Here is a 53192-nt window from a genome sequence, read left to right as displayed (position 1 = left end):
GTGATCGGTGATGCCGAGGGTCAGAAGGGCACGGAAGTCCGCTTCTTCCCGTCCTCCGACACTTTCTCGATGATCGAGTTCTCGCGCGAAACGCTGCAGCACCGTCTGCGCGAGCTGGCCTTCCTAAATTCCGGTGTCACCATCGTGCTGCGTGATGAACGCGATGCCGAGCCGTTCGAGGAAACCATGGTCTATGAGGGCGGTGTGGCTGCTTTCGTCAGCCATCTCGACCGCACCAAGACCCCGCTTTTCACCCCGCCTGTGCTGATCCAGGGCGAGCGTGAGGGCGTGTCGGTGGAAGCGGCGCTGGAATGGAATGACAGCTATCACGAGAATGTCCTCTGCTTCACAAACAACATCCCGCAGCGTGATGGCGGCACCCACCTGGCCGGTTTCCGCGCTGCGCTGACCCGCATCATCAACTCTTATGCGAACTCCTCCGGCCTGGCGGCCAAGGCCAAGGTCGCGATCTCGGGCGATGATGCCCGTGAAGGCCTGACCTGTGTTCTCTCGGCCAAGGTTCCCGATCCGAAATTCTCCTCGCAGACCAAGGACAAGCTGGTCTCCTCGGAGGTCCGTCCGGCGGTCGAGGGCATTATCGGCGAGGCGCTGTCGGAATGGTTTGAAGAGCATCCGAACGAAGCCAAGCAGATTGTCGGCAAGATTATCGAGGCGGCTGCCGCCCGCGAAGCGGCGCGCAAGGCGCGTGAGCTGACGCGGCGCAAATCCGCCCTCGACATCACTTCCCTGCCCGGCAAGCTGGCGGACTGCCAGCAGAAGGACCCGGCCAAGTCCGAACTCTTCATCGTTGAGGGTGACTCAGCTGGTGGCTCGGCCAAGCAGGGCCGTCACCGCGAAAACCAGGCGGTGCTGCCGCTGCGCGGTAAGATCCTCAATGTCGAGCGCGCCCGGTTTGACAAGATGCTCTCGTCCGAACAGGTCGGCACACTGATCACGGCGCTTGGAACCGGAATTGGTCGTGACCAGATCGACTATGACAAGCTGCGCTATCACAAGGTCATCATCATGACCGATGCCGATGTCGACGGCGCCCATATCCGCACACTGCTGCTGACCTTCTTCTACCGGCAGATGCCCGAGCTGATCGAACGCGGTCACCTCTACATCGCCCAGCCGCCGCTCTACAAAATCACCAAGGGCCGGTCCGAACGCTATGTGAAGGACCAGGCCGAGATGGACGCCTATCTGATCGAGGAAGGTGTCTCTGACGCGGCGCTGACCCTGACCAATGGCGAGGTTATTACCGGGGCCGACCTGGCCGACCGGGTTGAGCAGGCGCGTGTCGTCAAGCTCTCCGTCGACCGTCTCGCCGCGCGTGCGCCGGGCTTTGCCCTGGAAGCCGCCGCCCTGGCCGGTGCGCTGGTGCCTGACCCGTCTGCGGACGCGATTGAAGGTGCAGTCAGCTTCCTCAACCGCTTCGCTGATGAGGGCGAGGATGGCTGGACCGGTGAGCTCGGCGATGATTATGGCCTGATCTTCCAGCGCGATGTCCGCGGCGTCACTGAAACCGTGGTGCTCGATGCGCATCTGCGCGAAGCGCCGGATGCCAAGCGCCTGAATGAGCGCGCCTCGGCCCTGGCCGATGATTATACCGGCTCGGCGGTGTTCGCGCCGAAATCGGGTACCATGGTCATCAACTCCCCGTCCCAGCTTGTCGACGGCGTCACCATGTCCGGTGCCAAGGGCATGAATATGCAGCGCTATAAGGGTCTGGGCGAGATGAATCCGGACCAGCTCTGGGAAACCACGCTGGACCCGAATGTGCGCTCCCTGCTGCAGGTCTCTGTGACCCATGCCGACACGGCCGACGAGCTGTTCTCGAAACTGATGGGCGATGTGGTCGAACCGCGCCGCGACTTCATCACCGAGAACGCGCTTGAGGCCGAGGTCGACGCGTAACCGCCTGAACGCGGACACGCTTGTCCTTGCCCGCGCTTCATGGCTAACCTCGCCGCCATGATAATTCGCAGCGCCCTCACCGCGCTTGCGGGCCTCGTGATCGGGTCCTGTCTGGCGGTCTTCCTCGTTTTCGGTCCGGCCGAGTTCGGAGGGGTCAAGGTCGATCCCTGGCGGACGAATGTGCATATCGGATCGCCCGATGCGCCCGATATTGTCCGCTCCATCATTGCCCGCCGTGGCCTTTTGGCGATGTCACGCGAGGAGACGGTGTATTTCAGCGCCGACACCGATAGCGACGGCCGGACGTTGGATGAAACATGCGATTACCGCGTGGTGTTCACCGCCCAGCCCGATGCGCGCTGGTGGAGCCTGACGCTCTATGCCGAGGACGATTTCCTGCCGGTCAACGGGCTGGAAGCGCATTCCGTCTCGGCCCAGGATGCCGGCGAGCAGCAGAACTTTGCGGTCACCGTTTCGCGCCAACAGGCCGACGGCTTCTGGGTCAGCCCGGAAAATGGCGGCGCCTTCAATCTGACCCTGCGGCTGTATAATCCGTCCGAGTCGATTGTCGCCGATCCGGGTGTGGCGGTGCTGCCCGCCGTCGAGCGCCTGACCTGCGGAGGTGCCTCATGACCCGCTGGCTCATCCCCGCTGCCGCCGGCCTGGTCGGCCTGGTCCTCGGCTTCCAGCTCATGCTCGGCTTCCTGCCCGGTTTCATCATGACCCAGGCGATGGAACGGTTCGAGGTCCTCGGCGGTGTCGCCAATGAAGAGGGCCACGCCCCTCCGATCGACGAAACCGCGCGCTCGGTCGTACGGCCGAGCCCGGACATCCTCTATTCCGGCTGCCTGTTCGATGTCTCCAACGGCCCGATGACCGTCACCGCCCCGGCACCCAGTGATGGCGGCTATGCCTCGGTGAGCTTTTTCGACAATCGCACCAATAACTACGCCGTGGTCAATGATCGCGATATGGAGGGTGGGGTGGTGACCTATACGCTCGCTGCGCGGGGTCAGGCGTCCGGCGAGGGCGTGATCGAGGCGCCTACCGATACCGGCCTCATCCTCTACCGCCGTATCTGGGCCGATCCGGAGGCGTTTGAAGCCACTGATACTGACCGCCGCCGGTTTGATTGTTCGCCAATTTAGCCTGAACCGAGCTCCGGCCTCCCCCGTGGACGGGGGAGGTGTCCCGAAGGGACGCAGGGGGGAAGTGAGGGCAGGCGCTTTGCCCCCCTCAGACCTTGATCCCTGCGGGCTCAAGCCCAGCTCCCCCGCCCGCGGTGGAGCCCGGCGAATGGCTTATTGCGATAGCGCACGCCCGTCTCGCCGGGAAACCTCATGAGCGTGCGCCGCGCAGCCATCGCATCAATAGGCCGATGATCAGGAATCCGACTGATAAAATCAGCACGATAACCGCGCGGCTTGATGGATCTAAGGCAAAAGCCGCACCGCCAAGTACTCCTCCGACCACCCCCACCCAAATCAAAAACAGGCCGTCGCCGAGGCGGTCATTCAGCATTAGTGCGCCTCACCCCAGGTCGCCCCCGCCTTCGCATCCACCACCAGCGGCACGCTGAGCTCCAGCGCCGGGCGGCAGGCATTCATCATCACATCCTGGGTCAGGGCGATGAGGTCATCCGCCTGGGCCTCGGGGACTTCGAAGACGAGTTCGTCATGCACCTGCAGCAGCATGCGGGCGTCGAGATTGGCCTTGGTGATGGCGCCGGGCATGCGGATCATGGCACGGCGGATCACATCGGCAGCCGAGCCCTGGATCGGGGCGTTGATGGCCTGGCGTTCCGCGAACATGCGCATGTTCGGGTTCTTGTCCTTGATCGAGGGGAAATGGGCGCGGCGGCCGAAAATCGTCTCGACATAGCCGGTGTCGGCAACCTGCTGTTTCATCGCGTCCATATAGGCGCGAATACCCGGGAATTTCTCGAAATAGGCGTCGATAAAGGCTTTGGCTTCTTCGCGGGACACGTCGATCTGATTGGCCAGGCCGAAGGCGGAAATGCCGTAGATGACGCCGAAATTGATCGCCTTGGCCTTGCGGCGGACCATTGGGTCCATGCCCTCGATCGGGGTATCGAAAACCTCCGAGGCGGTCATGGCGTGAATATCGACACCGTCGCGGAAGGCCTGTTTCAGCGCATCGACACCGGCGATATGCGCGAGCAGGCGTAGCTCGACCTGGGAATAGTCGGCGGCGACCAGGACATTGCCCGGTTCAGCGATGAAAACCTCCCGGATCTTGCGGCCTTCCTCGGTGCGGATCGGGATGTTTTGCAGGTTGGGCTCGGTGGAGGACAGGCGACCGGTCGTCGTCGCGGCGAGCGAGAAGGAGGTGTGGACGCGGCCCGTCTGACGATTGATGTGATCTAGCAGCGCGTCCGCATATGTCGATTTCAGCTTGGCAAACTGGCGGTATTCCAAGAGCGCGACCGGCATGGCATGGCCCGCCCCGGCGAGCTCATCGAGCACTTTGGCGTCGGTCGACCAGGCCCCGGTCTTGGTTTTCTTGCCACCGGGCAAGTCCATTTCACCAAACAGGATTTCACCAATTTGCTTCGGTGACGCCACATTGAATTCACGCCCTGCCGCCTCATGCGCGGCGGCTTCGGCGGCGGCCATTTTCTGGGCGAAGTCGGAGGAGAGGCGGTGCAGCTGGTCCGGGTCGACCTTGATGCCCGCGCGCTCCATTTCCGACAGCACCGCCGGCATCGGCCGTTCCAGGGTTTCGTAAACCGTCGCCTTCTTGCGCCCGACCATGGCCGGTTTGAGGATCTCCCACAAGCGTAGGGTCACATCCGCGTCTTCGGCGGCATAGAGCGTCGCCTTGTCGAGCGGCACCTTGTCAAAGGTGATCTGGGATTTGCCGCTGCCGCAGATCTCCTTGAAGGGGATGCATTGATGACCGAGATGCTTCTCCGCCAGCGCGTCCATGCCATGCTTTTCCAGCCCGGCATTGATGACATAGGACAAGAGCATGGTGTCGTCATAGGGCGCGACATCAATGCCATAGCGTGACAGCACGCCGAGATCATATTTGAAATTCTGGCCGATCTTGAGAATGGCCGGATCTTCCAGCATCGGCTTGAGTGCTGCGAGGGCCTTGTCCATATCGAGCTGGTCCGGCGCGGCACCCGTGTCGAACATGTCGCCGGAGCCTTCCGGGTCGATATGGGCGAGCGGGATATAACAGGCCTCGCCCGGCGCGGTGGCGAGGGAAATCCCGACCAGGCCGGAGGCGGTCGCCGAAAGTGCATCGGTTTCGGTGTCGACCGCGACATGGCCGACTTCACCGGCGCGCGCGATCCAGCGCTCCAGATCCGCCATCTCGGTGACGCACTCATATTTGGAGCGGTCGATCGGGGCGGTGGCATCGCCGCTTTCATCCGCCGCCGGGGCGCCCAGCGCCTCCTCGACCTTGCGGGTGAAAGTGCGGAATTCCATCTCCTTGAGGAAGCCGACCAGGGTCTCCGGATCCGGCTCGGAGAGGCCGAATTCGGCCATGTCATTGGTGACCGGCGTGTCGACCTTCAGCGTCACCAGATCACGCGAAATGCGGGCATCATCGGCATGGTTGAGCAGTTTCTCGCGCCGGCCTTTCTGCTTGATCTCCTCGGCCCGGGCCAGGAGCGTGTCGAGATCGCCGTATTCATTGATCAACAGGGCGGCCGTCTTCACACCAATGCCGGGCACACCGGGCACATTGTCGACACTGTCGCCGGCGAGCGACTGGATGTCGATCACCTTGTCCGGCCCGACACCGAACTTCTCCACCACTTCGGGCGCCTGGATGCGCTTGTTCTTCATCGCGTCGAACATGGAGACGCGGTCGGAGACCAGCTGCATCAGATCCTTGTCGGAGGAGACAATGGTGACGTCCGCACCCTTGGCCTCGGCCATGCGGGCATAGGTGGCGATGATGTCGTCGGCCTCGTAATTCTCCATCTCGATACAGGGCGTGCCGAAAGCCCGGGTGGCATCGCGGATGATGGAAAATTGCGGCACCAGATCTTCCGGCGCCGGCGGACGATGGGCCTTGTATTGCGGGTAGAGATCATTGCGGAAGGACTTGCCGGAATGATCGAAAATCACCGCCAGGTGGGACGGCTGGTCCTCCCCCTTGAGGTCCTCCAGCAGCTTCCACAGCATGTTGCAGAAGCCCTGCACCGCCCCGACCGGCGTCCCGTCCGACCGGGTCAGCGGCGGCAGGGCATGATAGGCCCGGAAAATATAGCCCGACCCGTCGATCAGATAGACATGAGAGTTTTCGTCGACCGGTCGATTGATGGCCATAAGGAGGCTCCCCGCAGAATTGAGTCGCGACACTACCGCGGCTGCGGCGCGGGGTTAATGGGGCAGGTGTTGAAGGCCTAACCGAAGAACACCGGCGCCAGCAGCACACCGATGACGCTGATCACCGCAATGGCCGCCAGGTTGATGCGGAAGCCGGTCTTGATCATCTGGCCCTGGGTGACGGCACCGGAGGCGTAGACAATGGCGTTCGGCGCCGTGGCGACCGGCAGCATGAAGGCGGTCGAGGCGGCGATCGCGACCGGGACGACGAGATGCTCCGGCGGCACGCCGGCATTGACTGCGAGGACGCCGAGCACCGGCAGGAAGGCCGTGGTGGTGGCGACGTTGGAGGTCACCTCGGTCAGAAAAACAACGACGGCGACCATGGCCAGGACCAGGAGCGGCGTCGGCCAGGTCTCCAGGAAGCTCATCTGACCGCCGAGCCAGTTGGCGAGGCCCGTTGAAGACAGGGCCGCGGCGAGCGAGAGGCCGCCGCCGAACAGGATGATGACATTCCAGGGCAGGCGCGACACGCCCTGCCAGTCCATCAGGGCCCGGCCCTGGCCTTCCTTGCCGCCGGCCGGGATGAGGAAGGCCAGAAGTGCGCCCATGACGGCGATCTGGGTGTTACCGAGGGCGAGGGTGATCGGCAGGTCGAGCCGGGTCGAAAGCCAGGCCAGGAGCGGATTCCAGCCCCAGTCCATGCCGGGCTGACCAATCAGCTCTCCGGGCAGGACCCGGCCCACCCACAAGATGGCAACGGTACCGAACAGCAGCGCAACGCGGAATTCCGGTGCCGTCATCGGGCCGAGCTTCTTGATTTCCGCCTGCAGATGCTCGCGCGCCGCGGCGCTTTCACTGCCCGATTTCAGCTTGAACACCCATTTGGTGATGATCAGCCAGGCGATGGGAATGATGACAATCACCACCGGCAGGCCGATCGCCATCCACTGGGCGAAATCGATCGAGCGGCCGAACTCGTTTTCCAGGTAACCGATACCGATAAGATTGGTCGGTGTCCCGACCGGCGTGGCCATGCCGCCGATGGAGGCGGCATAGGCGACCGCGAGGGCCAGCGCCGTGGCGAAACCGGCCGAGGTCGCGCCTTCGCGGTCCACTTCCTCGGCCACTTTGAGCGCGATCGGGATCATCATCAGCGTTGTCGCCGTGTTGGAGATCCACATGGAGAGCAGGGCCGAGGCGACCATGAAACCACCCACCAGGGCGGCCGGTCGCGAGCCGAATGTCTTCACCACATTAAGCGCGATACGGGCGTGCAGATTCCATTTCTCGATCGCCAGGGCGACGATGAACCCGCCCAGCAAAAGCATGACGATGGGGCTGGCATAGGGTGCGGTGGCAGCGCCGGTCGAGGTAATGCCCAGCAGCGGGAAGAGGGCGATGGGCACCAGCGCCGTGGCGGCGATCGGCAGCGCTTCGGTGGCCCACCAGCTCGCCATCATCAGGCCGAGCGAGGCCAGCAGCCAGGCTTCAGCGGACAATCCTTCCGGGCGCGGCAGGAGCTGTAGTCCGACCGCGAGCACCAGACCTAGGATCAAACCGATCCGCTGACTGAGCGTGCCTGTCACAATATCGGGGGCTTAGGCGTTCGGGTCTTCACTGGAACCGGCACGCACAAAGCGGCGGTCGCAATAGGGGCATTCCACGAAATCGCCCTCGCCCATTTCCAGGAAAACCTTGGGATGGCCGAGCGCGCCGCCGCCGCCATCACAGGCGATACGATGCTCTGAAGTGACGATGATTTCCGACGGCGGAATGGAATTGGCAGCTTCAGCCATGGACAAGCCCTCATGGACAGGACGAAAAGAGGACCCTAACTATGGCGCCAACCCCGTGCCCGTCAATCGCGAGCCGACATGTCCGACACATTGAAACTGCCTGATTTCGCCCTTGAAGCCATCGATCTGCGCAAGACCTATGCCGGATCGGCCAAGGCGCCGCCGAAAGAGGCCCTCAGGGGTATCGATCTGAAAATCCCGCGTGGCTCGATTTTCGGGCTGCTGGGGCCCAATGGTGCGGGCAAGTCGACCTTCATCAATGTCTTTGCCGGCCTGGTGAAGAAAACCTCGGGCACGGTCCGGACCTGGGGCATTGATATCGACAAGGACAGTCGAGCCGCGCGCGCGGCGATCGGCATCGTTCCCCAGGAAATCAATATGGACGTGTTCTTCACGCCCTATGAGACCCTGGAACTGATCGCCGGGTTCTACGGCGTGCCGAAGGCCGAACGCCGCACCGAGGAATTGCTCGAAGCGGTCGGGCTGATGGACAAGCGCGACGCCTATGTGCGCCAGCTTTCCGGCGGTATGAAGCGCCGCCTTCTGGTGGCCAAGGCCATGGTCCACGCGCCCCCCGTTCTGGTGCTGGACGAGCCGACAGCTGGTGTTGATATCGAACTGCGCCGGCAGCTCTGGGAGTATGTGCGTGAATTGCATGCTCGCGGCACCACGATTGTCCTTACCACCCACTATCTGGAAGAAGCCCAGGAGCTGTGCGACCAGATCGCCATCATCGACCAGGGTCAGGTCGTCGCCTGCGAGCCCAAGGAACAGCTCCTCAAGCGCATGGACAAGAAGACGCTGGTGATCGAGCCGGTTGAAGCCCTCAATGCCGTTCCCGGCGAGCTCAGCGAGTACGAGGCAGAAATCCGCGAAGATGGCGCCCTGGCCATCACCTATCGCTATGGCCAGCAATCCGTGGCGGACATGATCGAGAAATTCCGGGCCTCGGGCGGCCGCATTGATGATCTGCGGACCGAGGAGCCGGACCTGGAAGATGTCTTCCTGGCGCTGACCTACAATCGGCAAGACTGACGGTTTTCCGGCTCGGGTGAAAGTGGGACAGCCAGGAGCCCAATCCCGTAATCCTTGCCCGATTTCCGGCACAGTTTGACGCCAGTCTCGCCCTGCCCTGAAAGGGCAAGATGCAAGCTGGGAGGACAGATCATGATGATGGCAATTCGACGCTTTTTCGCACTCGCCGTGGCGGTGCCGATCTTTCTCGCGCTGACCTGGTTCTTCGGCATCTACGCCCAGCCGCAAGGCGCTGCGGGTGCCGGCTTTGCCTTCACCCTGATCGCCGTTAGCGCTGTCTTCTCCGTTATTGTCTACGCCTGGCTGATGCGGCCGGGTCCGAAAGTGCGCTTCCGCAATCGCGGTGTCGAAGGTTTTGACAAGGACTGGGGTATGGGGCTGACCGGCTATGGCGCCAAACAGGGCGGCAAACGCCGCCGCGATGACGACCCCGATCCGGACAGTCTGGGTGGCCGCCGCGGTTCCGGCGATGTGGACGGCGACGGTGATGCGGACGGGCTATACTAGGCCGTCTCCTCGCTGGCGACAAAACCCTCCCAGCTCGCCATATAGTCGATAAAGGCCGGGCCCAGGCCTTCCGCCTTGAGATGTTCCCGGCTGACCGGCAGCGCCGCCGGCTCGAAACCGGCATCGGCCTGCATCTGGCGCGGGAAGTCATGGTGCAGGATGCCGCTGCGGCCCAGCACCACGAAGTCGAGCCCTCCATCCAGCGCCCGGCATACATCCGCGGCCGTCGAGATCTTTCCGGCCGCGCCGAGGCGGACCTGGCCGCGATCAAGCGCCGTGAAGTGCTTGAGCAGGGGCTTGTCCTTGAAACCCTCTTCCTCGGGTGTCTTGAAAGTGTCCCAGAGCGACAGGTCGAGATAATCAATGGCCTGGCCGGCAAACAGGCGCTCGACGATCTCGAGGATCTCGCCCAGTTGCATGCCGAAACGTTCCGGTGACAGGCGCACACCGAGGCTGAAATCCGGACCGCATTCAGCCCGCACGCGCTCGATCAGGTCGAACAGAATGCGGCTGCGGTTTTTCAGCGAACCGCCATATTTATCGTCGCGCTGATTAATCATCGGGCTGATGAATTGGCCCAAGATATAGCCATGCGCGCCGTGCAGCTCGACGCCATGGAAGCCGGCTTGCTCGGCCCGTTTGGCGGCAGCGACGAAATCATCCTTGAGCGCCTCGACCTCGTCCGTGCTCAGCCCCTTGGCGCCGTGTTTCTCATTATCCGAGGGGCATTCCGGCGGACCGTCGATGAATTCGGCCGGGGTGCGCATACCGGCATGGTGTAATTGCACGATGGAGTGAGCACCGGCCGCATTGAGGGCCGAGGCCAGACGGGTCAGGCCCTCGAGATGGTGATCACCCCAGATGCCGAGCTGGCCGGGAAAGCCGATACCGCGCTCGCGCACATGGCTGGCACAGGTCGACACCGCCCCGAACCCGCCCTCGGCACGCTTGGTCAGCCAGGTGAACTCATCATCGGAGAGCGTGCCGTCCTTGTGGCTTTGCAGATTGGTCAGCGGCGCCAGCATGAAGCGGTTGGACCAGTCCGGCCCATGGGCCAGGGAGAGCGGGGAGAAGGGATCGGTCATGAGAACTCCGGCGATCTGGGGGAGGGCCAAACTGGACCGCACCTTGGCAAACCCGCCCCGCCGCCGTCCAGCACCGGACGCGGCTGAGCTGCGCCACAGCGGCAAAACCGCCGCCCGCCGCGATTGCACCCGCCCCCCGCATCAGGTAACAGTCCTCGTTCAACGCACCTATAGCTCAGCTGGATAGAGCGCTGCCCTCCGAAGGCAGAGGTCTCAGGTTCGAATCCTGATAGGTGCGCCATCCTTTCCATTGTTCCCGCTCCGCTCGACCCGAGCCTGATGCCGCTGTCGGCGTTGGGGTCGATGCTCACATGGAACGCGCTCAAGGCTGAAGAGTTCGAACCTAATCCCGCAAGGTGCGCCACTTTCTTGATCTCACGTTTGTTCGCCCCGCGAACCGCTCCGATGGGGCGACCTGGCCGGCCGACGCGCGGTCGCGCTTGCGAACCCGATGGGTTCGACGTGCCTCCGCCGAGGTGCGCCATTTCCCTGTCCCGTTGAGTGCCGGGATCGATCTTACGACAATTCGCCTCGCCCATCCCTCCAGCAATCGCCCTGAACGGCCGGCGCACCGCTCGGCGGGTATTAGCGCTTGGCGGATAGTTCCTCCGACAAGGGTTTGAATGGCTTGAGCGAGAAGATCATCTCGACTGGCAGGCCGAAGAACTCCGACAGGGTCAGCGCCAGTTCGAGCGAGGCGTTGTAATTGCCACGCTCCAGATAGCCGATGGTCTGGAAATTGACCCCCACAGCTTCGGCCAGCTCTTTGCGTGACAGGCCGCGTTCGGTGCGCAGGACGGCGATGCGGTTATGGACTTTAGTTCCCATGATCATCTTCATCTTCGCCGAGGGGCGGGATCGACCAGGCCATGAGTGCGGTCGGAAGGGCAGCGCCGGTCAGGCCGATAAAGGACAGGCTGACGAACATGAAACGCGCGGTCTTGAGCGCGTCTTCCGGAGCAAGCTCATCCCCGAGAACCAGGCCTTCGATGGTAACGCCGATCAGCATGCCGATCAGGACCAGCAGGCTGAAGGCGGTTCTTGTCGCAGCAATCCGCGCCTGTTCCAGAACAGCTGCGTCAGTCTGCTTGATCCAGGGTTTCAGATTGAGGGCGCGCTGGATGTAGTCACCCTGCAGCCACCGTATGCAGGAATAGGCGAGTACTACGACCCAGGAAAATACCATCAGCTGGACCCCCGCACTGTCGGGGCCGCCGCCATGAATGCCCCAGAGGATAATTCCTGCCGCATGGATCGTCATGCAGAGGGGGGCGACGAGCCGTGCAAACCAAAGGGCAATGGGGGGCATGTTCAATCCTCCACAGAATGTGTTGACCTAATCACCAGAATGTTATACATGTACAACATACCAAGTAACAAAAACAACATATCGTACGGTTTTGGAAAGGGCAAATCCCATGAAATTCAACCTCCCGAACGCTTTTGACAGGCATGACAACACCCGGACAAAATCTGGCTGCGCGACCTGTGTCGCCCTGATAGCTGGGTTGATGGGCTCGACGGCGGCCCTCGCCGAGGATGTGCAGGCCGACCCGTCTCCAGCGATTGACGCGCCGGCCATGTACAAGGTCACCGATGAGAATACGACGCTGTATCTCTACGGCACCTTCCACCTGCTTCCTTCGGCGGTGCAGTGGCACTCGGACGCCTATGCAGAGGCGATGGCGGCCTCACCGCGGACGATTGTCGAGGCGGATGTTCAGAGCCCGCAAGCGCAGGCGCAAATCCAGGCTCTGATCCCGCAGCTGGGACTTAACCAGGCCGGTGTCACTTTGAGCGATACCCTGGGTGAAGAGCGTGCCGCGCGTTTTGAAACCGCCCTGGCCCACTACGGTGTACCGCTGGCCGCGCTGGAACAGATGCGTCCCTGGTTGGCGTCGCTGAGCTTGGCGCAGATTGCCTATTCCCAGGCCGGGTTTGATCCGGCTTCCGGGGTCGAGACCAGCGTTCTGGCCCAGGCCGCAGAAGAGGGTGACACTTTGGGCTATCTGGAGACGGCTACGTTCCAGCTGGAAACCCTGGCCGGTCTGGATGAGGCGGAATTGCTCGCCAGCTTCGACCTCGGACTCGAGGACATCATTGCCATGGATGAGATGATCCAGAATGGCGTTGAGGCCTGGCGTACCGGCAATGTCCAGCGACTTGACGATGTCCTGGTCGCCGAGGCCCGGACGACAGCGCCGGGAATGTTCGAGGCGGTTTTCGCTGGCCGTAATCGAAACTGGGTGGACCAGATCGAAATCTTCCTGGCGGAAGACCAGGACGCCTTTATCGCTGTCGGTGCGGGTCATTTGGTCGGCAAGGACAGCGTGATCGACATGCTGGTCGAGCGTGGCATCAGCGTCGAGCGTATCCAGTAATCAATCGCGGGCCTGATTGCCGGCGCATAGAGCTTCAAGGTGCCGGCGGTCTTTTCTCTCCAATATGGATTTGAGCATGCAGAATGAGTTTCAAGACCTTTTCAAGTCGCGCGCTGTGCAGCTGAGCGCGCTCGGTATTTTTGCCTTCATCGTCGGCGTTTTCCTTTACGCCGTGGTGTCCGGATAACTGGAGGTTATTGTGCTAGCAGAACTCTGGAATGATTTTTGGTGGGCGGTCGTTCTCTTCGTCATTCTCGTCGCAGGCGGTGGAATCGGCTTCAGTCGCAAGAAGACGGATCAGGAGGACGAATAATGTCCAAATCTGTTTGGGGCTGGATTGCTCTCATCCTGTCAATTGCCGGTGTCTACACACTCATTGATGGGCTCACAGAGAGTGCGATGATGACCGCGAGCGGCAATCAAGTCGCAGACGGGGCGGTCGTCCTGGTTCTCGCGGCCGGGGCTGTGGCCCGGTGGTGGACAGCAAGTCCAAAGTCCGGGTGGGGCGAGCGGTAAAAGGTCTTTTTTCAACATCAAATCAACGCTCTAGCCGATTACGTAAAATTGTTCCTATCACCTAAACCGGACATCAATTCCGTTTCGGTAATATCCCAATACTGAAAACAACACGACCTCCGGGAAACGGGGGCGGTGGGCCAAGTAAAAAGCGCCTCAACAAGAAAAACGGGAGGATGCGCGATGAAGATGAATTCCTGGGTCAAAGCCTTTGCCTTGAGCGGTCTGATGCTGTCGGGCCTGGCTGGTGCGCCGGTGCTGGCGATGCAAGATCAGCGTGAGCCGGTGCGTGTGTCGGCGCCGGACTATCCGCGTAGTGCGGAGCGCCGCGGTATCGAAGGCTATGTTGTGATTGCCTATGACATCGACGAGAGCGGCGATGTGGTTGAGCCGACTGTCGCCGAAGCCGAGCCGGCCGGTGTGTTCGATCGTGCGGCCATTCGTGCGGTGAGCTCCTGGCGTTTCGCCGAGGCCGCAACGACGACGACCGGTCACCAGACACGGCTGAATTTCACCTTGCAGGACTGATTGCCGGGATTGGCGAGGCAGGCTTTGCGGGGTGCGGCCAGCGAGCCTCTCGCCTAATGCGCGAAGCGGGCTAGACTGGGCGCCGACCTCTTCTAGCCGCGAGCGCTTTTCATGACCGAGATTAATTCCGACGCACCGATCCTCGTGACCGGTGCGACCGGCTATCTGGCCGGTGTCATCATCCAGCAATTGCTGGACAAGGGACACACGGTCCACGCCGCTGTGCGGGACCCGGCCAAGACGGACAAGCTGCAATATCTCGACGCCATTGCAGACGCCTCGCCCGGCTCAATCCATTATTTCAAGGCTGATCTGACCACGCCGGGCTCCTATGCCGAGGGCATGGCGGGCTGCGAGCTCGTCATCCACACCGCTTCGCCCTTCACCCTCGCGGTGGCTGATCCGCAGAAGGACCTGGTCGACCCGGCTGTCGATGGCACGGCCAATGTGCTGACCAGTGCCAATGAGACCGACAGTGTCAAACGCATTGTGCTGACATCCAGCTGTGCCGCGATCTATGGCGACAATGCCGATATCGCCTCCATGCCGGAGAAGAAGCTGACGGAGGCGGTCTGGAACACCTCCTCTTCGCTCAAGCATAATCCCTATTCCCTGTCCAAGACGCTGGCCGAGAAAAAGGCCTGGGAGATCGCCGAGGCACAGGCGCGCTGGGATCTGGTCACCATCAACCCGTCCTTCATTCTCGGACCGGGGATCAATCCCAACCTCACCGGGGAAAGCTATTCCACCATTGTCCAGTTCGGTGATGGCACCATGGCGGCCGGTGTACCGGACTTCCGTATCGGTGTGGTTGATGTTCGTGATGTGGCCGCGGCCCATGTGCTGGCCGGCTTCACCCCGTCGGCCAACGGACGGCACATCCTCTCCGGCCATAACAGCGGCTTCCCGGAAATGTCGAAGATACTGCGCGAGCATCTCGGTGACCGTTTCGGATTCGGGAAATCCATTCTGCCGAAATTCCTCGTCTGGCTGGTCGGGCCGATGCTCAATCCGGGTCTGACCCGCAAGACGGTGAGCCGCAATGTCGGCATCGATTTTATTGCCGATCATTCCAAGAGTGTGCGCGAACTGGGTGTCAGCTACCGGCCGCTGGAAGAGACGATGATCGATTTCTTCCAGCACCTGGTCGACAACGGACGGGTCAAGCCCAAGAGCTGACCTGTCAGGCCAGACACCAAACCCCGGTACAAACGCCGAAAAAGAGCTGCATGGCCAGATCCATCAGCCCGGTCACGACGAGCAGCGGCAGGCCGACATAAAGAAACACCAGCCAGATCGCCATCAAGGTGAGGCGTGGCTCGGTGATCTTGTGACCCATGACGGTTTCCGCCTTGCGGCCGAAGGGAAGGGACAGCATGCGATTGTGCTCCCGGCAGGCTCGTGGATAGTGGATATCAAAGCTGATTCGAGCCTGCGGGGCGAAATGCGTCTCTCCTTCGATATTGATCGCGCGACCTGGGATGCCGAGCTGAGGCGTCATCCGGCGGCCTTGCAGCAGGACTGGAATTACGGTGAAGCCCTGGTCGAACTGGGGGCGGATGTGCGCCGGGTCTCGATTGAGGATGACCAGGGCCGATTGGCACTGGCGCAAATCACCGTGCGCAAATTCGCCGGCCTTCTGACTCTGGCGGTGTGCACGCGCGGACCGGTCTGGTTGCGCGAGCTTGATGCCGGGCAAAAGGGCCAGGTAATCAGACTCATCAAGCGGTCGCTGGGGCTGTCCTGGCCCCGTGTCACCCTGATGACGCCGGATGATGTTGTCCCGCCAGCCGGGCTGTCCCGGGTGATGACGGGTTATTCGACTGTGCTGCTCGATCTGAACCAGGACCTGACCACCTTGAGGGCCGGCTTCGATGGCAAATGGCGCAACCGTCTCAATGCGGCGGAAAAATCCGGGCTGAAATCGGCGCAGAACAGTGTCAAGCTGGCGCAATACCGCTGGCTGTTGCAGACCGAGGAAGGTCAGCGCGAGGAGCGCGGCTACAAGGCGACGCCGGCTGCCCTTGTGCCTGCTTTCCAGACCGCGACCGGTGACCGCGACAGCCTCCTGATCCTGCGTGCTGACCAGGGCCGCGAGAAAATCGCCGCCATGATGTTTCTGATCCATGGCTGTTCGGCGACCTATCATATCGGCTGGAACAGCGAGACCGGCCGCAAGCTGGGCGCACATAACCTCCTGCTCTGGCAGGCGCTCGACGAACTCAAAAACCGTGGTGTTGTTCAGTTTGATCTCGGCGGGGTCAACACCACCCAGGGCGCCGGCCTGGCGCGGTTCAAGATCGGAACCGGTGGTGAGGTCGTGACCTATTGCGGAACCTATTTCTAGGCGGGGGCAAAGCATGCGGTGGATTATGGGACTGGTGGCGGGGCTGGCCCTCATGGGGTGCCAGGCGCCGACCAATAACGGCGAGGACAGCGCTGACATCATCACCATCTATGGTGAAATCGCCACGGTCGACCGCGGCGCGATGGACCCGCTGACCGAGCCCTTGTTCAACACGTTCGGTATCGAGTTCGATGCCGCCTGCGTCATCAATACGGCCGCGCTTTTGACCCTGGAACAACACGCGGTGCGGGCCGACTTCCCCGCTGGTCACAGCGTGCGTAACTTCTCTGGTCCGCTCCTGCGTGATGTCCTCGCCATTGCCGTACCGACCGGACAGGTGCTGGTGATCACATCGGTCGACGGCTATCAGCGCGAGATCGCGCTGCAGCGAATCTATGATCACGACGTCATCCTGGCCATACGCATGGAGGGCGACCCGCTGCCCATGGGCGGTTTCGGGCCGGCCATGCTGGTCTGGCCGCGCCGGGATGACCCGGCGCTGACCGGTATGAATGATGATGACTGGTCCTGGGGCGTCATCGCCATTGAAGTGCGCTAGGTCTAGTCGACGCGCCAATTGGCGATGACCCGGCCATCGGGCATATGCAAATCGAGACGGTCGAAGCCGTTTTCGCCTTCGATGAAGACGAGGCGATATCGATCATCATCCTCCAGCATAAAGCGATGATTGCCCAGCGGGACCAGGGCGACCGGGTTGCTGCCTTCGCGGAGATAATACAGGCGCCCGTCTTCCATGAAGGTGTCGCGGACACCCCAGTCGGCCGCATAGCGGCGCAACTGGCGGGTCGATAGCTCGACCGGGTTGCGCTGCGCTTCAAGCGCTTCAATCGCCAAGCTGAGGCTGTTCGCGATGCCGGGGTCTTCGTTGTCTGCGGCCAGCTGGGCGTAAAGATGCAGGCGCGCTTCGATCAGCGCGTCGTCGGCCTCGACGGCGATATCGGGCGTCACGCCTGTGCCCTCCCAATTGGTTCCGGTGATCGGGTTGCGGGCCGAGCCGGTCGAAATGAAGATGGCAAAGCCCTCTTCGGCCAGAAAGGTCTGACCCGGATTGCCGGCGCCATAGGTGGTCTCACCAATGATTGTTGCGCGCTCCATCGCCTGCAGGTGATAGGGGAAGGCCTCGCCGGCCGAGCCGGAGCGACTACTCGTCAGAACCACCAGCGGAACATCCGGGCGATGCCCGGCCGGGTGGCTGGCGAGTGACCAGAGCTGATTGGGGTAGTCATAGTCGCGCGACACGAAGGTGTTGATCAGCGTGTCTCCGCCGGCGGGCAGGAAATGGCTGGTCAGGAATTGCACCATGGATGGATGGCCGCCGCCATTCTGGCGCAGGTCGAAAATCACGCCATCGGTGTTGGCCACGAAGTTCAGGGCAGCGCTGGCCGTATCCATGGCCGGCTCGATCGGGGCGAACTGGTCGAGTTTGATATAGCCGATATTGCCGGGAAGGATGGAGACCTCGGCGAAACCGAAATTCTGCCGCGCCAGCGGCGCCCAGCGCCGCTGGATTTCCTCCGCCGAGGGCGGGCCGCCTTCGCGCCGCTGTTCGCGCCGGGCCATGGCCTCTGCGACCCGTTCGGCGCCGACATAGCGAACCGAGAAGTGATTGTCCTGTTCAGCCAGATCTGCGCCAACTGCAGAGGCGAAGGCCTCGGCGCTGTCCTGCTGATAGGCGCCTGCCGCATGGGCGCCGCGTAGATTATCCGCAATCTCGGCGGCGCGTTCGGCATCATAGAATTCGTCGGCGATGAGCGTGGCCAGGCTGTCGACGGCGCTGTCGCGCGTTTCCGGCGCCAGCGGGGTTTGTGCCAGGGCGGGCAGTGCCAGCATGGCGGCACTCAACGCCGCAGCAAAACGATTCAACATCTCATGTCCCTCTTAGTTCCTGAGTGCGCAAAATCGCGCGCAGGCCCCCGCGGGTTCAAGTGAATAAGCGGATAGTCGCTGGACAGGCTGAGGTAAGCTCGCCTTCAGGTTGGCAGAGGCGAAAACTGTCACGAAAACGCATAAAAGCCTTTCAGCGGGCCGCCGTACTTCATAAGGTGCGCACAGTTTTTTGGATTGGGGAGTGTAATGGACGGCTTCTTTGACGCTGCGACTACGGTCAGCGATTTCCTCTGGGGGGGGACCTGGGGTGATCAGCGCATCCTGCCCGTAGGCATTATCACCATCGCCCTTCTGGGCACGGGTCTCATCTTCATGCTGCGCCTTGGCTTCCGGCCGCTGCGCCGCCTTTTCCCGGCTTTCGGCGAGCTGTGGTCTGGCCGCAAAGGCGGCGGCGAGGGTGAGATCACGCCCTGGCAGGCCCTCTCTACGGCCCTGTCCGGTCAGGTCGGCACGGGTAACCTCGCCGGTGTGGCAACCGCCATCACCCTGGGTGGCCCGGGCGCGATCTTCTGGATGTGGATCACCGCCCTCTTTGGCATGGCCGCGGCCTATGCCGAGTCCAGCCTCGCGGTCCGCTACCGTGAGAAACACCCGGACGGCCACTTCCACGGTGGTCCGATGTATTACATCAAGAACGGCCTCGGTAAGCATTGGGGCTGGCTCGCCGTTCTCTTCTGTATCGGTACGATTTTCTCTGCTGTCGGTACCGGCGGCATGATCCAGGCCAATTCCATCACCCAGTCTGCTGTCGAGGCGGGCCGTTCGATGGGCGTTGCCGTGCCCAATTGGAGCGTTGGTCTCGTGATCGGTGCGCTGGTCTTCATCGTGATCATTGGCGGCATCAAGTCGATCGGTAGCGTGGCTGGCAAGATCATCCCGTTCATGGCCGGCGCCTATATCCTCGCCGCCCTGTTCGTGATCATCACCCACATCGAGTTCATCCCGAACGCCTTCATGCTGATCATCGGCGGCGCCTTCGGCTGGGAGCAGGCCGGCGGCGGTCTGGCCGGCTATGGTGTCCTCGCGGCGATCCGTGCCGGTGTGGCGCGCGGTCTGTTCTCCAACGAGGCCGGCCAGGGTTCTGCCCCGATTGCCCACGCGGCTGCGCAGACCAAGAACCCGGTCAAACAGGGCGAGATCGCCATGCTCGGCGTGTTCATCGACACCATGATCATCTGTACCATGACGGCGCTGGTGATCCTGGTTGTGCAGGGTGCTTACCCGTCCGGTGACGGTGCCACGGTGGATTATGCCTGGCAGTCGACCACGCTCGAGGCGTCCGCCATTACCACGGCGGCCTTTGCCGAGGGCATGATGTATGGTGCCTGGGTGATCCTGGCGGCGCAGGCCCTGTTCGCCTTCACCACGATTATCGGCTGGTCCTACTATGCCGAGCAGTGCCTGACCTACATCACCGGCGACTGGGCAGCCAAGCCGTTCCGCTTCGTCTGGGTGGGTGTGGCTTTCGCGGGCACGCTGATTACCAATGTGACGGGGCTCTGGCGCTTCGGCGATATTGCCAACGCGTCCATGCTGTTGCCGAACGTGGTGGCACTGCTGCTGCTGTCAGGCGCCGTGGTGGCCTACACCAAACGCTTCGACAAGACCGGCGAACTGCCGCCGAACTGGGCGGGCGATGTCTGGGGCACGCAAGAGTCGACGGAGGAAGAACTCCAGTCCGGCCATGCCAATGCCGAGGGCGAAGCGACGACCAAGGACGACTAGGTCCGGTTGTTTCGACCAAGGAAAAGCCCCGCCGGATCCGGCGGGGCTTTTTCTTTGGTCTAACCCAATGGCGTGGGGGCGAGCTAGAGCCGTTTTCCAACGAAGAGCGAGAAGGACATGCCGATCAGGATGCCGATCATGTCCGCCACAACATCAGCCCAGCTGGCCGTACGTCCGACCATGTCAGTGGCCTGGACCAGTTCGATGAACAAGCCAAAGCCCATCAACAAGACGGTTTGCAGCACATGGGCGCGGCCGGGCCAGCCAATCCGCATCAGCACGGTCAGGGTGAAGAACGCGGCGATATGCTCGAGCTTGTCAAAGCCGAGAATATCCGGACGCATGGCGAGGCCGGGTTGAAACGCCAGGTCGAGCACGAGCGCGCTGGTGGTCACAAACAGGACACGGCCAGCCCATCGCAGTCCCGCATCTGGACGGCGGGCTTGAGTGTTTTTAGGTTCCGTCGACATCAAACAGGACCGGGCTCCAAATGACGCATTTCCTTGACGATCTCGACACTTTGACGACACCGCGCACGGACTGGACGCGTGCAACGGCAGGCGAGATCTATCGCGCACCGTTTAACGATTTGATCTTTGCTGCTCAGAGCGTGCACAGACGGTGCCACAAGGCCAATGAGGTCCAGACCAGCCAGCTGTTATCGATCAAGACAGGTGGTTGTGCCGAGGATTGCGGATATTGCAATCAGTCAGCTCATTTCGACACCGGGTTGAAAGCGTCCAAGCTGATGCCGTTGGATGACGTGCTTGAGGCGGCGGAGAAGGCCAAGGCCGGCGGTGCCACCCGCTTCTGTATGGGCGCGGCCTGGCGCGACCTGAAAACCCGCGATGAAGACGCGATCTGCGACATGATCTCCGGCGTCAAGGCGATGGGCATGGAGACCTGTGTCACGCTCGGCATGCTGTCTGACGGTCAGGCGGAAAAGCTGCGCGAGGCGGGGCTGGATTACTATAATCATAATCTCGATACGGCGCCGGAAGACTATGGCCGGGTGATCTCGACCCGCACCTATCAGGACCGTATCGACACGCTCGACCGCGTGCGTGGTGCCGGTATCCATGTCTGCACCGGCGGTATTGTCGGTATGGGCGAGGATGAGGCGGCCCGTATCGGCCTGCTGACCGAGCTGGCGTCAATGGATCCGCATCCGGAAAGCGTGCCGATCAATCACCTGGTTGCCGTGCCGGGCACGCCGCTGGGAGACAGCAAGCCGCTCGACGGCATTGATTTCGTGCGCACCATCGCCACGGCGCGTATCCTGATGCCGAAATCCATGGTCCGCCTGTCGGCCGGCCGCGAGGGTATGAGCAAGGAGTTGCAGGCGCTGTGCTTCCTGGCCGGGGCCAATTCGATCTTCGTCGGCGAGGAATTGCTGACCACGCCGAACCCGGAAAAGCACGAGGATTTCGACCTGTTCAAGACGCTCGGCATCGAGCCGATGCAATTGCCGGCGGAATAGGGAGTGAGGCTGATGGACAAGCTAGGTGCACGGGCGGTTGTCGCGCAGCTCAGCGGCTGGGAGGCTGTTGAAGGCCGTGACGCCATCCGCAAGGTCTACAAGTTCGCCGATTTCAACGAAGCCTGGGGTTTCATGAACCGGGTCGCGCTGAAGGCCGAGCAGATGGATCACCATCCCGAGTGGTTCAATGTCTACAACACGGTGGATGTGACCTTGGCGACCCATGATGCCGGAGGCGTGACCCAGCTCGATCTCGACCTGGCCAAATTCATGGATGCGCTGTCCTAGGGGCTTAAACCCTAGTCGGAATGGATGATGATCATGCCGAGCAGGACTTCGGCGCCGTCCTGGCCCAGGGTCATGTCGGTCGCTTCCTGCAGTAGTGCAGCGATGCGGTCCGCGTCCGGCACCTCGCCATACTGGAAGTAATTCCCGGTATAGACGCTCATTGCGGTGACATAGGCATTGCGCAAGCGCGGCATGTAGCGTTCGACGCGGCGGCGAAGCCGAGAATCCTCGACCTCGAGACCGGCTTCGATCTGCAGGATGCCGCGGGCACGGCGATTGGCTTGCACGGTTGCCGTCAGCGGCGGCAGGGGCATATAGCTGTCCGATGAGGTGATATTCCGGTGACGCGGATCATCGCTTCCGCTATCGGACGCCGGTGGGGCCAGCGCGGCAGCCGGCAGGGCGCCTGCCGTCAGGGCCAGCGCCAGGGCGCAAAGAGTAGAACGCAACATCATCATGCACCCGGTCTAGCACGCACCCGTAAAGGAAGCGTTGGCGTTGTGGCCGGTATCGTGTCTCAAGCCGCGTGCAGGTTGGTAATCTGGACCCAGCCCTTGCGCCTGCTTTCCAGCTCGCTGAAGCGCTCGGCGCAGATGCGGTCAATTGCGGCGTGAAGAAACCATTCGCCGTCTCGACTTCGCATGGGGGTGTAGACGCCATGCCAATGGTCCGTCACGCCTTCATACTCGGAGCGCCAGATTGCATCGACGGCTTCGACATGGCCGGAAAAAATCCCGCTCTCCTTGATAATTGAAAGGAGTTGACGTCCTTGGGTACTGATCTGGGTGTCGACCAGATCGCCCTCCTCGACATTGGTGAAACGGGGGTGGCTGCGCATGCCCGCGCTGAGCGCGACATAGCGGACATCGTCCGCATCCGGGCGAATGATGCAGGTCATCAGTGGAGAGACCCGCACGCTCTTGAGGGCGAAGTCGATCACATCGAGATAGGAAGGATCGGAGAGCAGGGCGCGGATGCGGTTTTCCAGGCCGGATTTGGGGTCTGCACTACCCCCTTCAATGCGGGAAACATAAGCCTGGCTGACATGCAGCAGATCTGCCAGGGCCTCCTGTTTCAGCCCCGTCCGGCGCCGGAAGGCCCTCATTTCTGCACCCCAATTCATCGCCTCTCCCCCGAGCGAACATGATTTCGACCATACGTTACAGGGGCTTGGGCTGTATTCAAGCGGCTGATGCTGAAGCGCTGGCGCATTTTTTATCGGCCTCGCCCCGTCCTAAGGCGGCGCGCAGCGCAAGTGCTGGACGCTGGCCGGTCAGGCGGGCTAGAACCGGGTAACTATCGTGCAGCAAGGACCTCCGCATGTCTTTCGTCGACAGCCTGCTCTATTTTATCAGTGCCTATATCCTCAACTTCCTGGTCTGGATCATCATCATTGGCGTGGTGATGAGCTGGCTGATCAATTTCAATGTGATCAATACACACAACCAGTTTGTCGCAACGATCTGGCGGATCACCAATGCGATCACAGAGCCGCTGGTGAGCCCCATCCGGCGTTTCGTGCCGCCGATCGGTGGCATTGATTTTTCTGCCCTGATCCTCCTGTTCGGCATCTATTTCCTGCAGGTCGTGATCATTCCGGCACTGGCGCGCGCTTTTTAAGGCACCACCGCATATTCAGGCACAAGCTTAGGGACAGGGCGAATGAGTGCTGAAATCATCGACGGCAAGGCCGTCGCCGCTGAAATCGATGTGCGGGCGGGTGAGGCTGGTGCCGAGCTGGCCCGAAAGCTTGGGCGCGCCCCCTGTCTGGCCGTTGTGCTGATCGGTGAGGACCCTGCAAGCCAGGTCTATGTGCGCAATAAGGTGCGCCGGACCGAAGCGGCCGGACTGACCTCGATTGAAATCCGCAAGCCGGCGGATGTCAGCGAGGCCGAGACGATCGAGATTGTCCGGACCCTCAATGCCAACCCCGAGGTTGATGGCATTCTGGTTCAATTGCCCCTGCCCGATCATATCGATGCCAATGCCGTGATCGAGACCATTGATCCGGACAAGGATGTCGATGGCCTGACCGAGGCCAGCGCCGGGCGTCTGGTTCTGGGAAAGCGCGGACTGCGCCCCTGTACGCCGACCGGCTGTGTTGACCTAGCCAAGCGGGCGCTTGGCGATCTGTCTGGCAAGTCTGTCGTCGTCATCGGCCGCTCCATCCTGGTGGGCAAGCCGGCGGCTCTCCTATTCCTTGAACAGAACGCCACCGTCACCATTGCCCATTCGCGCACGGCCGACCTGCCGGGACTGGCGCGTACGGCGGATATCCTGGTTCCCGCTGTTGGGCGTCCTGAAATGGTTCGCGGCGACTGGGTCAAGCCGGGCGCCTGTGTGCTTGATGTCGGGATTAACCGGATCGATGCGCCGGAGCGCGGAGAAGGCAAGACCCGTCTTGTCGGGGATGCGGCATTCGATGAGATCGTGGGTCATGCCGGCTGGATTACGCCTGTCCCTGGCGGCATCGGTCCGATGACGATCGCCATGCTGTTACGCAACACCGTACTCGCCGCTGCCTTGCGCAACGGGCTCGAAATTCCCACAGGTTCATAAAGCGTCGAACTTTCCTCCCGCTGTAAACAGTTCGATAACGCAACACTCATATCATATGAGTGAGGGAGGAGATCATGCCGGGACAGGCGCTCAAAGTGCTGCATGTCGAAGACGACTTTGCTGACGCGATGCTGGTTCAGCATGCGGTCTGTGAAGCCGGGGATTTCGATATTTCCTTTGAGGTGGCTCGGACGTTGAAAGACGCCAAGCGCAAGCTCTCCCGTGAGCAATATGATCTGGTTCTGCTGGATTTGCGCCTGCCCGACAGTGCGCATCCGATCGACACCCTGGAAACCGCGCAGGATTGTATTGGCGAGACGCCGCTCCTGGTGCTTTCCGGTTCCATCGCGGTCGACAATGTCCACCTGCCGGAGGATATCGCCCGGCTCGACAAGAATGTGAGCTTCCGTTGCAAAAAGGGTGAGGCGCCCGTGCATCTGGCGAGCCTGATCCGCGATGCCGCGGAATCTGCGGATATCCAGACGATTTAAGCGGTTTTTCGCTTTCCTTGCCGGACTGGCTCAGTCACCATCACCCCAATCCAAACCAAGCGGAGAGCCATCATGCGCAGCGCTCATGAGATCGATTACAAAATCGTCGGCGAAGACATCCAGTTCGTGGAAGTCGAGCTCGACCCGGGCGAAAGCGTGATCGCTGAGGCTGGCTCGATGATGTACAAGACGCCGGCCGTCGAGATGGACGCCATCATGGGTGATGGCTCGGAGAAGCATAAAGGGTTTCTCGGCGCCCTCGCCGGTGCCGGCAAGCGCATTCTGACCGGCGAAAGCCTGTTCATGACCATCTTCACCCATCAGGGGCAGGGCAAGGCACACACGGCTTTCGCGGCACCTTTCCCGGGGACGATCATCCCGGTCCACCTTCCCGATGTCGGCGGCGAGCTGATCTGTCAGAAAGACAGTTTCCTGTGCGCTGCCAAAGGGGTTGCCGTCGGGATTGCGCTACAGAAGCGCATCATGACCGGCCTGTTCGGCGGTGAGGGTTTCATCATGCAGCGCCTGGAGGGCGATGGCTGGTGTTTCGTCCATGCCGGCGGCACGCTGATCGAGCGCGAGCTGGCAGCCGGTGAGGAAATCCATGTCGATACCGGTTGCGTCGTGGCCTATACGGCGAGCGTCGATTTCGAGATCGAGCGGGCGGGCAATATCAAGTCGATGATCTTCGGCGGGGAGGGTGTGTTCTTCGCCCATCTGAAAGGTCCTGGAAAAGTCTGGCTCCAGTCGATGCCGTTCTCACGCCTCGCGGGCCGCATCCTGGCTAATGTCCCCGTCGCTGGCTCCGGCCAGGGCGAGGGCTCCGTGCTGGGGCCGATCGGCGATATCATGCGCGGCAGCTGATCTGCGACGATCATGCAGTTGACAGTCATTCGCAGGAGGCGCATAAAGATGAGACTGAGATTGGTTCGCATCTGACGCGTGACTGCCAAGCATGTATATCTGCATCTGCAATGCCCTTCGTGAGAAAGACCTGAAATCCGCGGCTTCCGCGCCGGACGTGCGTTCTGCGGCCTGTGTCTTCAAGCGTTGCGATGCCCGTCCGCAATGTGGCCGCTGCATCCCGGATGTCGCGGAAATCGTCTCGTCAGTTGAAATCCGGCGCGCTGGCGAAGGCGATAGCGCAGCTTAGTCTGCGAGCGATTTCCACTTGCAAAGAAAAGTGTTGGCGCTGTCTCAGAACGCCCTAATTTAGCGCGCGCAGCAGTTGTGAAAGGCGTGCGATTATGAAGGGCGATCCCAAAGTCATCGAGTATCTCAACGGCGCACTCAAGCTCGAGCTGGCCGCAGTGAACCAGTATTTCCTGCATGCGCGCATGTTCAAGGACTGGGGCCTCGGCAAGATCGCCGACATCGAATACGACGAATCGATCGATGAGATGAAGCATGCCGATGCGCTGATTGAGCGTATTCTCTTTCTCGAGGGTCTGCCGAATGTCCAGGACCTGGCCAAGATCTATATCGGCGAGACCCTGAAAGAGTGCCTGGAAGCTGACCTCAAGGTCGAGCAGCGGGCCCACCCTTATTACATCGAGGCTGTGGCCTATTGCGAAGAGGTCAAGGACTTCGTCACGCGCAAGCTCTTCTCCGATATTCTAGCCAGCGAGGAAGAGCATATCGACTTCCTCGAGACCCAGCTGGGCCTGATCGATAAGATCGGCGAAGAGCGCTACATGCAGTCCCAGATGAAGCCGGGCGAACACGGCTAGCGTTGCGCCGCTGCCGGTCCCAGATCGGCAGCTGATGGCGGCGGCAGGGCGATCTGAGCCAGGACGGGCCGGTGGTCGGCATAACCATCGGCCTCACGTCGGCAGTAATTCTCTTCCAGGAAGGCCAGTTGCGAGATTGCATTCCATTGCTTCGCGGCGCCCGCAAGGAAGACAAAATCGAGCATATTCTGATAGCGCGGATTGCACTGCGTACCCGTGATCGGGCAATTGTCATTGGCCATGCAGATCGGCTGCGGCCAGGACGCGACACCACCGCGGGCAAAGATTGAGAACGCACGATTGCCACCCTGCCTCGCGCCCCGGAAGTCGAAGTCGAAGTTGAAGTCACCGAGCGCGATGATGGCGAGGTCCTCATTGGCTTCGATCCATTCGCGAAGGCGGCGGGACTGGCCTTGGCGGACGGTTTCATTGCCGCGGTTGAAGTGAACATTGACGAACGCCAGTTCCTGCCCGCTCCAGTTCGTCGCGGTCATCAGGAGCGGCCACCGTGAACCGCCGATTTCTTCTAGTTCGACGATAGACACATCCTGGAAAGCGGCTTCCAGATAGATGAAAGCCAGGTGATCGCCCCATTCATGGCCGCGTGTGCCCAGCTGGCCGACATAGCTATGACCGGTTGCCTCATTGAGGGCTGAGACAAACAAATCCAGCGTTTCCTGATCCTCGACCTCCTGCAGTGCCCACAAATGCAGGGGCGCAATCCGAGTCAGGTCGGTCGCCACGAGTTCCGGCCTTGTGTCCACATCGCTCTCGACATTGAAAGTTGCCAGGCTCAAGCTCTGAGCCCAAGCGGTGCTGCCCCAGATAAGGCAAAGTGCCGTGAGGAAAATACGCATGATGAAAGTCCTGATCTTGCCCTGGACCTTCCCCTACTATGGATGCTCGGAATTGCAATAAGCGATTCAAACTAAAGACAAAAATGAAACCCTGGCGAGCATTTATACGGCTATAGCGCGTCAGGATTGCGCCGTCCGGGAGGTACAGACGTGCACCATTCAGACCTTGATCAAGAAACCCAGGACCAGCTCGACGCCGCCGCCTTCCGGCGGCTGCTAGCGCATCTGGATGCGCGCAAGGATGTGCAGAATATCGATCTGATGATCCTGGCCGATTTCTGCCGTAACTGCCTGGGTAAATGGTACCATGCCGCTGCCAGAGACGCCGGGGTCGATATCTCCGATAACGACGCCCGGGAACGGGTCTACGGCATGCCCTACGCGCAGTGGAAAGCCGAACACCAGACGCCGGCCAGCGACGAACAGATGGCCGCCTTCAAGGCGCGTAAAACATCCCCCTAAAAACTACGTCTAACCCTCGCCATTGTCCGCAACGGCCTGCGCTGTATAGTCTCGTCCGACTTTTGGCGTAGGCGATGTCCAGCGAGGGATGAGTCATGATGCGTTGCGGGCTGGCAGCCTTGGGGGCTGCCGCGATCGCTTTTCATATTTCCGCCGCTCCGGCACTGGCCCTGCCCGTGCAGGACAGGGCGCCGATTTTCCAGCCGGGTGCGCCCGGCGAGGCGGCGCGTCAGATCAGCCGCGAGGAATCCCTGGAGCTCGGTCAGAGCCGCTATATTGCGGCCGATGTGCGCTTCATGCAGCACATGATCGTGCACCATAACCAGGCGGTCGAGATGGGTGATCTGGTAGAGGGACGTACTGAACATCCCGGCGTCATTGCCATGGCCGAACGCATCGCTCTGACCCAGGCCTCGGAAATGGACATGATGCGGACCTGGCTGACCCGGCGCGGGGAATCCACAGAGATGGACATGTCCGAGCATGCCCATATGGATCATGCCAATATGGACCACGCCGTTATGGATCACGGCGAAACCGACCACTCCGGGGTCGACCATTCGGCCATGAATCATGACGAGATGGACCACGCAGCCATGGGGCATAATGACCCTTATGCGGACCTGTCGGACCAACCGCTCATGCCCGGCATGCTGTCACCGCGGCAAATGGCCGAGCTGGCCGATGCCAGCGGCGAGGAGTTCGACCGGCTCTACCTGACCGGCATGATCCACCACCACCAGGGTGCGATCGATATGGTCAACGCCCTGCTTGCTCAACCCGGCGGCGCCGAAGACCCGGAAATGTCCGGTTTCGTTTCCGACGTTATCACCGATCAAACCACTGAAATCATGCGCATGCGGGCGATGCTCGCAGACCTCGGCTAGGGGAGGCCCTTTATGATCAAACACTTCAAGACATCCGCATCCATACTGGTCCTGGCGGGCCTGGTAGCGGCTTGCACGACTGGGACCGAAGAGTCCGCTGAGAATGCGGTCGCGAGCAATACCGCGGAGGCTGTGCCCCAGACCCGTGAAGGTCTGGCGCCGGGCCTGTGGGATGCCGAGGAAGCCTCCTCGAACATGCAGCTCGTTCACCATGTGCGTACGCCGGACGCCTTTGCCCAGCCGAATGCCCTTTGGGCTCCGGCTGTCGAGCGCGCCCTGTGGCAGGCCATGGCGGCCGGCGAAGAGGTCGAGCGTCCGCCGAGCCCGATCTCCTTTGCCAATACCGACCTCGCCTTCACCGGCAATCGTGTCGTGATGGGTAATTGGCACGGTTTCAACGTGTTCGAGACCTCTGGCGATGCCGCGCCGGAGCTCATTCTGTCGGTCGTCTGTCCGGGTGGTCAGGGTGATGTCAGTGTCCATGGCGACCTGGTTTTCCGTTCCGTCGAAGACAATCGCGGCCGTCTCGATTGCGGCACCGGCGGCGTGGAGGGTGATGTCAGCGACGAGCGTTTCCGCGGCGTGCAGATCTTTGACATTTCCGATCTGAGCAATCCGCGCCAGGTCGCAGCGGTTCAGACCTGCCGTGGCTCGCACACCCACACGCTGGTTCCGGACCCGAGCGATGAGAATGTGCTCTACATCTACAACTCGGCCACCTCGGGCGTGCGGTCCGGCGAAGAGCTGGGCATTTGCTCCTCCGGTCAGCCGGATGAGAACCCGGAAACCGCGCTGTATTCCATCGACGTGATCCGCGTTGATCTGACCGAGCCGGAAAACGCTGAAATCGTCAATCGTCCGCGCATCTTCGCCGACCGCGAAACCGGCGAGATCAATGGCCTGTGGATGGGTGGCGCGATTGAAGAGGGCGGCCAGGAATCGGCCGTCACCAATCACTGTCACGATATCAATGTCTATCCCGAGCTCGGCATTGCCGCCGGCGCTTGCTCTGGTAATGGCATCCTGCTCGACATCTCCGATCCGGTGAACCCGTCGCGCATCTCCGAAATGGCCGACCCGAACTTTGCCTACTGGCACGCCGCCATCTTCAACAATGCCGGCGACAAGATCGTCTTCACCGACGAGTGGGGCGGTGGTCTCGGTGCGCGCTGCCGTCCGGAAGACCCGGAAAACTGGGGCGCCAATGTGATTGCCAACATCACCGAGGATGGCCTGGAGCGTCAGTCCTACTACAAGATTCCGGGCAATCAGACGGCCGTCGAGAATTGCGTGGCGCACAACGGCAATCTCGTCCCGGTTCCGGGCCGCGATATCATGGTCCAGGGCTGGTATTCCGGCGGTCTCTCGGTGATCGACTTCACCGATAGCGCCAATCCGGTCGAGATCGCCTGGTTCGACCGCGGTCCGCTGTCGGCGGACGAGCTCTATCTCGGCGGTCACTGGGCGGGCTACTGGCATAATGGCTACATCTACGGCGCTGAAATCGTGCGCGGTCTGGACGTGCTCCAGCTCACGCCGTCCGATCTGCTGACGGAAAACGAGATCGCCGCTGCCAATCTGATCCGCTTCGACGAGGCCAATACCCAGGTCCAGGAGCGTTTCGTGTGGCCGAATGAGGCTGTCGTCGCCCACGCCTATCTCGATCAGCTGGTCCGTGGCGAGGCCGTCGATGCCGGGATGGCCGCAACGCTGCGTGCTGCGATCGAGGCTGGTGCGGGCGATGCCGATCTGATGGCCGCCATCGCCTCCGCAGCAGAGGCTGCCGGCGACGCCGACAGGGCCCGTTTCAACGGCATTGCCGGCTATCTGGGCCGCTAACACCTTGCGGGCGGAGCGGCTTCCGGGCCGCTCCGCTCAAGCCCGCCGAGCGGAACTCAGCGGGCTATTGCGCTACTCTTCCGGGAACAGCAACTGGAAGCCCACTTCACTGTCAGGGCATTCACCCCTCAGGCGCTGAAAGCGAACAACCGCTTCGCCAGCGGCGTCATGCGCGTTATCGATGGTGATACGAAGCACCGGGTCTGGCCCTATCGTGTTGATGGTAATCGAATTTATGCTGCCGCGGACGAGTGCGCCGGTGTTGCGACGGATGTCATTGGAGCCGAGCTCACGCCAGCTTCCATTGCTCTCGCGACGGTGCGTTGTGATGACCGTGGCGGTGCCGACTTGATTGGGGATGGCTGCGAAAATCACGCATTCCCGCTCCGCGGCCCGCGTGATCAAAGGCTGGATCACGGCCGGTGTTTGCAGCGTGATCTCGGTCATTTCACCCGGCACGCGCAACGAGGCGATTAGATTGTGTGTGCGTCCAGCCTCGGCCATGCTGCGTATCCGGGATCGCAGGTTGCTCTCAAGCGTGCGCGCCTCCTCAAGCGCCCTGAGCGCCGTATCGCGTTCGCTTTCTGCTTGAACCACCGCCGCGAGCGCCTCATCGAGCGGTCGCCGATCAGCGGTCGACAGATAACCCCCAACGCTATGGCTATAGTCCTCGGAGGCGATCAGCATGCCGGAGCCCGCTGCGATGGCAAAAAGCAGGGCGAAGATGCGTAAAACCGCTTTCGCGTCGCGTTCAAGTGTCACCACGACAGCGGCGCCGGCGATGGCGGCGAGGCCGGCAAGTCCGGCGGGTGGAAGTAACGTCCACCGGTCCATTGCACTGGACGGCAAGTCAAGCAGGCCGATAATCGCTGGCATGGCCAGATTGGCCGCGATGAGAAGCAGGCTCGCAAAAATCAGCACAGCCGCTACGCCGCGCAACACACCCGAAACTGACATGAGAACACCCCCCGTACCCGCGTGGAAGTATAGCGCGGATTTCATGCGCGACAATCGGATGCGAAAGAAAACCGCGCGTGTGTGGCGCGTCAGGCCGCGTGCTTGGCAAACTGCTCGCGGATCAGCTTCAGCTTCGGGTCGATATAGCGCTGGCAGAAGGGGCGTTCGGGATTGCTGGCATAATAGTTCTGGAACTGCGGCGGCGATGCATTGAAGTCCGAGAGCGGCAAGACCTTCGTTATGATCGGCGCTTCGAACCCGGCCTGAAGCGTTTCCAGCACGACCCCTGCTCGCTCTGCCTGGGCCGCATCCAGCGTATAGATCGCGCTGCGGTATTTTTCTCGCATCGAGTGTGCGCTGGTGGAGGCATGGGTGCGCAGATGAATCTCGATCAGGCTGGCCAGATCAATGGCGCAGGGATCGAAGCCGATGCGTACCGCCTCGGACCAGCTGCCGGCGGGCGGGATGGAGCGGATAAAGCCCTGCTCCACCGACGCCACACCGTTCAAGGCGGTAAACACCACCTCTGTGCACCAATGGCAACCACCGCCGAAACCAATCGTCTCAAGCGTCATCGGGTCAGTCGAAATCGGCGGCGCTGTGACGCTCGTGTAATTGCGTCGCTTCACCGCCCCAGGCCTTGTTGACGCGCACGCCGCGCTTGACGGCCGGGCGGGCGGCGAGCTGCTGGGCCCAGCGCTGCACGTTTTTATAGTCCTGCACCGAGAGGAATTCGGCGGCCTCGTAGAGCAGGCCGCGGGCGAGACCGCCATACCAGGGAAAGATCGCCATATCGGCGATGGAATAATTCTCGCCGGCAATGAATTCGCGCTCCGCCAGGGCGCGGTCGAGAACATCCATCTGCCGCTTCACTTCCATCGCATAGCGATTGATCGGGTATCCAAACTTCTCCGGCGCATAGGCGTAGAAATGTCCGAAACCGCCGCCAAGGAAGGGCGCCGAGCCCATTTGCCACATCAGCCAGTTGAACACTTCGGTGCGTTCCGCCCCTGAGGCGGGCAGAAACGCGCCGAACTTCTCGGCCAGGTGAACCAGGATCGAGCCGCTTTCAAAAACCCGTACCGGCTTGTCACCGCTCCGGTCGAGCAGGGCGGGGATTTTCGAGTTCGGATTGATGTCGACAAAGCCGCTGGAGAATTGATTGCCTTCGCCGATATCGATCAGCCAGGCGTCATACTCGGCGTCCTTGAGGCCCTTTTCGAGCAATTCCTCGAACAGGATGGTGACCTTCACACCGTTCGGCGTGGCCAGCGAGTACAGCTGGAACGGATGCTCGCCGACCGGCAGATCCTTCTCATGCGTGGCGCCGGCGATCGGCCGGTTGATCTTGGCAAACCGGCCGCCGCTTTCGGCATCCCAGGTCCAGACTTTCGGTGGCGTGTACGTCGTATCGGTCATGACAATCCCCGTTGGTGTTGAGGGTGAACCTAAGGAGTGGTTCCCGAAGTTCAACGGGCTGGGCCGCGTGCGGCGTGTTCACGATGGCGTGTGGCGAGCGGGTCCCTATTCCTCCTCTTGCCCGGCCACCGGTGCGAAGACCTGCACCATTTCCCGGTAGAACATCCCGAACTCGGCAAACTCGTCGGTGTTTATATTGGTGTTGAAAGCGATGCTCATCCCATAGTCCGGGAAGACCAGAAGCCAGGACTGGGATCCGCGGGAAACCCCGCCGTGATTGGCATTTCGGATAACCCCGACACCTTCAACGTCCCACTCTCGCCAGCGCCAGCCAAGGGCGTAATCCTGTTCATTGGTTTCCCCATTGGTGAGTGCTTGCGGTGTCCAGAACGCCTCGCGCGTTTCCGGCGAAATGAAGTCCTCATCGAGCCAGAGCGAGCCGATGCGCACCAGGTCGCTCGGCGTTGAGGCCCACCCGCCGCCGGGCAGGCGGTGGCTGAGATCAATCGGGCGCCAGACCCGGTAGCGCTGATCCCGGTGGACGTAGAAATTCGCCAGCTCGCCGGAGCGGCCCCGCGGCGCCACGATGGTGGCGCGCGCATCAGCCGGCTCGATGACCTCCCGGGCAATGAGATCGCGATAAGTCACATCGCCGGCTTCGCTCATAGCTGCGCCGAGCAGGACCGTACCGAGGGAGGAATAGTCGAAATTCGTGCCCGGTTCGAAGAGAAGCTCACTGCCGTCAAAGACATCAAGCGCGTCCTGAACACTGGGGTAGTGGCGGCGCATGGTCATGGTCGCGATCAGGCCGGCGGTATCGCTATTGCCGCCATAGTGCGGCACGCCTGCCATGTGTGAGGCGAGCTGGCGCGCTGTGATCGCGGCCCAGGCCTGATTGGGCAGGTCGGTGAAATAGCTCTCCAGCGGGGCATCCAGGTCGAGTTCGCCGCGCTGCACCTGGCGCGCCAGGGCGGTTGCCGTAACCGCCTTGGAGGTCGAGCCGATGCGGAAAACCGTATCCGGTGTGGCCGGTGTGCCGCGGGCAAGATCGCTCCAGCCGGCCGCGCCGCGCCAGACCACTTCTCCGTCTACCGCGACCGCGGCCGAGAGCGCCGGAGCGCCAATCTGCGCGCGCCAGGCTTCCAGCCGGCGGGCGGCTTCTTCACCCGCAGCATCATACTGCGGGTTCAGCGTCTCGTGAGTGACCGGTGCCGCTGCAGACGGCAAGTCCGACCAGCCAAACGGTCCCAGAGGAGCGGCGCCGCGATGGGAGAAGAAACCGTAGACCGGCCAGAGATACCAGATCGCCAGGACGACCAGCACAGCGCAAATGGCTGCAGTGACCTGTCCCCATGAACGCACAAAACCCGGCATTGATCGCTCCCTTGCATTGACCCGCACAGGCAGGCTCGTGGTACTTGTCTCGGACCCATTATCGGCCCTCTTACAAGTCGTAAATGCCCAGTCTTGCCCGCTGTCGCCAAGTGTCGGGAAATGTCGTGAAGCGTCTGATGTCGAAATTGATCGCCGCCCTTCCGCCCCGGCGTGTGCTGTTACAGATCGCCGGTCTTGTGGCCGGGCTCAGCCTAATCCAGACCGCTTCGGGCGGGTTCGACAGTGATGATGTGTCTTTCGGCCACCGGCTGGTTCTTTGGGTCGTAGTGGTCAGTCTCTTGGCGCTTCAATTCCTGGCCGTTTCTGCATTGGTCCGTGTCAGTGGTCTCGCCTCTGCAGAGCGGCGGTGGCCGGGCTGGCTGATCGGTTTAGGGGTCGTCTGGCCACTGGTGTCGCTTCAGGTGGAGGGCCTCAAACGCACACCGCTACTGGCCTATCAGGCGCAAGATCCCCTGCTTGAATTCACCCTCTTCATGGCACCGGGCATCGCCTTTGTCTGCGGCCTGATCGTCATCATCGAGGTTCACTCTGAGCGTCTGCGACGCCAGTCCGAGGCGCAGGCGCGCTGGGTGCCAGAGCCGCTTGATGTGGAGCCTGGCAACGACGCCCGGCCATCCGGCCCGATCCTGTCGATTGAAACGCAGGATCATTATCTCAGCCTGACCAGTTCTGCTGGCCAATCTCTCGTCCGGGCCAGGATGAGCGAGGCGATCGCGCGGACCGAGCCCGGCGCGGGCATGCAGGTCCACCGCTCCTGGTGGGTCGCACGCGAGGCCGTCGAACGGACTGAACGCCGCGGCCGGGACCACGTCCTGGTGCTCACAGACGGCCGCGTTGTCCCCGTCGCTCGCGGCCGGGTGGATCAGTTGAAACAGGCCGGATGGCTCTAGGCGCCGGCCGGATTGGAATTGACCCGCCCCCAAGGCGCTGCTCTACCTGATAGCGTGTTTCTAGCCGGCACTGGGCTGGCATTGAATGGGCTGATGATGTCGATGGAACTGGACCAGATCAGACAATTTGCGACGCGGATCGTAATCCTCTTGGGCGCCCTGTCTGTCACCGCTTGCGCGACGGTGGTCCGGGGTCCCAATACCGATTTCCAGGTGGCCAGCGAACCCCCGGGTGCCCAGGTGACGACGGACTTGCTGACCCGAGAGTCCCAGCGCGCCTACGACCGTATCGATCCGTCCGACAGCGAAGCGCTCGCGGCCTTTATTGGTGAGACCCATGGCTGCGCCGCCACACCGTGTGCGTTTGAGGTTTCGAGGCGCTCCGAGTTCCAGGTCACCGTGACGCTGGAGGGCTATCACCCGGTCGTGGTCGACATCACGAGCGGCTTTGGCTCGGAGGGCCGGGGCGCTTCTGTGGCGGGTGGCGCGGTTGTTGCGACCGGTGCCTATGTCGCGTCGACCGCACTGCTGTCCAGCCTGTCCTCGGCGATCACGACGATAGCGACTTTCGGCACGGTCACAACCGGGGCCTCAGCCGGGTCCTTCGCCGCGGCCGGGGCGGCCACCGGCCTCCTCTTTGGCGGTGCCATGATCGGCATCGACCTGGCGTCAGGCGCGATGCTGAACCTGCAGCCTAACCCCCTGGTCCTCATCCTGATCCCGGAGGACCAGCCGCTACCCAGCGGAGATGAGCAATTCATCGAGACCGAGGAGCAGCTTGAAGAGGTGCTGGAGCGGTTCGAGCAGGGAGATGTGTCGGCGAGCTAAGTTTTGTCGCCTTGAGGACCAACGATTTCGCAAGCGCAACTGCGCGGCCGCAGTTTTCGCGGAAATTGGCCGGACGAATTCAAAGAAATGGGAAGAAATGGTGCCGCTTGCGTGACTTGAACACGCGACCTACGCATTACGAATGCGTTGCTCTACCAGCTGAGCTAAAGCGGCACGCTATTCCCTGACAGCCCAATCGCTGCCCGAGAGGCGGCGGAAACTAACCGCGAATGGGGTTGGCGGCAAGTCCCGTTGCGGTGCGAATTTCACACGGCGGGCTGGAGACGTCGAATGTGCTCGACAACCGGGCGGACAAGGGCCTCGAAATCGGGGGCGCCGCGGTTTTCCAGGATCAGGTCGGCATGCGGTTTTTGCGGCTCGACATGGAGGTCGTGCATAGGCCGGACATGGGTCTCGAACTGTTGCCGGGCGAAGGCTTCGGTGCGCGAGCGTTCGGCGACATCGCGGGCGATGCGGCGTTGCAGGCGCAGCGGGTCGCCTGCCGAGACATAGACACTGAAATGGAAGTGTTCGCGCAGGGCCGGGGCACAGAGCAGGTGCATGCCTTCCACGATCACAACCGGGGCCGGGTGGCGTTCAACCGTGTGCCCGGCACGGCAATGGGTGGCGAAATCATAGACCGGCTGGGCGATCGGGCGGCCCTGGCGCAAATGGCCAAGATGTTCGCCGAGCAGGGCGTGATCCTTGGCGGCTGGTTCGTCGAAATTGAAAGCGGAGGGGTTAAAGTCGGGCATATTGCCGGCGTCGACATAGTAATCATCCTCCGCCAGGACATAGCTGCCCTCATGGGCGAAATGCTGGGCCAGCGCCTGTGACAGGCGCGACTTGCCCGAGGCGGAGCCTCCGGTGATAGCGATCAGGCGGCAGGTCTGGGTCATGCGGCGCGTCCCGCATCCTCGCCATTGAGTTCGTCATCGCCATCGGTCTCGATCCCGGGATCATCCGGCTGGCGTGGCGCTTCGAAATACTGGGTTCCACTGCCCGGTGTCACCCCGCCGGAAGCGGGTTTGGCACGCGGGGCTTCCAGCAGTGCGGTTTCCGGCACCGCCTCCGCAGCGCTTTCATAGCGTTCATAGCGCGGGTGGATCAGGCGGGCTTCATCGCCGAAGACATAGACCATGCGTTTCCAGTCATCTTCGGTATAGGGGAAGGGGCGGCCGTCCTCGTCCATATCGCTCCAGTCGGCCTCGACCGAGGCATGGGCGGCGCGTGTCATCCAGCGGCGGGCCTGTTCGTCCTCATCCTTGAGTCGGGCGAGACGGGCCGCGAGGGCGCACAGGCGAGCGCTGGGTGCGCCTTCCTCGAGGAGCGGTTTCAGCAGGCTTTCGGCGGTGGCGCTTTCGCCCTCATCCAGCGCGATCTCGGCGCGGATCAACTGGCTCTCGCGGTGTTCCGGCTGCAGGTCTGCGAGGGTCTTGAGGCGTTCTTGGCGTTTGCTCCGCGTGTCGGATTTGCGCAGTTCGCGATAGACCCGTGCGGTGACCGGGTGCGGGGCGGCGGTCCAGCTCGCCTCGAGCACGTCCGAGGCCTTCTTGAAGCGACGGCCAGCGGTGAGCAGGCGCGCGGCCAGCGTTGCGGCCGGAGCAAAGTCGGGTGCAGCGCGGGTCGCGGCCTCCGCCAGGTCGCGAGCACGTTCCGGCTGGTCTTCTTCCAGCTTGTTAGCCGCCGCCGTCATGATCACGGCGCGGCGGCGCAGGAGCCGGTCCGGTGCCATCTGCTTGCGGCGCTCGGCTTCATTAAGCGTGTCGAGCGCCTCCTCCCAGCGGCCCTGGGCGATCTGCGCATCAAACAGGGCCTCAAAAGCCCAGCGTGCGCCCTTGGCCCGATTAAACGCGTCCTGGGCGTGCTCCGCGGTAGCGTTGTGGTCGCCGCGCTCATGCGCCAGCTGGGCCAGGCCACGCCGGGCCATGACCCGGGTCCGGTTGTCCTCCAGCAGCGCTTCATAATGCGCCTGGGCGCCGTCGATATTGCCGGCCGCTTCAGCTGCGCGGGCGGCGAGCAGACGGGACAGGGCCGGACGGTCAAGCAGGGCATCGGCGCGGGCGGCCTGGCGCACGGCGGTTTCGCCATCTCCGGCGGCCGAGGCGATCAGGGCTTTTTCCAGCGCGTCATATCCCTGTTCACGGCGGCGGCGGGTGACGAAATTGCGCAGCTTGTCCGGTGAGGACCAGGCCATGTAGATCGCCCACCAGACCACGACCATCAGGAAGGCGAAGACGATGATACCGCCGGCGGCGAGCACGAAAGGCATCTCGGTCTGGATGCCGAGAAATTCGAAGCTGGCCCGGCCCGGATTGAGCGCCAGGAAGGCACCGAGCACGGCGGTGAAAATGGCGAAGGCAACGGCGAGGATGAGGCGGATCATGAGGGATCGGCTCCGAGTTCGGCCGCGTCCTCGGCCAGGGCCTGGCGCAGGCGGGTAATGGCAGCATCCACGGCGAGCCGGGCGCGGGCGGCAATGAGCCAGTCCTGCGCGGCGGCGAGGGCATCGCCTTCCAGCTGCTCGGTCAGGCTGACCGCTGCAGTGAGATCGCGTTCACCCAGACGGGTCTCGGCGAGCGCGGTCAGGGCCAGCGGGTTGTCGCCGTCGCTTCCACCGCTCACATCACGCACCTCGATCAGGCCGAAGAAAATCCGGCCCGGACCGGCGGCTTCGCGGATGGCGGCGGCCGGGAAGTCATCGCTCAGCGTATCGAGATCCGGCACGCCGGCGCGGGAGTATCCGGCGAGGGTTGCGAGATCCGGCTGGCCCCGCCAGAGCCGGGCCAAGGCGGCGCGCTCGGCTTCAAACGGCGTTCCGGTCGCGGCCATGTCGCGCAAGGCGGTCAGGGCCAGGGCGCGGGCGGCGAGCTGTCGATCAGCGTCACTGCTCGACTGAGAGGATGTGGCCGCCGTTCGGGCCGCATCATCGGCCGTGGTTTGCGCGCTGTTCGCTGCCGTCTGCGCCGCGTCCGCGACGGAACGGGCTTCTGACAAGGCGGTTTCCAGCACGGCGATGCGGGCTTCTAGCGCGGCGATTTGCGGGCTGTTGTCGATCGCGGGCGAGCCGGGCTGGTCAGTTGAGCTTTCCAGGGCGGCGATCCGCTCGATCAGGTTTTGCAGGATCGACGGATCAATGGCGCTGCTTGCGGCTTGCTGCGCGGCTTCAAGTGCGCTGCTGGCCGTACTTTCCAGGCTATCGAGATCGCCCTCGAGCGCGGCGATGCGCGCGTCCAGCGGTGAGGTGTCGAAACTGTCCCCGGCGACCGGTGCCGGCGCCTCTTCAAGCGCGGCAATGCGGCCCTCCAGCGGGCTGAGATCCGTCGTCCCCGGCGGCAGGCTTTCCAGCGCTCCGATGCGATTTTCGAGGTCGAGCACCGCCTCGCCGACCGTGGCCTGGGCGACGCGGGCCGGGTCCTCGGCCTCGATCGCGGTGATGCGGGTTTCCAGCCCGGTCAGGTGTTGCGTCAGTGCCGCGCGTTCGGCGGCGGCGCCGTCATCGGCCTGCTGTTCCGGCGCGAAGAACTGACTACCCCAGGCCCCCAGGGCGCCGCCGATGAGCGTCGCGGCGACAAAGCCGGAGATCAGTGTGGTGGAGCCGGGGCGAGCGGATTTTGCCGGCGCCTCGATGTCCGCCGGTTCAAACTCCGCATCTACGGGTTCAGGATCAAGATGTTCGTTGTTCGACGCCATGCCGGAGTATGATTCGGTTGCTACCGAAACACCTTAGGACGCGTTGCCAGCGCTGACCAGTTGCATGGGTTCGCCAAGCAGGCCCAAAAGCGCCTGCTCATTGGGTTCGCGTGCCGCTATCAGGTCGGCGAAACCGGCATTTTCCAGCGGTTTGAGCGCTTTCTCGCTAATCCCGAGCGCCGTCACAGAGCCAAGCCAGTGATGCAGCCCGAATTTGCGCGCCAGATCGAGGAAGGTCTTGGCGCCGCGCCCAGAATGGATCAGCACCTGGACCGGTGCCCCGGAAATGATCGCCGCGATGGCTTCCTCGCTGAGCACATCCACCGGAACGGTGCCATAGCCGATCGCCTCGCGGGCGGTGTAGCCGTCCTTGCGCAGATCGCCGGCGAGATTGCCGGCCGTGTGGATGCCGCGGATGTGCAGGATGGAGCCGCCGGACGGGCGCAGCTTGCGCTTGATCAGCTTGCCGAGATCCTCGACGTCGCCGCGCGCCGAGTGGACTTTCTTGAAGCCGATATTGCGAGCGAGTTCGGCTGTCGCATTGCCGACGGTGAATACGGGGAGGTCGCGCTCGGGACGGCGCGGGCCCCAGGACCGCACACCATTGGCGCTGGTAAAGGCCAAGGCCTGCACGTCCGAGAGATCAGCATCGATCTTGGCGCGGAAATTGACGTCCATGACCGGACAGATGATCGGGTCGATACCCATCGCACGAAGTCCGGTGGCGGTCTGTTCCGCCCCGGGCCAGCCGCGCGTGATCAGCACGGTCACGTGAGTTTCAGGGCGCTCTGCAAAGCAGGGCCCGCCTCCTGTTTGACCGCTTCGCCGAGCGCATGGCCCGCCTCAACGGCTTTGCTCATGGTCATGTCACGCATGTCGAACGTCATCGTCTTACGCCACCGGATGTCTCCGGCAGGACTCAAGACTTCGCCGGTGAAATCCATGGATTCAATATGCACGTAGGCCGCGATCGGTGTGCGGCAAGATCCGTCTAGCCTTGCCAGGAAGGCTCTTTCGGCCGCAATGCTCAGCTCGGTCGGGCTGTGATTGAGAGGCTTGAGCAGGTCTTGTGCCGACCCGTCCTGCGTGCATGCTGTGATTCCAATCGCCCCTTGGGCGACTGCCGGAAGCATCTCACCCGGTTCCAGCGGTTGCGATTCGGCCTCGCTGCGGCCGAGACGCTTGAGCCCGGCGCGCGCCAGGAAGGTGGCATAGACTTCACCCTCGCGCAGCTTGCCGAGGCGTGTGTCGACATTGCCGCGCAGGGGCACGACTTTGAGATCCGGACGCGCGGCGAGTGCCTGGGCCTGACGCCGGAGGCTGGCAGTGCCGAGGACGGCGCCTTCAGGCAGGTCGGCGAGGCGGGTCTCGCCACCGCTGGCCAGCAGCATGTCGCGCGGATCTGCGCGCTCCAGAATGGCACCCAGCATCAGCCCCTCGGGCAATTGTGTCGGCACATCCTTCATCGAATGCACGGCAAAGGCGGCGCGGCCATCGAGCTGGGCTTCGTCGATTTCCTTGGTAAAGAGGCCCTTGCCGCCCGCCTCGATCAGGGTGCGGTCCTGGATCCTGTCGCCGGTCGAGACCAGGCCGAGGATCGGGAATGCCTCATCCTTGTCAGCCGGGTCGACGCCATGATGCCGCGCCAGCAAGTCCTGCACATGCCGGGCTTGGACCAGGGCGAGCGGGGATTTGCGGGTGGCGATGGCCATGGGGCTGGCCAAGGGGCTGGACGGCTGAGACACGTTGCGATGATCCGGAGAGAAGGTTATCGACAGAGGCATGGACTTAGCCCCCCCTTCCCCCAAGACGCAAGCAAGCTCGCTCACCGTGCTCGGCCTGGAGTCCAGCTGTGACGAGACGGCTGCGGCGATTCTGCGTCGTCATGCCACGGGCGAGGTGGAGGTTCTTGCCGATCTCGTGCTGGGCCAGACCGAGGCACACGCACCGTTTGGCGGGGTGGTGCCGGAGATTGCCGCGCGCGCTCATGCCGAGGCCATTGACGGGCTGGCGGCCGCGGCCCTGCAGGAAGCCGGTCTGACTCTGGCTGACATGGATGGCATAGCGGCGACGTCCGGGCCGGGTTTGATCGGTGGCGTGATGGCGGCCCTGATGACGGCGAAAGGGCTGGCGCTGGGCGCAGGCAAGCCCCTGATCGCCGTCAATCACCTAGAGGGCCATGCCCTGTCACCGCGCTTGTCGCAGAGCGCGGAGTTTCCCTATCTCCTACTGTTGGTGTCCGGCGGGCATACGCAATTGCTCATCGCCGAGGATGTGGGTGTCTATCACCGCCTGGGTTCAACGATAGATGACGCCGCCGGCGAAGCCTTCGACAAGACAGCCAAGGTCATGGGGCTAGGCTTCCCGGGCGGGCCCGCTCTCGAGCGTTGCGCGGCGCGCGGTGATGCCAGCCGTTTCGATCTGCCGGTCCCGATGAAGACCAAGCCCGGTTGCGACTTTTCCTTTGCCGGTCTGAAAACGGCAGCGCGGCAGATCTGGGACGGGCTTGAGCAGCCGGGCGAGCAGGAAAAGGCGGATCTGGCGGCATCAGTGCAGCAGGCTATTGCCCGTGCGCTTGCAGCACGATCGAAACGCGCGATGAGCCTGTTCAGGGAGCGGTATCCCGGTGTGATCGGGCCTGCGCCCTTCATCGTCGCCGGCGGCGTGGCGGCCAATGGCACCGTAAGGTCGATGTTGTCTGAAACAGCCGCTGCGGAAGGGTTCGAGCTGATCGCGCCTCCAATGAAGTGGTGCACGGACAATGCGGCGATGATCGCCCTGGCTGGCCTGGAGCATCTTGCACGGGGTCAGACAGATGGGTTGGATGCGCCGGCGCGGGCGCGCTGGCCTTTGGACGCCAGCTCGGCCAAGCTGGACCCTGCCATTGGATCGGGACGAAAAGGACCTAAAGCCTGATGCAGTATGAAACGATTGGTGTAATCGGCGCCGGTGCCTGGGGAACAGCCCTGGCGCAGACGGCGGCCAGCGCAGGGCGCGACGTGCTTCTCTGGTCCTATGAGCAGGATGTCGCCGACGCCATCAACAACACGCGTTACAACTCGATCTACCTACCCGAAGTGGAGCTGCATGGCGCCATCGAGGCGACCACGGCGATGGCCGATCTCGATGCCTGCGATGCCATTCTCGCCGTGGCGCCGGCGCAGCATCTGCGCCGCGTCCTCGAGAGTTTCCTGCCCTTTGCCCCCTCCGGCGTGCCGATTGTCCTGTGTGCCAAGGGAATTGAGCAATCCTCCCTGTCGATGATGACGGATGTGCTGGCGGAGACCATCCCGTCGGCTCTGCCGGCCGTGTTGTCGGGGCCTAGCTTTGCCATCGACACGGCCAAGGGCCTGCCGACTGCGGTAACGCTGGCCTGTGAAGACGAGGCGGTGGGTGCCGGTCTGATTGATGCGCTGGGGACGCCGCGTTTCCGGCCCTATTTCGTCAATGACCTGATCGGTGCGGAGGTCGGCGGTGCGGTGAAGAACGTGCTGGCGATCGCCTGCGGAATTTCTGAAGGACGCGGTCTTGGCAAGTCAGCCCACGCGGCCCTGATCGCGCGCGGTTTTGCCGAGATGACCCGCCTGGGTTTGGCCCTCGGTGCGGAACGCGAAACGCTGGCCGGTCTGTGCGGCCTGGGCGATCTGGTCCTGACCTGTTCGTCGCCGCAATCGCGCAACATGTCCTGCGGGATGGCGCTGGGGCGCGGCGTCCACCTCGATGATATTCTTGCTGAACGCCGGGCAGTGACCGAAGGCGTGGCAAGCGCCCCCGCCGTCGTCGCGCTGGCGCAGCGGCACGGGATCGATATGCCGATCTGTCAGGCCATCGACGCCATCCTGGCCGGTCGCTCCAGCGTCGAGGAGGCCATCGAGACCCTCCTGTCCCGTCCCTTCACCCTGGAGCATGTGTGATGCTGTTCGTGATCCATACCCGCGACAAGGCCGGAGCGCTGGATCTGCGCCTGGCCAATCGTCAGGCTCATCTCGACTGGCTGCATGAGGCCGGTGACCGGATCAAGGCGGCCGGCCCCTGGCTTGATGGCGGTGACAAGCCAGCTGGATCCCTGCTGATCGTGGAAATGGGCGACCGGGCCGAGCTCGATGCCTGGCTCAAGCAGGACCCTTACGCCAAGGCCGGCTTGTTCGACAGTGTCGAGGCCGCCCCGTTCAAATGGGTGATCAATGCACCGGAAGGCACCGGTGCATGACCGTTCTGTGCCGGCTGGACGATATCGAAGACGGCAAGGGCAAGGTCGTGCCGCCCGGGCCGGAAGGCCTGTTGATTGTACGGCGCGGGGACCACGCGTTTGCCTGGCGCAATAGCTGCCCGCACGCAAACCTGCCGCTGGGATTGCCGGACGGGCGGGTTCTGGTGCATGGCGGGACGCAGATCGTATGCCCGGTGCACGGCGCCAGCTTCGATGCCGTGACCGGCATTTGCACGGGTGGACCGGCCGCTGATGACAGCCTGACGCCGGTCGCCATTGACGTGGTGGATGGTGAGATACGGCTGAAAGACGGCTAGTTTGGCTCGCCTGGCTCGTCTGCCGGGGTTTCCTCTGCCGGGGTTTGCTCGACCTCAGCGTCGTCTTCCAGGCCCCAATTATCCGTAGCCGCCATTACCGACTTCATCGCATCGACCAATGCCCCGCCGGTCTCTTGCGAGCGCACAACGGTGCAGAAAATGCCATCGCGCGTCCGGTGGTAGATCACCGCGTCGGTGGTCGGGTCATGGGCATTGCCGGCGGCGCGGAAGAAGGCGGCACTCGCATCCTCGATCTGTCCGCGATAGGGCTCGTCCATACGGGTGACGCGGACGCGAAGGTCCTCGCGCATACCATTGAGCGCATGCGAGACACCCACGAAACCGCGCGGCCCGCGTTCGAGCAGGGTTTGTCCCTCATCCAGCAAGGCGGCCTGGCCAGTTTCAACGAGGCAGGCCTCCGAGGTGGCCAGATTGCCCGGGCCATAGGGACCGGCGGCGGTCTCTTCCGCCGGAGCGGTTTCCGTCACGGTTTCGGTTCCGGGCTCGCCAGTGTCCGGGCCGGAGCAGGCGGCGAGCAGAATGACGGCGGGAAGTGCGAACCAGGCTTTCATTTCGGGTACCCTCGAAAAATACAAACTCTGGCGCGCTATATCTCAAAACTCACCGGGCAATGAAATGAAACTTATGTGTCGGCGTTTATTCAGCGGCTTCAGCTTTGGCCGGAAGATCGAAAAACGGCCGGACCTCGGTGATCAGGGCGGCTTTCGCCACGTCGACAATCGTCTTTCCGGCTTCAACACTGGCCTGGGCCGGATCCGATCCGCACCGGCCATCAGGGAAGTTGCGGCGGAAGTCTGCGGCATCGGTGAAAGTGCCGTCCGGCGCGATGCGCGGGGACATGGCGGCCGATTTCACCGATTGTGGATAGCCGTGCAGGGTGACGGAGATCTCCGACGCCGTGGCATGCGAGCCTTCGCCGGCCGGGAAGAGTTTGCGGCAAGTGTCCATGACGCTGCCCAGCTCCCACCAATTTCGCTGTTTCAAGACAACGGGGCAGGGTTCGCCGCGCATGGACCAGCCGGCATAATACTCGGCAAATGCGGCGTTGAGCGTGGTGATATTGCCGCCATGACCGTTGAAGAAATAGATCTGCTTGAAACCATGACCGGCTAGGCTGGTGATCCAGTCATTGAGTGCGGCGATCATGGTTGAGGGACGCAAGGTGATGGAGCCCGGGAAGGCCAGATGGTGTTGCGCCATGCCGACATTGAAGGTCGGAGCGACCAGGAAGCCGGCCTCTGCGGCGGCCTCATGGGCGATGATTTCCGGACACAACGCGTCCGTTCCAACCAGCCCGGTGGGACCGTGCTGTTCGGTCGAGCCGATGGGGACTACAATCCCCTGGCAGCGTCCCAGATAGGTTTCGACTTCAGGCCAGGTGGATTGATGCAGCAGCATGGGCGTTTCCTTTGCCAAGACGGGAAAAGAAAAGCCTGCTTGCCGGTTTAAGGCAAGATGATGTGCAGATTAGCCATCGCTTGGATCGCGCCGGCATTCCCAGCGGTACAGATAGGCGGCGCCCAGCGCCATAAGCGCTGTGAGCATAAAGAAGAATTCCATGGTGCCTCCCCCGGCCCCCGACAGCTGATTTTCTCAGCCAGTGGCGCTTTTATGGGCGCCAAATCCTGATCAATCGTAAAACCCGCCGCTGCACGCCTGGGTCATTCGCCAAAGCTCACACCATCGTGATTGGCGGCGCGGTCAGGCTTGCTAAACTACGCTGAGTGCGGGCGGTTTGTGTTGTCCTGGGGAGATCGACATGATTAGAGCAATTGCAGGTCTTGGCCTGGCGGCGTGTCTCGCCGCCTGTTCACCGGCAGTCCAGACGGACGATGCGCCGGCGGCCCCGCCGCAAGCCGCTCCGGTCGCGCAGCCCGCTGCGGATACCGCATCGGACAACATGCCAGAGGCCATTGAAAGGGCGCTGGCCGACCAGTCCCGGCCGGCGGAGGACCGCGAGCTCGATATCAATCGTCACCCGGCAGAGGTCCTGTTGTTCGCGGGTGTCGAACGCGGTTGGACGGTCGCGGACCTGGCGGCGAGCAGCGGTTATTATTCCCGGGTCCTGTCCACGGCTGTCGGCGAGAATGGCCGCGTCTATGCCCACAATCCGGACTGGGTAGCAGAGCGTTTTCCCGAGCCCAATGAAGCGCTCGCGGCGCTATCGGCCCAACGCGCCAACATGACCCATATCGTCGCGCCGATCCCGGACTTCAGTGCCCAGATCGAGGACGAGCTCGATGCGGTCTTCATGGTATTGTTCTACCACGACACCGTTTGGGCCGGCACCGACCGCGCGGCCATGAACCAGGCCATTTTTGATGCCCTCAAGCCGGGCGGTGTGTTTCTGGTAATCGATCACCACGCAGTCGAGGGCACCGGGCTCGCCCATGTCCAGGATCTGCACCGGATCGAGGCGGCAATCGTGCTGGAGGAAGTCACCTCCGCGGGATTTGTCCTGGACCGTCAGAGCGACATGCTCGCTAATCCGGCTGACCCCCGCGATATCAGTGTGTTTGGCGAGGGTATCCGGCGCCAGACCGACCGCTTCGTCTATCTCTTCCGCAAGCCTGTGGCCTAAAGCCCAAGACCTGGCGCGCAGCAAAAAAGGGCGGCCCGGAAGGACCGCCCTTTTCGCAAGTAACGGGTTCTGATGATCAGGCGGCGTCGAGATCCGTCTGGAAACTGCCCAGCTCGGTCTGGAGGCGGCTGGCATTCTCATTCATCTCGACAGCGGCCTGGCTGAATTCCTTGGCCGTTTCACCGGAGCGGGAGACGGTCTCATTGACCTCTTCCATGGTCCGGGTGACTTCCGTCGTCGCAGCAGCGGCCTGTTCGGCCAGCTGGGCGATTTCGCGGGTGGCTTCGTTCTGCTGACCGAAAGCGTCGCGAACACTGTCGGAGGACTTGCGCAGCTCGGCAATGATCTCGGCGATACGGCCGAGCGAGCTCGCCGCGCCACCGGATGCACCACGCATGGCTTCGATGCGGCCGGCAATATCATTGGAGGCGTTGGTGGTCTGCTCCGCCAAGGCCTTCACTTCCGAGGCCACGACGGCAAAGCCCTTGCCGGCTTCACCCGCGCGCGCGGCCTCGATGGTGGCGTTAAGTGCGAGCAGGTTGGTCTGTTCTGCGACATCGGCAACCATCTGCATGATGTCCTCGATTTCCTTGGCCGCAGTCTGCAGGTCGTCAATCGAACGGCCAGCGCCTTCGGCTTCGGCAACGGCACGTTCGGAGACCTCGTCGGAGTTCTCGAGAATACGCGCCACCTCGGCGATGGAGGCGGACAGCTCCTGGGCGGCAGCCGCCACCGACTGGACGTCCGAATTAGTCTGCGAAGCGCGCTTGGACGCGGTGTCGGCGCCGGCGCTGGTGCTTTTCGAGTTAGCGTTCAGCTCGCTGGCCAGACCGTCTACCTTGGTCGCGGACTTGGAGACTGCAACCGCAACGCGGCGCAGGTTGAGTTCGAAGTCCGAGGCCATATTGGCGATTTCCTCGCGGCGGCGGACCGCCTCTTCCTCGGCTTTCCTGATTTCTTCAGTGGCAGCCTGGGCATTGGCCTCGGCCTGCTGGGCCTCATTGGTGGCCTGGGTCGCATCATCCAGCGCCTTGGCCGTCTGATAGGTCATCCAGATCAGCGCCGCCGCCTGGGCCAAGACCACCACGGCATGGAAAACCACGCGCATGAAATCGGCACCATCGGGGAAGACCGCGTAGGGCAGGAGAAAGTTCAGCGACAGGTGATGCACCGCCGTGACCGCAGCAGCCGCCACGATCGCGCGCCAGTCAATCATGACCGCCGCAACCGAAAGCGAGGCGAAAAAGACCATGTGCATGTCGAGCTGCCAGGCGGTGCCGCTCGCCATATAGGTGATGACCGCGGGGAAGGCGATGATGGCGCCACCCGTGGTCATGCGAGAAATCTCGGTATTGGGATTGGTCTTCCAGGCAAAGAAGGCCGCTGCGGCGGCGATGCCGAGCAGGACGGTCCCGGGAATGACTTTTTCCGATGCGACGAAGAACGCCACGACCGGATACAGGGCGGCGCAGCCGATAATGACAAAGGTCAAAACCTTCTGCGCGTCTGCGCGAATGCTATCCAGACGATTCATGTTGAAATTCCGTTACTTGTAGAGCTGGTCTCGAGAAGGGCCGGAGTTGAACCAATGAGCATGCAGCCCCCCAGGGCCTGGGGGTGAAGCAGGAACCAGGCACCCTGGTCCCGAAGCGCGTTGAGCGCTTCGCGATCATCGAATTCGACAATTCCGATATTGGAGAACGCACCAAAACGAACGACGGAGAGATCGGCATGCGATGCGGCGATCATGATATCGCGGTGGGTCCAACCCGGGGGGAAGACAGCCGCGGCCTGATCGCCGGTAACTGGTTCGGCCAGACCCAGAAGGGGCGCGCTCGTCACAGCGAGCCCGACAATGATCGCCGGAGCAATCTGTCCCAGAGTATGACCGGTCTTGCGCACACATTTCTCCCGTAGTGTCACGCTAGGGAATAGGCGCCTGATATGCTTAACGCGGTCTTTCTACGAATATTGTATTACTCGTATTGAGAATAGGGAAATTCGCCTTATGCGGAGATGTCACAACCTTTGAGGGAGGCTAGGTGCTTAGTTTGCTCTTGACATCGAGCACCTGTTCTGGATGCCGCTTGTCTATACAATCCTGCATGGTGATGAAGCAGGCCTGAGAAAACCAGTCATTTTCTGCAAAACAAGCCTGGCGCGCCGACTCTGACGGCCACAGGGCGTAGGAAACATAATCCCCGTTTTCGTCTACATGTAGGTTGGCGCCGAAAGATCCGCAGGTCTCATGGATCAAACGCGTTCCCTCGCTCCATGCGGCTTCGAATTCGGCTTCACGTCCGGGTTTCAGTGTCCAGCGGTATACAACGGCAGAAGTCATGATTTTGTCCCTTCTCATCAGCGCATTGTTGGCTCTTGGGGTGATATCTGGGCAATGAGATGAGCGACCACAAGACGAGAATGAAAATTATTCGCAAGAAATGGCCAGTCGTGACTGGCCGGGCATTCACCGGTAGTCGCGCCTGTCGACTGTAAAAACGATCTCAGGGTATGTCCCGGCAACGGGTTTAATGGCCGAGGCGCCGTGGCCGCCAAGTATGCGCTAGCCTTCGCCGGCCAAACGCTGCTTGCGCAGCTCGCTGGCGCGGACCTTCTTGCTTTCCGAGCGCAATTGTCCGCAGGCGGCGAAGATATCGCGGCCACGAGGCGTGCGGATCGGGGAGGCGTAGCCGGCGCGATTGACGACGTCGGCGAAGGCTTCGATCTGGTCCCAGTCGGAACACTCATAGGGGCTGTCCGGCCAGGGATTGAACGGGATCAGATTGATCTTGGCCGGCACACCCTTGAGCAGTCTCACCAACGCCCGCGCTTCCGCCAGGCTGTCATTGACGCCCTTGAGCATGACGTATTCGAAGGTGACGCGCTTGGAATTGCCCAGGCCGGGATACTGACGGATGGCATCCATCAGCTCGGCCAGCGGGTATTTCTTGTTCAGCGGCACCAGCTCATCGCGCAGATCATCATTGGTCGCGTGCAGCGAAATCGCCAGCATGGTGCCGGTGCGCTCGCCGAGCTCCTTGATTTTGGGCACGACGCCGGAGGTCGACACCGTGGTGCGCCGGCGGCCAATGGCCATGCCGTCGCCGTCGGAAATCGTGTCGATCGCGTCGGAGACATGGTCGAGATTGTACAGCGGCTCACCCATGCCCATGAAAACGATATTGGTGATCTTCCGGTTTTCGTTGGACGTCGGCCATTCCTGCAGATCATCGCGCGCAATCATCACCTGAGCGGCAATCTCGGCGGCAGTCAGGTTGCGAACCAGGGCCTGGGTGCCGGTATGGCAGAAGGTGCAGTTGAGCGTGCAGCCGACCTGGCTCGAGACACACAGGGCGCCGGACTTGGCGACGTCCGGAATGAAAACGGTCTCGCATTCCACACCCGGAGACAGTTCGATCAGGTATTTACGGGTGCCATCGACAGAGACCAGGCGCTCGACAATCTTCGGCCGGGTCAGGGTGAAGCGGTCCGCCATCTTGGCGCGCAAGTCCTTGGAGATGTTGGTCATCTCGTCGAAGGAGGTGGCGCCCTGGTGGTAGATCCAGCGCCAGAGCTGCTCGGCGCGCATCTTGGCCTTCTTTTCATCCACGCCGATCTCGACCGCCGCATCGCGCAATTGCGCCCGCGTCATGCCTGCCAGGGAGGTGGGCAGATGCGGCTGCGAGCCGTCGAGACGCGGCGCATTGGGATTGGCCGCAGAAATGTTGAGCGCGTGGTTCATGGAACGCGGGACCTATCGTGTTTCAAGGAGGCGCGGGCTGTATCACAGATCGTGTGGAAAACCGAATCTTCAAGGACGGTCTTAGTAAGCCCCATTAGTGCGAACGGCTCAGCTGCAAAGCGCATCCACACGCTGCAGTGCTGCAGTCACCCCGCTCAGGGAAAACTCGTAGGACGTGCCGGTGCCTTCCGTCGAGGTGGCCTCGACGCGCATGACCGAGCCCCGGCGCATGGAGCGGACAAGGCGCGGCTCGTCTTCCAGATCGTCCAGGAAGCCCTCGCGATTGTCGACAAACATGGAATAGCGATTGGACCCGACCTGGACGCGCGGCGGGCTGGAAGGGCGCAGATCATAGCCGACCAGAAGGTTGGGCTGTTCTTGCACGCTGCCCGACTGCCAGGTGGCGACGATAAAATAGACGCTGCCATGTTCGTGCGAGCGCGGTGCGCTGTCGGACGGGCGGACCAGCGCATAGCAGACCCGGCCGGCCTCGGTGTCGCGGGTAAAGACGCGCCAGTCGGTATACTCGCCCCGAAACTGCGGGTCTGACTGGGCGATAGCAGTGGCTGGCAGGCAGAAGAAACAGGTCAGAGCAGCGAGAAGCGCGGAAAAACGCATGGGGGCAACATCCTCGTCGAGCGTTGGGGCGAACCGGGTAAAGCCAAATGGTATGGCCGTTTGATGGCCATGGTTAACCAGATGCTACCGCCAGCAGGTTTCCGCGATGTTACCGGTGCGTGCCGAATTTCTTCCAGTCGTCCGGTTTTTCCGGCTTGGGGCCGCCAGGCATGAGCGGGCGGTCAGGGTGGTTTCCGAGCGACAGGGTGCGATCATAAAGTGTGACCGCACAGGCGACGGAGACATTGACGCAGAACTTGGTCGGGATTTTCACGATATGGGCGCAGCGGGCCTGCATCGCCTCGGTCAGCGAGCCGCGTTCACGGCCGAAGACATAGGCGGCGTTGAGTGGATGGCGGAAGGAGGGCAGGTCGACTGCGTCATCGGTCAGCTCGATACCGACGAGCTGGCATTGCGCCGGCAGCACCATGGCATCGAGATCGGGCCATTCGTAATAGGGCAGATGCGTTACGGACTTGGAGGTGTCGGCGTCGAACACGTCCCGTGTCTTGTGATGGGCATCGACGGAGAAGGCGAAACTGGCGCCGAAGGCATGGGCAGTGCGCAGGATGGCACCCAGATTCATGGCCTTGGAAATGCCTTCAGCCCCGACAGCGAAATAACCACGCATGAGATCTTCCTAGTTGACCGCTATAATGACCGGCTTGCCGGCCTGGACCACGGCGCGCTTCATGCCCGGAGAGTTGAACGGGTGAGCGACATTGCCGGCGCGATCAACGGCGATAATACCGCCTTCGCCCCCCAGCCCGCCAACCGCTTTGAGTGCCGCGTCGGTCGCATCGCCCAGACTTAAACCGCCATAGGCGACACGGGCGGCCAGGTCGTGTGCCGTCGCCGTGCGCAGGAAGAACTCGCCCTGCCCGGTACAGGACACCGCGACCCGGTCATCGGCCCAGGTCCCGGCGCCGATGATCGGACAGTCGCCGACTCGGCCTTCCATCTTGTTCAGCGTGCCCCCGGTCGAAGTGCCGGCTACCAGCTCGCCATGGATGTCCAGGGCAACGCATCCCACCGTGCCCGTGGGGATTTCGCGGTCATCCGGTGCTGCGGCCGGGGTGTAATAGTCATTGACGCTTTCGATACGCTGGAAGTCCTTCAGCGATGCAAACTCGCACGCTCCGTGCCCGGCCAGCATGACATGCGGCGTGTCATCCATGACTGCGCGGGCAACACCGATCGGGCTGACGAAGCCGGTGAGGGCAGCGATCGACCCGGCCTTGCGGGTCGGGCCATGCATGATCGCGGCATCAAGCTCGTAGCGGCCGGCCCGGTTCGGCGAGGCGCCCTTGCCGGCGACATAGAGGCCGGAGGCTTCCAGGTCGGCGATGACGTCGCAGACAATGTCCATGGCGTGATCGCCGGCGGCCAGCCGGCCCTCCGCCCGCTCGGCGAGATGGCGCATATGCTCGCGCTCGGCGCTGTAATCATGATCGGCAAGAACACCGGCTCCTCCGTGCAGGATCAGGGCATAGGTCTGGCTCATGAGAGTGTCTCCGCGCTGGGGCTTCCAGTCTCCTCTAGCACCGCCGTGCGGGTGCGCGAAGGCGCTTTTCCACCCGCCTGCGCCGAGCTGTCGCATTTCCCCACAATGGTAGTGTGGGTATTGTGTCTACGGCTATGGTATCTGTGCTGTCACAGTGGGCAGTGCGTGCCGTAACCAAGATTCTTGTCCCCCGACGACGCACACTTCCCCCGAGGATGCGTCGAGCGCGCCGCCTGTCCTGATCAGGCGGCGCGTTTTCTTTTCTCCCGTCTCAGGCTATGTCGCTGGGCATACGGTTATCAATCCAGGGGAGAACCAATGAAACTCGACAATTCCATCTCCGCGGTCGTTACGGGCGGTGCATCC

Annotated in this window: 61 protein-coding genes and 2 tRNA genes (1 of these 63 running past the window's edge); 31 read left to right on the top strand and 32 right to left on the bottom strand. The window is 62.4% G+C overall.

Features of this window, described 5'->3' with window-relative positions; genetic code table 11:
* The 3 genes in view from gyrB to Q1V51_RS03900 are tightly spaced (at most 57 nt apart) and all read left to right on the top strand, a layout consistent with a single transcriptional unit that may run on beyond the window.
* Positions 1-1920, top strand: partial view of a DNA topoisomerase (ATP-hydrolyzing) subunit B gene (gene gyrB, locus Q1V51_RS03910; protein ID WP_300553136.1) — the 3' portion only. 477 nt of this gene lie to the left of the window's left edge; 1920 of the gene's 2397 nt are visible here — the last part of the coding sequence; its start codon lies beyond the left edge, outside the window; its stop codon occupies positions 1918-1920.
* A gap of 57 nt (positions 1921-1977) precedes the next feature.
* On the top strand, positions 1978-2553 hold the full coding sequence (locus Q1V51_RS03905) for a DUF1214 domain-containing protein (protein WP_300553133.1): 576 nt from the start codon (positions 1978-1980) through the stop codon (positions 2551-2553).
* Entirely contained in the window at positions 2550-3068 is a 519-nt protein-coding gene (locus tag Q1V51_RS03900; protein WP_300553131.1) for a DUF1254 domain-containing protein, read from the top strand. Before Q1V51_RS03905 ends, Q1V51_RS03900 begins: the two co-directional genes overlap by 4 nt.
* 190 nt (positions 3069-3258) lie before the next feature.
* Here Q1V51_RS03900 and Q1V51_RS03895 read toward each other — a convergent pair whose 3' ends face one another.
* The 4 genes from Q1V51_RS03895 to Q1V51_RS03880 form a co-directional block, all read right to left on the bottom strand.
* A complete protein-coding gene (locus Q1V51_RS03895) occupies positions 3259-3441 on the bottom strand; it encodes a hypothetical protein (protein ID WP_300553128.1) in 183 nt (60 codons plus the stop codon).
* Positions 3441-6227: a DNA polymerase I gene (gene polA / locus Q1V51_RS03890; RefSeq protein WP_300553125.1), complete on the bottom strand. Its 2787-nt coding sequence runs from the start codon at positions 6225-6227 to the stop codon at positions 3441-3443. Before polA ends, Q1V51_RS03895 begins: the two co-directional genes overlap by 1 nt.
* 77 nt (positions 6228-6304) lie before the next feature.
* A complete protein-coding gene (locus Q1V51_RS03885) occupies positions 6305-7786 on the bottom strand; it encodes an SLC13 family permease (protein WP_300553122.1) in 1482 nt (493 codons plus the stop codon).
* Between the two features lie 42 nt (positions 7787-7828).
* Complete coding sequence (locus Q1V51_RS03880) at positions 7829-8026, bottom strand: zinc-finger domain-containing protein (RefSeq protein WP_300553119.1); 198 nt, start codon at positions 8024-8026, stop codon at positions 7829-7831.
* 78 nt (positions 8027-8104) lie between these two features.
* Here Q1V51_RS03880 and Q1V51_RS03875 point away from each other — a divergent pair, with 78 nt between their 5' ends.
* Positions 8105-9061 (top strand): ABC transporter ATP-binding protein, encoded by a 957-nt coding sequence (locus tag Q1V51_RS03875; RefSeq protein ID WP_300553116.1) that lies wholly within the window; start codon positions 8105-8107, stop codon positions 9059-9061.
* Positions 9062-9193: 132 nt separating this feature from the next.
* Entirely contained in the window at positions 9194-9568 is a 375-nt protein-coding gene (locus tag Q1V51_RS03870; RefSeq protein WP_300553113.1) for a hypothetical protein, read from the top strand.
* Here the strand turns inward: Q1V51_RS03870 and Q1V51_RS03865 are convergent.
* Entirely contained in the window at positions 9565-10653 is a 1089-nt protein-coding gene (locus tag Q1V51_RS03865; protein ID WP_300553111.1) for an NADH:flavin oxidoreductase, read from the bottom strand. The two genes, Q1V51_RS03870 and Q1V51_RS03865, sit on opposite strands and share 4 nt — an antisense overlap.
* Before the next feature lie 164 nt (positions 10654-10817).
* Here Q1V51_RS03865 and Q1V51_RS03860 point away from each other — a divergent pair.
* Positions 10818-10894: transfer RNA gene (locus tag Q1V51_RS03860), tRNA-Arg, on the top strand.
* A gap of 344 nt (positions 10895-11238) precedes the next feature.
* Here the strand turns inward: Q1V51_RS03860 and Q1V51_RS03855 are convergent.
* Both Q1V51_RS03855 and Q1V51_RS03850 read right to left on the bottom strand, forming a co-directional pair.
* Positions 11239-11481: a helix-turn-helix transcriptional regulator gene (locus Q1V51_RS03855; protein ID WP_300553108.1), complete on the bottom strand. Its 243-nt coding sequence runs from the start codon at positions 11479-11481 to the stop codon at positions 11239-11241.
* Positions 11471-11962, bottom strand: coding sequence for a hypothetical protein (locus Q1V51_RS03850; RefSeq protein ID WP_300553106.1), 492 nt, complete (start codon positions 11960-11962; stop codon positions 11471-11473). Before Q1V51_RS03850 ends, Q1V51_RS03855 begins: the two co-directional genes overlap by 11 nt.
* Before the next feature lie 109 nt (positions 11963-12071).
* Between Q1V51_RS03850 and Q1V51_RS03845 the strand changes: the two genes are divergently transcribed.
* The 4 genes from Q1V51_RS03845 (at position 12072) to Q1V51_RS03830 (ending at position 15257) form a co-directional block, all read left to right on the top strand.
* Complete coding sequence (locus tag Q1V51_RS03845) at positions 12072-13034, top strand: TraB/GumN family protein (RefSeq protein ID WP_300553103.1); 963 nt, start codon at positions 12072-12074, stop codon at positions 13032-13034.
* A gap of 312 nt (positions 13035-13346) precedes the next feature.
* On the top strand, positions 13347-13550 hold the full coding sequence (locus Q1V51_RS03840) for a hypothetical protein (protein WP_300553100.1): 204 nt from the start codon (positions 13347-13349) through the stop codon (positions 13548-13550).
* A gap of 183 nt (positions 13551-13733) precedes the next feature.
* Positions 13734-14078, top strand: a complete 345-nt coding sequence (locus tag Q1V51_RS03835; protein WP_300553097.1) for an energy transducer TonB — start codon at positions 13734-13736, stop codon at positions 14076-14078.
* Between the two features lie 111 nt (positions 14079-14189).
* A complete protein-coding gene (locus Q1V51_RS03830) occupies positions 14190-15257 on the top strand; it encodes an NAD-dependent epimerase/dehydratase family protein (RefSeq protein ID WP_300553094.1) in 1068 nt (355 codons plus the stop codon).
* 4 nt (positions 15258-15261) lie between these two features.
* Here the strand turns inward: Q1V51_RS03830 and Q1V51_RS03825 are convergent, their stop codons facing one another.
* A complete protein-coding gene (locus tag Q1V51_RS03825) occupies positions 15262-15456 on the bottom strand; it encodes a hypothetical protein (protein ID WP_300553091.1) in 195 nt (64 codons plus the stop codon).
* Between the two features lie 30 nt (positions 15457-15486).
* Between Q1V51_RS03825 and Q1V51_RS03820 the strand changes: the two genes are divergently transcribed.
* Both Q1V51_RS03820 and Q1V51_RS03815 read left to right on the top strand, forming a co-directional pair.
* Positions 15487-16425: a peptidoglycan bridge formation glycyltransferase FemA/FemB family protein gene (locus tag Q1V51_RS03820; RefSeq protein WP_300553087.1), complete on the top strand. Its 939-nt coding sequence runs from the start codon at positions 15487-15489 to the stop codon at positions 16423-16425.
* A 13-nt stretch (positions 16426-16438) separates the two neighbouring features.
* On the top strand, positions 16439-16984 hold the full coding sequence (locus tag Q1V51_RS03815; protein ID WP_300553084.1) for a molybdopterin-dependent oxidoreductase: 546 nt from the start codon (positions 16439-16441) through the stop codon (positions 16982-16984).
* Between the two features lie 2 nt (positions 16985-16986).
* Here the strand turns inward: Q1V51_RS03815 and Q1V51_RS03810 are convergent, their stop codons facing one another.
* Positions 16987-18312: a S41 family peptidase gene (locus Q1V51_RS03810; RefSeq protein WP_300553082.1), complete on the bottom strand. Its 1326-nt coding sequence runs from the start codon at positions 18310-18312 to the stop codon at positions 16987-16989.
* Positions 18313-18519: 207 nt separating this feature from the next.
* On the opposite strand from Q1V51_RS03810, the gene Q1V51_RS03805 reads away from it, so the two are divergent.
* Complete coding sequence (locus Q1V51_RS03805; RefSeq protein ID WP_300553079.1) at positions 18520-20058, top strand: alanine/glycine:cation symporter family protein; 1539 nt, start codon at positions 18520-18522, stop codon at positions 20056-20058.
* A gap of 83 nt (positions 20059-20141) precedes the next feature.
* Here the strand turns inward: Q1V51_RS03805 and Q1V51_RS03800 are convergent, their stop codons facing one another.
* Entirely contained in the window at positions 20142-20453 is a 312-nt protein-coding gene (locus Q1V51_RS03800) for a VanZ family protein (protein WP_300553074.1), read from the bottom strand.
* Positions 20454-20548: 95 nt separating this feature from the next.
* On the opposite strand from Q1V51_RS03800, the gene bioB reads away from it, so the two are divergent.
* Together bioB and Q1V51_RS03790 are read left to right on the top strand one after the other, a co-directional pair.
* Positions 20549-21538, top strand: coding sequence for a biotin synthase BioB (gene bioB, locus Q1V51_RS03795; RefSeq protein WP_300553071.1), 990 nt, complete (start codon positions 20549-20551; stop codon positions 21536-21538).
* Between the two features lie 12 nt (positions 21539-21550).
* Positions 21551-21826: a 4a-hydroxytetrahydrobiopterin dehydratase gene (locus Q1V51_RS03790; protein ID WP_300553068.1), complete on the top strand. Its 276-nt coding sequence runs from the start codon at positions 21551-21553 to the stop codon at positions 21824-21826.
* An 11-nt stretch (positions 21827-21837) separates the two neighbouring features.
* Here Q1V51_RS03790 and Q1V51_RS03785 read toward each other — a convergent pair whose 3' ends face one another.
* Entirely contained in the window at positions 21838-22278 is a 441-nt protein-coding gene (locus Q1V51_RS03785) for a hypothetical protein (RefSeq protein ID WP_300553065.1), read from the bottom strand.
* Between the two features lie 65 nt (positions 22279-22343).
* Positions 22344-22949, bottom strand: a complete 606-nt coding sequence (locus tag Q1V51_RS03780) for a helix-turn-helix domain-containing protein (protein WP_300553063.1) — start codon at positions 22947-22949, stop codon at positions 22344-22346.
* A 197-nt stretch (positions 22950-23146) separates the two neighbouring features.
* Here Q1V51_RS03780 and Q1V51_RS03775 point away from each other — a divergent pair, with 197 nt between their 5' ends.
* From Q1V51_RS03775 to bfr, 6 genes are all read left to right on the top strand, one after another.
* Positions 23147-23446, top strand: coding sequence for a YggT family protein (locus Q1V51_RS03775; RefSeq protein WP_300553060.1), 300 nt, complete (start codon positions 23147-23149; stop codon positions 23444-23446).
* Positions 23447-23488: 42 nt separating this feature from the next.
* Positions 23489-24385, top strand: a complete 897-nt coding sequence (gene folD, locus Q1V51_RS03770; RefSeq protein ID WP_300553057.1) for a bifunctional methylenetetrahydrofolate dehydrogenase/methenyltetrahydrofolate cyclohydrolase FolD — start codon at positions 23489-23491, stop codon at positions 24383-24385.
* 74 nt (positions 24386-24459) lie between these two features.
* A complete protein-coding gene (locus Q1V51_RS03765; protein ID WP_300553054.1) occupies positions 24460-24876 on the top strand; it encodes a response regulator in 417 nt (138 codons plus the stop codon).
* A gap of 72 nt (positions 24877-24948) precedes the next feature.
* Positions 24949-25740, top strand: coding sequence for a TIGR00266 family protein (locus Q1V51_RS03760; protein WP_300553051.1), 792 nt, complete (start codon positions 24949-24951; stop codon positions 25738-25740).
* Positions 25741-25831: 91 nt separating this feature from the next.
* Positions 25832-26029 (top strand): (2Fe-2S)-binding protein, encoded by a 198-nt coding sequence (locus tag Q1V51_RS03755; protein ID WP_300553048.1) that lies wholly within the window; start codon positions 25832-25834, stop codon positions 26027-26029.
* 94 nt (positions 26030-26123) lie between these two features.
* A complete protein-coding gene (gene bfr, locus Q1V51_RS03750; RefSeq protein WP_300553045.1) occupies positions 26124-26606 on the top strand; it encodes a bacterioferritin in 483 nt (160 codons plus the stop codon).
* Here the strand turns inward: bfr and Q1V51_RS03745 are convergent.
* Complete coding sequence (locus Q1V51_RS03745; RefSeq protein WP_300553042.1) at positions 26603-27463, bottom strand: endonuclease/exonuclease/phosphatase family protein; 861 nt, start codon at positions 27461-27463, stop codon at positions 26603-26605. The genes bfr and Q1V51_RS03745 overlap by 4 nt on opposite strands.
* Before the next feature lie 150 nt (positions 27464-27613).
* On the opposite strand from Q1V51_RS03745, the gene Q1V51_RS03740 reads away from it, so the two are divergent.
* From Q1V51_RS03740 to Q1V51_RS03730, 3 genes are all read left to right on the top strand, one after another.
* Complete coding sequence (locus Q1V51_RS03740; protein WP_300553039.1) at positions 27614-27925, top strand: DUF1244 domain-containing protein; 312 nt, start codon at positions 27614-27616, stop codon at positions 27923-27925.
* A 95-nt stretch (positions 27926-28020) separates the two neighbouring features.
* Positions 28021-28812 (top strand): DUF305 domain-containing protein, encoded by a 792-nt coding sequence (locus Q1V51_RS03735; protein WP_300553036.1) that lies wholly within the window; start codon positions 28021-28023, stop codon positions 28810-28812.
* Positions 28813-28824: 12 nt separating this feature from the next.
* Positions 28825-30651, top strand: coding sequence for a hypothetical protein (locus Q1V51_RS03730; protein ID WP_300553033.1), 1827 nt, complete (start codon positions 28825-28827; stop codon positions 30649-30651).
* A 72-nt stretch (positions 30652-30723) separates the two neighbouring features.
* On the opposite strand, the gene Q1V51_RS03725 is transcribed toward Q1V51_RS03730, so the two are convergent.
* The 4 genes from Q1V51_RS03725 to Q1V51_RS03710 all read right to left on the bottom strand — a co-directional run bounded on the left by Q1V51_RS03725 (position 30724) and on the right by Q1V51_RS03710 (position 34401).
* Complete coding sequence (locus Q1V51_RS03725; RefSeq protein WP_300553030.1) at positions 30724-31608, bottom strand: hypothetical protein; 885 nt, start codon at positions 31606-31608, stop codon at positions 30724-30726.
* 89 nt (positions 31609-31697) lie between these two features.
* Positions 31698-32183 carry a peptide-methionine (S)-S-oxide reductase gene (locus Q1V51_RS03720; protein ID WP_300553028.1) on the bottom strand — a complete coding sequence of 162 codons (486 nt, stop codon included), beginning with the start codon at positions 32181-32183 and terminating at the stop codon, positions 31698-31700.
* A 4-nt stretch (positions 32184-32187) separates the two neighbouring features.
* Positions 32188-33027: a glutathione-dependent disulfide-bond oxidoreductase gene (yghU, locus tag Q1V51_RS03715; protein ID WP_300553024.1), complete on the bottom strand. Its 840-nt coding sequence runs from the start codon at positions 33025-33027 to the stop codon at positions 32188-32190.
* 105 nt (positions 33028-33132) lie between these two features.
* A complete protein-coding gene (locus Q1V51_RS03710) occupies positions 33133-34401 on the bottom strand; it encodes a serine hydrolase domain-containing protein (protein ID WP_300553022.1) in 1269 nt (422 codons plus the stop codon).
* A gap of 137 nt (positions 34402-34538) precedes the next feature.
* Here Q1V51_RS03710 and Q1V51_RS03705 point away from each other — a divergent pair, with 137 nt between their 5' ends.
* Both Q1V51_RS03705 and Q1V51_RS03700 read left to right on the top strand, forming a co-directional pair.
* Positions 34539-35312, top strand: a complete 774-nt coding sequence (locus Q1V51_RS03705) for a LytTR family DNA-binding domain-containing protein (protein WP_300553020.1) — start codon at positions 34539-34541, stop codon at positions 35310-35312.
* A gap of 96 nt (positions 35313-35408) precedes the next feature.
* Entirely contained in the window at positions 35409-36140 is a 732-nt protein-coding gene (locus Q1V51_RS03700; RefSeq protein ID WP_300553018.1) for a hypothetical protein, read from the top strand.
* A gap of 98 nt (positions 36141-36238) precedes the next feature.
* Here the strand turns inward: Q1V51_RS03700 and Q1V51_RS03695 are convergent.
* The 6 genes from Q1V51_RS03695 to hemC form a co-directional block, all read right to left on the bottom strand.
* Positions 36239-36314 (bottom strand) — tRNA-Thr (locus Q1V51_RS03695).
* A 92-nt stretch (positions 36315-36406) separates the two neighbouring features.
* A complete protein-coding gene (locus tag Q1V51_RS03690; RefSeq protein ID WP_300553016.1) occupies positions 36407-37039 on the bottom strand; it encodes a uridine kinase in 633 nt (210 codons plus the stop codon).
* Positions 37036-38526, bottom strand: coding sequence for a heme biosynthesis HemY N-terminal domain-containing protein (locus tag Q1V51_RS03685; protein ID WP_300553014.1), 1491 nt, complete (start codon positions 38524-38526; stop codon positions 37036-37038). The genes Q1V51_RS03690 and Q1V51_RS03685 overlap by 4 nt, the downstream gene beginning before the upstream one ends.
* Positions 38523-39833: a hypothetical protein gene (locus Q1V51_RS03680; protein ID WP_300553011.1), complete on the bottom strand. Its 1311-nt coding sequence runs from the start codon at positions 39831-39833 to the stop codon at positions 38523-38525. The genes Q1V51_RS03685 and Q1V51_RS03680 overlap by 4 nt, the downstream gene beginning before the upstream one ends.
* A gap of 33 nt (positions 39834-39866) precedes the next feature.
* Complete coding sequence (locus Q1V51_RS03675) at positions 39867-40604, bottom strand: uroporphyrinogen-III synthase (protein ID WP_300553008.1); 738 nt, start codon at positions 40602-40604, stop codon at positions 39867-39869.
* Entirely contained in the window at positions 40601-41617 is a 1017-nt protein-coding gene (gene hemC, locus Q1V51_RS03670; protein WP_300553006.1) for a hydroxymethylbilane synthase, read from the bottom strand. The genes Q1V51_RS03675 and hemC overlap by 4 nt, the downstream gene beginning before the upstream one ends.
* Here hemC and tsaD point away from each other — a divergent pair.
* The 4 genes from tsaD to Q1V51_RS03650 are packed head-to-tail and all read left to right on the top strand — an operon-like array spanning position 41616 to position 44360.
* Positions 41616-42749: a tRNA (adenosine(37)-N6)-threonylcarbamoyltransferase complex transferase subunit TsaD gene (gene tsaD / locus Q1V51_RS03665; RefSeq protein WP_300553003.1), complete on the top strand. Its 1134-nt coding sequence runs from the start codon at positions 41616-41618 to the stop codon at positions 42747-42749. The two genes, hemC and tsaD, sit on opposite strands and share 2 nt — an antisense overlap.
* Positions 42749-43747 (top strand): NAD(P)H-dependent glycerol-3-phosphate dehydrogenase, encoded by a 999-nt coding sequence (locus tag Q1V51_RS03660; protein WP_300553001.1) that lies wholly within the window; start codon positions 42749-42751, stop codon positions 43745-43747. Before tsaD ends, Q1V51_RS03660 begins: the two co-directional genes overlap by 1 nt.
* Positions 43747-44043 (top strand): YciI family protein, encoded by a 297-nt coding sequence (locus Q1V51_RS03655; protein ID WP_300552998.1) that lies wholly within the window; start codon positions 43747-43749, stop codon positions 44041-44043. The genes Q1V51_RS03660 and Q1V51_RS03655 overlap by 1 nt, the downstream gene beginning before the upstream one ends.
* Positions 44040-44360, top strand: a complete 321-nt coding sequence (locus Q1V51_RS03650; protein WP_300552996.1) for a Rieske (2Fe-2S) protein — start codon at positions 44040-44042, stop codon at positions 44358-44360. Before Q1V51_RS03655 ends, Q1V51_RS03650 begins: the two co-directional genes overlap by 4 nt.
* On the opposite strand, the gene Q1V51_RS03645 is transcribed toward Q1V51_RS03650, so the two are convergent.
* Both Q1V51_RS03645 and Q1V51_RS03640 read right to left on the bottom strand, forming a co-directional pair.
* Positions 44357-44932 carry a hypothetical protein gene (locus tag Q1V51_RS03645; RefSeq protein ID WP_300552993.1) on the bottom strand — a complete coding sequence of 192 codons (576 nt, stop codon included), beginning with the start codon at positions 44930-44932 and terminating at the stop codon, positions 44357-44359. The genes Q1V51_RS03650 and Q1V51_RS03645 overlap by 4 nt on opposite strands.
* 85 nt (positions 44933-45017) lie before the next feature.
* Positions 45018-45779 (bottom strand): creatininase family protein, encoded by a 762-nt coding sequence (locus Q1V51_RS03640; RefSeq protein ID WP_300552990.1) that lies wholly within the window; start codon positions 45777-45779, stop codon positions 45018-45020.
* Positions 45780-46140: 361 nt separating this feature from the next.
* On the opposite strand from Q1V51_RS03640, the gene Q1V51_RS03635 reads away from it, so the two are divergent.
* On the top strand, positions 46141-46962 hold the full coding sequence (locus tag Q1V51_RS03635) for a hypothetical protein (protein WP_300552988.1): 822 nt from the start codon (positions 46141-46143) through the stop codon (positions 46960-46962).
* 76 nt (positions 46963-47038) lie between these two features.
* Here the strand turns inward: Q1V51_RS03635 and Q1V51_RS03630 are convergent, their stop codons facing one another.
* The 7 genes from Q1V51_RS03630 to Q1V51_RS03600 form a co-directional block, all read right to left on the bottom strand.
* Positions 47039-48496, bottom strand: coding sequence for a methyl-accepting chemotaxis protein (locus Q1V51_RS03630; RefSeq protein WP_300552986.1), 1458 nt, complete (start codon positions 48494-48496; stop codon positions 47039-47041).
* Entirely contained in the window at positions 48493-48864 is a 372-nt protein-coding gene (locus Q1V51_RS03625; RefSeq protein WP_300552983.1) for a hypothetical protein, read from the bottom strand. Before Q1V51_RS03625 ends, Q1V51_RS03630 begins: the two co-directional genes overlap by 4 nt.
* Before the next feature lie 136 nt (positions 48865-49000).
* A complete protein-coding gene (locus Q1V51_RS03620; protein WP_300552981.1) occupies positions 49001-49303 on the bottom strand; it encodes an antibiotic biosynthesis monooxygenase in 303 nt (100 codons plus the stop codon).
* A 222-nt stretch (positions 49304-49525) separates the two neighbouring features.
* Positions 49526-50704: a 23S rRNA (adenine(2503)-C(2))-methyltransferase RlmN gene (gene rlmN, locus Q1V51_RS03615; RefSeq protein WP_300552978.1), complete on the bottom strand. Its 1179-nt coding sequence runs from the start codon at positions 50702-50704 to the stop codon at positions 49526-49528.
* 108 nt (positions 50705-50812) lie between these two features.
* Complete coding sequence (locus Q1V51_RS03610; protein ID WP_300552975.1) at positions 50813-51322, bottom strand: invasion associated locus B family protein; 510 nt, start codon at positions 51320-51322, stop codon at positions 50813-50815.
* 109 nt (positions 51323-51431) lie between these two features.
* A complete protein-coding gene (locus Q1V51_RS03605; protein ID WP_300552973.1) occupies positions 51432-51953 on the bottom strand; it encodes an RNA methyltransferase in 522 nt (173 codons plus the stop codon).
* A 9-nt stretch (positions 51954-51962) separates the two neighbouring features.
* The gene (locus Q1V51_RS03600; RefSeq protein WP_300552970.1) at positions 51963-52826 is read right to left on the bottom strand and encodes an isoaspartyl peptidase/L-asparaginase; all 864 of its coding nucleotides are present in this window, start codon (positions 52824-52826) and stop codon (positions 51963-51965) included.
* Positions 52827-53192: the final 366 nt, after the last annotated feature.

Origin of the sequence: Maricaulis sp. (genome assembly GCF_030149235.1) — a bacterium.
Taxonomy (GTDB): Bacteria; Pseudomonadota; Alphaproteobacteria; order Caulobacterales; family Maricaulaceae; genus Maricaulis.
Note: the sequence above shows the minus strand (reverse complement) of the source record. Positions and strands in the feature narration are given on the sequence as shown.

What these genes read in the sequence shown, in the direction of transcription:
- Q1V51_RS03900 (WP_300553131.1), top strand. Translation starts at nt 2,550, where the DNA reads ATGACCCGCTGGCTCATCCCCGCTGCCGCCGGCCTGGTCGGCCTGGTC.
- Q1V51_RS03620 (WP_300552981.1), bottom strand. Translation starts at nt 49,303, where the DNA reads ATGACTTCTGCCGTTGTATACCGCTGGACACTGAAACCCGGACGTGAA.
- Q1V51_RS03840 (WP_300553100.1), top strand. Translation starts at nt 13,347, where the DNA reads ATGTCCAAATCTGTTTGGGGCTGGATTGCTCTCATCCTGTCAATTGCC.
- hemC (WP_300553006.1), bottom strand. Translation starts at nt 41,617, where the DNA reads ATGCCTCTGTCGATAACCTTCTCTCCGGATCATCGCAACGTGTCTCAG.
- Q1V51_RS03690 (WP_300553016.1), bottom strand. Translation starts at nt 37,039, where the DNA reads ATGACCCAGACCTGCCGCCTGATCGCTATCACCGGAGGCTCCGCCTCG.
- Q1V51_RS03730 (WP_300553033.1), top strand. Translation starts at nt 28,825, where the DNA reads ATGATCAAACACTTCAAGACATCCGCATCCATACTGGTCCTGGCGGGC.
- rlmN (WP_300552978.1), bottom strand. Translation starts at nt 50,704, where the DNA reads ATGAACCACGCGCTCAACATTTCTGCGGCCAATCCCAATGCGCCGCGT.
- Q1V51_RS03680 (WP_300553011.1), bottom strand. Translation starts at nt 39,833, where the DNA reads ATGGCGTCGAACAACGAACATCTTGATCCTGAACCCGTAGATGCGGAG.
- Q1V51_RS03870 (WP_300553113.1), top strand. Translation starts at nt 9,194, where the DNA reads ATGATGATGGCAATTCGACGCTTTTTCGCACTCGCCGTGGCGGTGCCG.
- Q1V51_RS03640 (WP_300552990.1), bottom strand. Translation starts at nt 45,779, where the DNA reads ATGCTGCTGCATCAATCCACCTGGCCTGAAGTCGAAACCTATCTGGGA.
- Q1V51_RS03810 (WP_300553082.1), bottom strand. Translation starts at nt 18,312, where the DNA reads ATGTTGAATCGTTTTGCTGCGGCGTTGAGTGCCGCCATGCTGGCACTG.
- Q1V51_RS03880 (WP_300553119.1), bottom strand. Translation starts at nt 8,026, where the DNA reads ATGGCTGAAGCTGCCAATTCCATTCCGCCGTCGGAAATCATCGTCACT.
- Q1V51_RS03855 (WP_300553108.1), bottom strand. Translation starts at nt 11,481, where the DNA reads ATGGGAACTAAAGTCCATAACCGCATCGCCGTCCTGCGCACCGAACGC.
- Q1V51_RS03815 (WP_300553084.1), top strand. Translation starts at nt 16,439, where the DNA reads ATGCGGTGGATTATGGGACTGGTGGCGGGGCTGGCCCTCATGGGGTGC.
- Q1V51_RS03710 (WP_300553022.1), bottom strand. Translation starts at nt 34,401, where the DNA reads ATGCCGGGTTTTGTGCGTTCATGGGGACAGGTCACTGCAGCCATTTGC.
- Q1V51_RS03865 (WP_300553111.1), bottom strand. Translation starts at nt 10,653, where the DNA reads ATGACCGATCCCTTCTCCCCGCTCTCCCTGGCCCATGGGCCGGACTGG.
- Q1V51_RS03905 (WP_300553133.1), top strand. Translation starts at nt 1,978, where the DNA reads ATGATAATTCGCAGCGCCCTCACCGCGCTTGCGGGCCTCGTGATCGGG.
- yghU (WP_300553024.1), bottom strand. Translation starts at nt 33,027, where the DNA reads ATGACCGATACGACGTACACGCCACCGAAAGTCTGGACCTGGGATGCC.
- Q1V51_RS03610 (WP_300552975.1), bottom strand. Translation starts at nt 51,322, where the DNA reads ATGCGTTTTTCCGCGCTTCTCGCTGCTCTGACCTGTTTCTTCTGCCTG.
- Q1V51_RS03605 (WP_300552973.1), bottom strand. Translation starts at nt 51,953, where the DNA reads ATGCGTGGTTATTTCGCTGTCGGGGCTGAAGGCATTTCCAAGGCCATG.
- Q1V51_RS03645 (WP_300552993.1), bottom strand. Translation starts at nt 44,932, where the DNA reads ATGAAAGCCTGGTTCGCACTTCCCGCCGTCATTCTGCTCGCCGCCTGC.
- Q1V51_RS03875 (WP_300553116.1), top strand. Translation starts at nt 8,105, where the DNA reads ATGTCCGACACATTGAAACTGCCTGATTTCGCCCTTGAAGCCATCGAT.
- polA (WP_300553125.1), bottom strand. Translation starts at nt 6,227, where the DNA reads ATGGCCATCAATCGACCGGTCGACGAAAACTCTCATGTCTATCTGATC.
- tsaD (WP_300553003.1), top strand. Translation starts at nt 41,616, where the DNA reads ATGGACTTAGCCCCCCCTTCCCCCAAGACGCAAGCAAGCTCGCTCACC.
- Q1V51_RS03700 (WP_300553018.1), top strand. Translation starts at nt 35,409, where the DNA reads ATGTCGATGGAACTGGACCAGATCAGACAATTTGCGACGCGGATCGTA.
- Q1V51_RS03780 (WP_300553063.1), bottom strand. Translation starts at nt 22,949, where the DNA reads ATGAATTGGGGTGCAGAAATGAGGGCCTTCCGGCGCCGGACGGGGCTG.
- Q1V51_RS03790 (WP_300553068.1), top strand. Translation starts at nt 21,551, where the DNA reads ATGGACAAGCTAGGTGCACGGGCGGTTGTCGCGCAGCTCAGCGGCTGG.
- Q1V51_RS03775 (WP_300553060.1), top strand. Translation starts at nt 23,147, where the DNA reads ATGTCTTTCGTCGACAGCCTGCTCTATTTTATCAGTGCCTATATCCTC.
- Q1V51_RS03735 (WP_300553036.1), top strand. Translation starts at nt 28,021, where the DNA reads ATGATGCGTTGCGGGCTGGCAGCCTTGGGGGCTGCCGCGATCGCTTTT.
- Q1V51_RS03725 (WP_300553030.1), bottom strand. Translation starts at nt 31,608, where the DNA reads ATGTCAGTTTCGGGTGTGTTGCGCGGCGTAGCGGCTGTGCTGATTTTT.
- Q1V51_RS03630 (WP_300552986.1), bottom strand. Translation starts at nt 48,496, where the DNA reads ATGAATCGTCTGGATAGCATTCGCGCAGACGCGCAGAAGGTTTTGACC.
- Q1V51_RS03705 (WP_300553020.1), top strand. Translation starts at nt 34,539, where the DNA reads ATGTCGAAATTGATCGCCGCCCTTCCGCCCCGGCGTGTGCTGTTACAG.
- Q1V51_RS03755 (WP_300553048.1), top strand. Translation starts at nt 25,832, where the DNA reads ATGTATATCTGCATCTGCAATGCCCTTCGTGAGAAAGACCTGAAATCC.
- Q1V51_RS03635 (WP_300552988.1), top strand. Translation starts at nt 46,141, where the DNA reads ATGATTAGAGCAATTGCAGGTCTTGGCCTGGCGGCGTGTCTCGCCGCC.
- Q1V51_RS03650 (WP_300552996.1), top strand. Translation starts at nt 44,040, where the DNA reads ATGACCGTTCTGTGCCGGCTGGACGATATCGAAGACGGCAAGGGCAAG.
- Q1V51_RS03745 (WP_300553042.1), bottom strand. Translation starts at nt 27,463, where the DNA reads ATGCGTATTTTCCTCACGGCACTTTGCCTTATCTGGGGCAGCACCGCT.
- Q1V51_RS03805 (WP_300553079.1), top strand. Translation starts at nt 18,520, where the DNA reads ATGGACGGCTTCTTTGACGCTGCGACTACGGTCAGCGATTTCCTCTGG.
- bioB (WP_300553071.1), top strand. Translation starts at nt 20,549, where the DNA reads ATGACGCATTTCCTTGACGATCTCGACACTTTGACGACACCGCGCACG.
- Q1V51_RS03685 (WP_300553014.1), bottom strand. Translation starts at nt 38,526, where the DNA reads ATGATCCGCCTCATCCTCGCCGTTGCCTTCGCCATTTTCACCGCCGTG.
- Q1V51_RS03835 (WP_300553097.1), top strand. Translation starts at nt 13,734, where the DNA reads ATGAAGATGAATTCCTGGGTCAAAGCCTTTGCCTTGAGCGGTCTGATG.
- Q1V51_RS03655 (WP_300552998.1), top strand. Translation starts at nt 43,747, where the DNA reads ATGCTGTTCGTGATCCATACCCGCGACAAGGCCGGAGCGCTGGATCTG.
- bfr (WP_300553045.1), top strand. Translation starts at nt 26,124, where the DNA reads ATGAAGGGCGATCCCAAAGTCATCGAGTATCTCAACGGCGCACTCAAG.
- Q1V51_RS03825 (WP_300553091.1), bottom strand. Translation starts at nt 15,456, where the DNA reads ATGCTGTCCCTTCCCTTCGGCCGCAAGGCGGAAACCGTCATGGGTCAC.
- Q1V51_RS03720 (WP_300553028.1), bottom strand. Translation starts at nt 32,183, where the DNA reads ATGACGCTTGAGACGATTGGTTTCGGCGGTGGTTGCCATTGGTGCACA.
- Q1V51_RS03765 (WP_300553054.1), top strand. Translation starts at nt 24,460, where the DNA reads ATGCCGGGACAGGCGCTCAAAGTGCTGCATGTCGAAGACGACTTTGCT.
- folD (WP_300553057.1), top strand. Translation starts at nt 23,489, where the DNA reads ATGAGTGCTGAAATCATCGACGGCAAGGCCGTCGCCGCTGAAATCGAT.
- Q1V51_RS03895 (WP_300553128.1), bottom strand. Translation starts at nt 3,441, where the DNA reads ATGCTGAATGACCGCCTCGGCGACGGCCTGTTTTTGATTTGGGTGGGG.
- Q1V51_RS03785 (WP_300553065.1), bottom strand. Translation starts at nt 22,278, where the DNA reads ATGTTGCGTTCTACTCTTTGCGCCCTGGCGCTGGCCCTGACGGCAGGC.
- Q1V51_RS03850 (WP_300553106.1), bottom strand. Translation starts at nt 11,962, where the DNA reads ATGCCCCCCATTGCCCTTTGGTTTGCACGGCTCGTCGCCCCCCTCTGC.
- Q1V51_RS03660 (WP_300553001.1), top strand. Translation starts at nt 42,749, where the DNA reads ATGCAGTATGAAACGATTGGTGTAATCGGCGCCGGTGCCTGGGGAACA.
- Q1V51_RS03830 (WP_300553094.1), top strand. Translation starts at nt 14,190, where the DNA reads ATGACCGAGATTAATTCCGACGCACCGATCCTCGTGACCGGTGCGACC.
- Q1V51_RS03845 (WP_300553103.1), top strand. Translation starts at nt 12,072, where the DNA reads ATGAAATTCAACCTCCCGAACGCTTTTGACAGGCATGACAACACCCGG.
- Q1V51_RS03760 (WP_300553051.1), top strand. Translation starts at nt 24,949, where the DNA reads ATGCGCAGCGCTCATGAGATCGATTACAAAATCGTCGGCGAAGACATC.
- Q1V51_RS03600 (WP_300552970.1), bottom strand. Translation starts at nt 52,826, where the DNA reads ATGAGCCAGACCTATGCCCTGATCCTGCACGGAGGAGCCGGTGTTCTT.